The sequence below is a fragment of the Cellulomonas sp. B6 genome, assembly GCF_001462455.1.
Lineage (GTDB): Bacteria > Actinomycetota > Actinomycetes > Actinomycetales > Cellulomonadaceae > Cellulomonas.
On record NZ_LNTD01000066.1, the window covers coordinates 1 to 57,671 of the forward strand.

Here is a 57,671-nt window from a genome sequence, read left to right on the forward strand (position 1 = left end):
CCGCGTCCCGCCGCACCCACGCCGCCGGTGGCGATGGGCGAGCCGACGTCGGACGGGGCCGTCGCGGCGACGCGGTACTTCCTGGACGTGTACGACTACGCCTTCGCGACGGGTGACACCGCGGCGTTGGAGGGGCTGTCCTCCGACGCGTGCATCTACTGCAACGACGTCATCGCGGAGGTGAGGCAGGCGGTCGCGGACGGCCTGCTCACCGAGCGCGATCCCTCCGAGGTGCTGAGCGAGTCCGTCGTCGAGGTGCGCCCAGCGGAGTGGTTCAACGTCGACCTGCGCCTGCGCGAGGGCGAGATCCGGCTGCTCGGGGATGACGGGTCGGTGCTCGAGACCAACGAGGGCGGCCTCGTGTTCGACATGTCGGCGACGCTGTCATGGGGTGGCCGGGCATGGGTCGTCGACGAGATCGGGCTGGCCGAGGCCTCCGAATGAAGGCATTCACGATGGTGGCGGCGATCGTGCTCGGTGTGACAGTGGCGACGACGGCAGTTCCGTCTCTGTCCACGCCGGGGCGCCGTGGGACCCAGTTCGCAGGCGCTGCTCAGGACCGCAACATCGATCTGCGCGCGGAGCGCTCGCAGCGTCAGCTCATCGACGAGGCGCGATCGGCGCAGGCACCCTCTGAGCGCCGATACCGCTCCGTCCAAACATTCGGCTGCACCCTGTTCTGGGAGGGATCCCGCATCGTGCCGGACGTCGACGGACTGTGCGACGACGGCACCCCGCTCGTCTATGCCTCGACGTGCGAGGGATGGGAGCCGCCCTGGTGGCGGACCGTCCTCGAACCGGGCGCCGCGGCGTGGAGCCCGTGGGAGCGCCTCGACCTGGGGTCCTGCCCGGCGGACCGGCTGCCGGCCATGACGGCGGAGGACTTCCGACGCCTGGCGCTGCCCGCCCCCGTGCTGCGCACGCAGCCGGCCGGTGACTGGGTGCTCGTGAACATCGAGACGGTCGTCATGACCGACGCGACGCCCGTCGTCCTCACGACCGACCTGCTGGGCGTCCCGGTCGAGGTCGAGGCGCGGCCGACGCTGTTCACGTACGACTTCGGCGACGGCTCCGAGCCGCTCGTCACCCGGGACGCGGGCCGCCCGTGGCCCGACGTCACGACGTACCACGTGTACGAGCGCCCGGGCACGGCGGCGATCACGCTCACGACGACGTGGTCGGGGCGGTACCGCGCGATCGGGGCGAGCGAGTGGTCCGACGTCGCCGGGACGGCCACGACCACGACGACCGGCGCGCCGTTCCGGGTCGAGGAGCGCACGTCGCGCCTGGTGAGCGGCCTGTGCACGGACCGTCCCGCACCCCCGGACTGCTGACGGAGCGCGGCCCGCGACGCCGAGGTCGCTCTTTCGGGTGAAGCGCGGGGCGTGTCGCCCGTCCGGACGGCATGCTGGACGCTGGGCGATTCGTCCGGATCGGCCGACCGACGACGGAGCGGAGGCAGCGTGCTCGACCCCTCGTGGCCGCCGCCGGCCACCGGACCGCAGCAGCCGCGCGACGCGCACGCCGCGATGTGGCGCAACGACACGCGGGCCCGGGGCGCCGACGCGCCGCTCCCGCCGGACGTGACGTGGTGGCCCGACCTGACCGGCGAGGCGGCGTCGCGTCGCCGGGGCGACGCCCGCGCGGTCGAGCGCGGCGAGCGTGGCGAGCACGACGGACCGTGGCACGCGGGCCGCCCGGCGGGCGACCGCGAGCCCTCCCGCGTCCGACGCTCGTTCCCCGGTGCGCGCTGGGTGCCCGCCGAGGCGTGGATCCCGCAGCCGTCACCGGCGCCCGAGCAGCGCTGGACCCCCGAGCAGGACTGGCTCAGCGCCTTCAGCGACCGGGCCGCGGCGGACCTCGTGCCCGCCGCGCCCCCGCGCCGTGCGGCTCTGCGGCGGTGGGCCCCCGTGCTCGCGGTCGCGGTGCCGCTCGCGATGGTGCTCGCGGCCGTCGTCGCGCTGCTGGCCTGACGGGCGCGCGGTCGGGCCGCGTCACCGACCGGGGACGCCCCCGCAACGCGGCCTGCCGCCGCGACGACCGCCGGGCTACCGTGGCCGCATGAACGACCCGGCCCCGTCCGCGACCCCCGACACCGAGCTGCGCACCGAGGGCGAGCGTCGCGTCGTGGAGGCGCTCGACGCCGCGGGGGTGGCGTACGTCCGCACGCGGCACGGGCGCGTCGGCTCGCTCGCGGAGGCCGCCGCGGCACGGGGCATCGCGCCCGCGGACCTCGTCAAGACGATCGTCGTGCGGCGCGGCGACGACGACTACCTGCTCGTGCTGCTGCCGGGCGACCGCACGATCTCGTGGCCGCTGCTGCGCGGCCTGCTGGGCGTCAAGCGCCTGTCGATGCCCGACGCGGCCGTCGCGAGGGACGTCACGGGCTTCGAGCGCGGCACGATCACGCCGTTCGGCACGACGCGCACGTGGCCGGTGGTCGTGGACGCACGGGCCGCGGGGCGGCGCGTGTCGATCGGCGGCGGCGGTCACGGCGTGGGCATCGAGCTGGCGGTCGACGACCTCGTGGCCGCGTTGGGCGCGACGGTCGCGGAGGTCAGCGAGGCCGAGTGAGCGGACGCCCCCGACGACCCGTGTGGTCAAGTCCTGGTCAAGGACCGATCCAGCAGGAGTAGGGTGCGGGAACGCGTGCGGCGAGCCGTGCGTTGTGGCGAGGGATGGAAGGTCCCTGTCGTCGTTCGGCGCGCGGGTGTCGGAGGTCGCAGGTAGCGTCGATCCGCCCGTCGCACCCCGGTACGACGACGTACCGACCCGAGGCACGAGGAGCACGAACGCCACATGACGGAGCTGACGAGCGTCGTCGAGCCCTTGCCGTCGACCGTGGAGCAGGTGATGACCCCGGAGCACGCGATCCGCGTCGAGCACCGTGAGGACCGGGCCGTGGTCTGCCTGGTCGGCGAGATCGACGCGTCGCTGCGCGAGTCCGCGTCGGCGTCGATGGGGATGGCCCTGATGAGCGGCCTGCCGCTGCTGGTCGACGCGACGGAGGCGACGTTCGTCGACTCCTCGGGCGTCGCGTTCGTGCTGCAGCTGCACCTCGCCGCGAGCGAGGCGCAGATCCCGCTGACGCTGCGTGACCCGAACCGCGTGCTGCGCGACGTGCTCGACATGGTCGGGCTGGGCGCCGCGATCCCCGACGAGGCCTGAGCCCGGACCACGTCGTCGAGCGCCCCGCGCGGCGGCCTGCGCGGTCGTGTCGGTGGCCTCGGCTACGTTCGCGGCATGCGGTTGCTGCACACGTCGGACTGGCACCTGGGCCGGACCCTGCACGGGGTCGACCTGCTGGACCACCAGTCCGCGTACCTCGACCACCTGGTCGACGTCGTGCGCAGCGAGTCCGTCGACGCGGTGGTCGTCGCGGGGGACGTGTACGACCGGGCGATCCCGCCCGTCGAGGCCGTGACGCTCCTGTCGGACACGCTCGCGCGGCTCGCGGAGCACACGACCGTCGTCGTGACGTCCGGCAACCACGACTCCGCGACGCGTCTGGGGTTCGGCGCCGCGCTCATGCGTGACCGCGTGCGCGTGCGCACGCGTGTCGCGTCGCTCGCCGAGCCGGTCCAGGTCGGTGACGCCCTGGTCTACGGCCTGCCGTACCTCGACCCCGACGTGTGCCGCGCCGAGCTCGCACCCGTCGCCGACGACGGCACGCGTGCGCTGCTGGCGCGCTCGCACGAGGCCGTGACCACCGCCGCGATGGCGCGCGTGCGTGCGGACGCGGCCTCCCGCGCCGTCGGCGGTGCGCGGCCGAAGGTCGTCGTGGCCGCGCACGCGTTCGTCGTCGGCGGGCTCGCGAGCGAGTCCGAGCGCGACATCCGGGTCGGGGGCGTCGACCACGTCCCGGCCGAGGTGTTCGCGGGCGCCGACTACGTCGCGCTGGGCCACCTGCACGGCCCCCAGGTGGTCACCGGGCCCGCGGGGACGACGTTGCGCTACTCGGGGTCGCCGCTCGCGTACTCGTTCTCCGAGCAGCATCAGACCAAGTCGACCGTCCTGGTCGACCTGGCGGGCGACGTGCCCACCACCACGCTCGTGCCGGCGCCCGTGCCGCGCCGCCTCACGGACCTCACCGGCACGCTCGAGGACCTGCTGGGCGCCGCCGGCGAGCCGCACGTCGAGGACTGGGTGCGCGTCACCGTGACCGACGTGGCTCGCCCGGCCGAGCTGTTCCGCCGCGTGCGGCAGCGGTTCGCGCACGCGCTGGTCGTGCAGCACCGGCCCGACCGGCCGGACGACGCGCACGAGCGGCTCGCGCTGGTCACGGCCGCTGCGGACCCGGTCCAGGTCGCCGCCGACTTCGTCGCGCACGTGACGGGTGCCGCGCCCACCGACGCCGAGCGCCGCGTGCTGCGCGACGCCCACGAGCACGTCCTCGCCGCCGAGCGGAGCGCCTGATGCACCTGCGCTCGCTGACCGTCCAGGCGATCGGCCCGTTCGCGGGCCGGCACACCGTCGACGTCGACGCGCTCGCCGCGTCGGGGCTGTTCCTGCTGGAGGGCCCCACGGGGTCGGGCAAGTCCACGCTCATCGACGCGGTCGTGTTCGCGCTCTACGGCAAGGTCGCGGGCTCCGACGCCTCCGACGAGCGGTTGCGCTCCGCCTACGCCGCCGACGACGTCGAGAGCGTCGTCGACCTCGTGTTCGAGGTGCCGTCGGGCGTCTACCGCGTGCGTCGCACACCCGCGTACCAGCGCGCCAAGCGCCGCGGCACGGGCACCACGACCGCGCAGGCGAGCGTCAAGGCGTGGCGCCTGCCGGCCGACGCCGACGTCGCGGGCGCGCCCGACGCGCTCGAGGGCGTGGGCGAGCTGCTGGGCACGCGGCTCGACGAGGTCGGCGCCGAGCTGCAGCGGGTCGTCGGGCTGGACCGCACGCAGTTCGTGCAGACCGTGGTGCTGCCGCAGGGCGAGTTCGCGCGGTTCCTGCGCGCGACCGGCGAGGAGCGGCGCGTGCTGCTCCAGAAGATCTTCGGCACACAGGTGTACGAGCAGATGCAGCAGCGGCTCGCGGCCCAGCGCGCCGAGGCCGCCCGCACCGTCGACGCCGCGCGCACGGGTCTGGGCCACGCGGTCGAGCACCTGCTCGGTGCGTGCGGCCTGGCCGACGACGAGCAGGAGACCGCCCGTGCCGCGCTCGACGAGGCCGTCGTCGGGTCGCCCGTGACGCAGCACGTCGAGGTCGCGCTCACCGCGACGGTCGGCGGGCTGGGTGCGAGCGCGGTCGACGTCGCCGCGCGCGCCGACGCCGCACGCGCCGCGTGGGAGGCCGCCCGTGCGGCGCACGAGGAGGGGCGTCGGCTCGCCGCGCTCGTGGCCCGCCGCGACGCGCTGCACGCCGAGCGCACCGCGCTCGCGGACGCCGCCGAGCAGCACGCCGAGGACGTGCGCCGCCTCGGCCTGGCCCGTGCCGCCGCCGCCGTGCGTCCGCTGCTGACCGGGTGGCAGGACGCGTGCACCGCGCACGCGGGCGCCGCGAAGTCCCTCGTCGCGACCGCGGACGCCGCACCGGCCGTCCTGCTGCGCGCGGGAGACGCGGCGGCCGACGTGACGGACGTGCTGGTCACCCTGGCCGACGTGGTCGAGGGTGCCGCGGCCGCGGGCGCCGCCAGGTCGGCGGCCGGCGCGGACCCGGACGGTGGCGCAGGGCCCGACGTCGAGCACGTGCTCACGGCCTGGCGCGCCCACCTGCGGACCGAGCGCACCACCGCGTCGGACGCCGCCGCCGCGCTGCGGCGCACGGTCGCGGTCGAGGCGGGACTCGTCGCGCAGCGGCGCACCGTGCGCGACCTCACGAGCGTGCTGGAGGACCTGCGGGCCGAGGTCGTCGCGGCGACCACGTGGCTCGACGCCCGCCCGGCCGCCCGTGCCGAGATCGAGCAGCGGCGGGACGTCGCCCGCAGCACGGCCGCCGGGGCCGAGGCCGCCACGGCCGCGCTCCTGGCCGCGCGCCAGCTCGCGACCGACGTCGAGGGGCTCGTCGCCGCGCGCGCCGCGCTCGCCGACGCCGAGACCGTGGCCCGCACCGCGGCGGACGCCGCGCTCGCCGCGATGCAGACCGAGACCGCGCTGCGCACCGCGCGCGTCGCCGGCCTCGCGGGCGAGCTCGCCGGAACGCTGGTGCCGGGCGAGGAGTGCCCCGTCTGCGGGTCCGTCGAGCACCCCGCACCCGCGTCCGTCGGCGCCGACCACGTGACGGCCGACCAGGTGGCCGCCGCCGAGACGGCCCGCGTCGCGGCCGAGGCCCGCGTCGCGGAGGCCGGTGCGCTGCGGGCCGGGCTCCGCGAGCGGGTCGACGGGCTCGCCGCACGCACCGGCGACCACGACCCCGCGTCGGTCGCCGCGCTCGTGCGGGACGCCGAGCAGCGCGTCGCCGAGGCCGCATCGGCGGCCGAGCGGGCGACCGCGCTCGACGCCGCGCTGCAGGAGCACGACGCCGCGACGCGCCGCCGCGAGGCGGTCCGCGACGACGTGCGGACCCAGCTCGGCACGGCCGAGCTCACGCTCGAGACGCAGCGCGACGCGCTCGCGCGCGACGAGGCCGAGGTCGCGCAGGCGCGCGGCGACCACCCGACCGTCGCGGCCCGGCACGCCGCGCTCGAGGCCCTCGCGGCGCACGCCGACGACCTGCTCGACGCGCTCGACGCCGAGCGCGCCGCCGCCGCCGACGCGCACCGCCGCCGCGGGCAGGCCGACGACGCCGTCACGGAGCACGGGTTCGCCGACCATGCCGCCGTGCACGACGCGTGGTGCACGCCGGGCGTCCTGGCCGACCTCGAGCACCGCGTCCTCACGCACGCGGCCGCGGCGGCACGTGTCGCAGCCGCGCTCGCCGAGCCCGACCTCGTCGCCCTGCCCGAGGCGGTCGACGTCGACCTCGCCGCGACCGAGCGCGTCGAGCGCACGGCCCGTGCCGCGCTTGACGACCTCGACGGGAGCGCCCGCGTCGCCGCCGCGCGCGCCACGGCCGCCGCGGACGCCGCCGCGCGCGTGCGCACCGCCGCCACCGCGCTCGACACCGCCGTGGCGGCTGCCGCCCCCGTCACGCGCATGGCCAACCTCGCCGCGGGCACCGGCAGCGACAACGCGCACGCCCTGTCGCTCGCGACCTACGTGCTGGGCCGGCGGTTCGAGGACGTCGTGGCCGCCGCCAACGACCGGCTCGCCGTGATGTCCGACGGCCGCTACGAGCTCGTGCGCTCCGACGAGAAGGAGGACGTGCGCACCCGCACGACCGGGCTCTCGATGCGCGTCGTCGACCACCGCACCGAACGCGCGCGCGACCCGCGCACGCTGTCCGGCGGCGAGACGTTCTACGTGTCGCTGTGCCTCGCGCTGGGCATGGCCGACGTCGTCACCGCGGAGGCCGGCGGCGTCGAGCTCGGCACGCTGTTCGTCGACGAGGGGTTCGGCGCGCTCGACCCGCACGTGCTCGACCAGGTGCTGGCCGAGCTCGGGCGGCTGCGCAGCGGCGGGCGCGTCGTCGGCGTCGTGTCCCACGTCGAGGCGCTCAAGCAGGCCGTCGCCGACCGCATCGAGATCCGCCCCACCCCCGAGGGGCCCAGCACGCTGCGCGTCCTCGCCGGCTGAGGGCCGTCGCGTCGCGGCGGCAGGCCGTGCCCCGTCGCGGCGGACTCTGCCGCACCACGTCGGGCCGCACCAGGTCGGGCCGCACCAGGTCGGGCCGCACCACGTCAGGCCGCACCGTGTCCCACCGCACCGCCTCCGGCCGCATCGCGTCCCGCCGTACCGCGTCCCGCCGTACCGCCTCCGGCCCCGCTCACCACGTCCAGCCCCGTGCGGTCAGCTCGACCTCCTCGCGGAACCGCTCCTGCGCGTCGCCCCGCGCGGCGGGCAGGACCTCGACCCCCGCGAGGTCGCACGCCTCCGCCAGCAGCGCGTCGTACGCGAGCCGCGACGCGATGATCCGCTCGGCCCGCGCGTACGCGTGGACGTCGACCTCGAGCCGGCGCACGTGGTCGGCCACCGCCCCCAGCCGTTGCTGCACGCGCAGCGTCCGGAACGGGTCCTGCGGCGGCGCCGCGGGCGGCCGCAGCCGCACCGCGACGGCCTCCAGACGCGCCGCGAGCCACGTCCGCCAGCGCGGCGGCTCGTCCGGCGACGGGTACAGCGACCACGCCGCGAGCAGCAGCGCGCTCGGTGCCGCCGAGATCAGCAGGAACAGAACCCAGGTCATCGCGCGTCCTTGGTCGAAGCCCTGCCAGAAGCCTAGGCACCCGCTGTGACGTGCGCCACAGGATTGCGCTGTCCAGACCGTCGGACGTCCGTCGGGCACCGATCCGGCCGGGCCGCTCCCCGCCGGGGCGCCTACGGTGTGGGCCGGGAGCGCCGCGCCGCACGGCCCGGCCCGGACGAGGACGGGGAGCCGATGGGAGCCAAGGGAGTCGTCGCGGGCGTCGTCGCGCTCGGACTCGTGGGCGTGGGCGCGTACGTCGGCGACGGCCTCGCGCGCAGCGCGGCGGAGGACCGCGCGGCGCAGGTCGTCACGCAGGAGCTGCGGGTCGACGGGACGCCCGACGTGCGCATCGACGGCTTCCCGTTCCTGACCCAGCTGCTCGGCCGCTCGCTCGACGACGTCGGCGCCACCGCGCAGGGCGTCACGTTCGAGGGCGTGCGCGCGACGGACGTCGTCCTCGACGCCACCGACGTGTCGCTCGACGCGCCCTACCGCGTCGGGCGCGCCCGGCTCGAGGCCACGCTGCCGCCCGAGTCGATCAAGCGTGCGGTGGCCGACCGCGCGGGCGTCGTCGTCGAGGTCACGGTGGACGGTGACGTGCTGCGCGCGTCGGGCGACGTGCTCGGTGCGCCGCTGACGGCGGGCCTCGTGCCGCGCGTCGAGGACGGGCGGCTCCTGGTGGACCTGCGCGACGTGACCCTCGGCGTCGGTGCGTTGCAGGTCGACCGGCTGCCCGACGCGATCTCCGACCGGCTGAGCGGGTTCGAGATCCCCCTCGGCGGATTGCCCGAGGGTGTGCGGCTGGAGGGCGTCGACGTCGTGCACGACGGCGTCCGGGTCGTGCTCGGCGGCACCGACGTCGTGCTGGAGCAGACCCGATGACGCGCGCACCGCTGGCGGCCGCGCCCGACGTCACGGGCGTCGTCGACCTGTGGCACCGCGTGACCACCGCGCAGCCGGCACCCGACCGGACCACCGTGCTCGTCGTGGGGGCGGTCGTCCTGGTCGCGCTGCTCGTGCCGGGCGTCTGGCACCTGCTGCGGCACGGTCTGACGATCGTCCACGAGGCCGCGCACGCGGGCGTCGCGGTCCTCGTGGGCCGTCGGCTGTCGGGGATCCGCGTGCACTCGGACACCTCGGGCCTGACGGTCTCGCGCGGCAAGCCCCGCGGGCCGGGCATGGTCGCGACCGTCGCGGCGGGCTACCCGGGCCCGGCGGTGCTGGGCGTCGCCGCCGCGTGGCTGCTGTCCCGCGGGTACGCGCTGGGCGTGCTGTGGCTGCTGCTGGTCGTCGTCGTGCTGGTGCTGCTGCAGATCCGCAACTGGTACGGGCTGTGGGCGGTGCTGGTCAGCGGAGCCGTGCTCGTCGGCGTCACGGGGTGGGCGCCCGCGGGCGTGCAGACCGTCGTCGCGGCGGGCCTGACGTGGTTCCTGCTGCTCGGTGCGCCACGCGCCGTCCTCGAGATGCAGGCCCAGCGCGGCCGCCTCGCACGGCGCGGTGGCCGGGACACGTCCGACGCGGGTCTGCTCGCGGGGCTGACCCACCTGCCGGCCGTCGTCTGGGTGGCGGTCCTGCTGCTCGTGTGCGTCGCCGCCCTCGCCGCCGGCGGGGCGTGGCTCCTCGCGGCCTGGCCGGCGTCCTGACCTGCGGCGTCACCCGTCGGTGGGACGTGGGTGCGCGTCGGTGTGCACGGGGCGACACCAGGCCGACGTCCTACGGGACGAGCGTCCAGGTCTGGGACAGTGATGCGGTGAGCACAACACCGGACGACGAGGCCCGCCCGGCGCGCAACGAGTCGCTCTCGCTGCGGCGTGCGCTCGCCCTCCTCGAGGTGTGCGCGCAGGACTCCGACCCGGCCGGTCTGACGGCCGCCGAGATCGGCCGCCGCCTCGACGTCCACAAGTCCACCGTGCTGCGTCTGGCGGCGCCGCTGCTCGAGGCCGAGCTGCTGCGCCGCGACGCGAGCACCAGCCGGTTCCGGCTCGGGCCGGGCGCGCTGCGCCTGGGGCACGCCTACCTCGCGAGCCTCGACGTCGAGACGGTCGCCGCCGGCCCGCTCGACGACCTGGCGCGCACGAGCGGCTGCACGTCGCTGCTCTCCGTGCCCGACGGGCTGCAGGTGCGGGTCGCGGGGCGGCGTGCCGCCCCCGGCGCGGCGGGCCGTGCCACGGGCCGTGTTCCCGCGAGCGTGCCGATGCACTGCTCGGCCAGCGGCAAGGCGATCCTGTCGTTCGCGGCGCCGTCGCTCGTCGACCGCGCGGTCGCGGCCGGCCTGCCCGCGGCGACACCGCGCTCGATCACCGACCCGGGCGAGCTGCGCGCCGAGCTGATGCGCACCCGCCGCCGTGGCTTCGCGGTCGACGACCGCGAGCTCGACCCGGACCTGCGTGCCGTCGCCGCGCCCGTGCTCGACCACACGGGCGACGTCGTCGGTGCGCTCGCGGTCGTGGCACCCGCCTCGCGCATGCCGGCCGCGGCCGTGCAGGAGCACGCGCGCGCGGTCGTCCACGCGGCCCGGACCGTCACGCGTCACCTGGGCGGCGTCGCGGGGCCCGGCGTCGACATCCACGCGCGCCGGGGCGCCTGACACCCGTCGGCGGTCGGCACGTGCGACGGTCCCGCACCTGACGGACGTGCGCCCGGACCGCCGGGGCGGCCCGGGCGCGATCGCCCGGCTGCCGTGGACCCGGCGGTCAGGCCGAGGTCGGCAGCGTGAGGATCTCGACCCCGTCCTCGGTGACGGCGACGGTGTGCTCGGTGTGCGCAGTGAGGCAGCCTGTCGCGCTGCGCAGCGTCCACCCGTCGGCGTCGGTGACGAGCTCGTCGGTGTCGGCCATGACCCACGGCTCGAGCGCGAGCAGCAGGCCGGGGCGCAGGGTGTAGCCGCGGCCGGGGCGCCCGGTGTTGGGCACGTGCGGGTCCTGGTGCATCGTCGAGCCGATGCCGTGACCGCCGAACTCGGTGTTGACGGGGAACCCGGCCCCGGTGAGCACGGTGCCGATCGCGTGGGACAGGTCGCCGATGCGCGCGCCGGGCCGGACCGCGGCGATCCCCGCCGCGAGCGCCGTCCGGGTCGCGTCGATGAGCGCGTCGGCCTGCGGCGACGGCCGCTCCCCGACGACGAAGCTGATCGCGGCGTCGGCGGCGATGCCGTCCTTCATCACCGCGAGGTCGAGGGTCAGCAGGTCGCCGTCGGCGAGCACGCGGTCGTGCGGCAGGCCGTGCAGCACGGCGTCGCCGACCGACGTGCAGACGTAGTGCCCGAACGGCCCGCGGCCGAACGACGGCGCATAGTCGACGTAGCAGGACTGCGCACCGGCGTCGCGGATCATCTGCGCGGTCCACGCGTCGATGTCGAGCAGGTTGGTGCCGGCCCGGGTCCGGCGTCGCAGCTCGGCCAGGATGTCGGCGACGAGCCGGCCGGTCACGCGGGCGCGGACCAGCTCGGACGGGGACAGGATCTCGATCATGCGGGGGTCCTTCGCGGGAGGAGCGTGGTGGGGCGGTCGCCGCGGTCGAGCGCGACGAGAGCGTCGTGCCGATAACAATACCGGCACGAAAGTACCGGTACTATCATCGGCCCATGGTCCGCCTGCCGCTCACGCCCGCCGAGGTCGAGCGCGGGAAGCGCCTCGGCGCTCTCCTGCGTCGTGCCCGCGGCGCCCGCACCATCCTCGAGACCGCGCTCGACGCGGGCCTCTCGCCCGAGACGTTGCGCAAGATCGAGTCCGGTCGTGTCGCGACGCCGTCCTTCCCGACGATCGCCGCGCTCGCCGCCGTGCTCGGCCTCTCGCTCGACGACCTGTGGGTGCAGATCAGCGAACCGGTCGACGTCGCCCCGCGCAGCACCCGGGAGCGCCTGGCGTCCTGAGCTCAGCTGGCGACCACGCACCGGCCCAGCTCACGGTCGAGCGCGTCGTGCTCGGCGCGCGTGACCCACAGCCCGTACGCCGCCTTCACCGTGGTCTGCCGCAGCGCGTACACGCACCGGTAGCCCGCGTTCGGCGGCAGCCACGTGGCCGCGTCGCCCGCGCCCTTGCGCTGGTTGGTCGGGCCGTCGACGGCCTGCAGGTTGGCGGGGTCGTTCGCGAACGCCCGGCGCTGCTCGGCGGTCCAGCCCTGCGCGCCCTTCTGCCACGCGTCCGACAGCGCCACGACGTGGTCGATCTGCACCTGCGACGACCGCTCGCCGCGCTCGAACGCGATCGTCGTGCCGGTGTACGGGTCGTCGAGCGTGCCCGTGAGCACGACGCACCCGCGCGTCCCGGGGTCGGTCGTCACGTCGGACAGGTCCCGCGCGAGCACGTCGTTGCGGGTGTCGCAGCCGTTGCGGTCGACGTCGGCCCACGCCTGGCCGAACTCCTCGCGCGCGTAGCCCGTGCGCGGGGCCCGGCCCTTCACGGCGAGCGAGTCGAGCGCCGCACGCCCGGCCGCGAGGTCCACCGCCGTGACCGGGTACCGGGCCGCCGCCCGGGCGTCGAGCCACACGGGCCCGCCCAGGCCCGCGGCGAGCGCGACGAGCAGCAGCACCGTCCACGGCCACGCGCGCCGGCGGCGCCGCCCACCAGGGCGCGGCGCAGGGCGGGCGGCGGCGCGGACGAGGGCGTCGAGCGAGGTCACGGGCGCACACCCTGCCCGACGGGTCCGACACCGCGCCCGTCGACGCGCGCGGTCGGGGACGTGGTGCGCGCCACGGGCACCTGGGGGCGGGCCGTGCACCGGTCCGGACGGGTCCGGCCCGCGACCGGCCGGCGCCCGTCGCCCGGCCGGGCGCGTCAGGCCTCGACGTCCTCCGGCAGCGCCTCGTGCCCCGGACGCCCGTGCGTGCGCTCACGTTCCTTCAGCCGCGCCTCGTAGACGTGCCGCCGGCCCGCGGTGAGCTCGTCGCGGACCAGTCGCTCGGCGTCGGCGAACGCGTGGTGGTACCCCGCGTCGAACTCCTCGACCACCTGGAACGTCCACCGGCCCGGCAGCACGTCCCGCCCCACGACGTCGGCGCGCACGCGGTCCGCGAGCTCGGCGTGCCCCGCCTCCGCGAGCCGGTCGAGGGCCTCCTGCAGCTCCATGTCCGCACGCCCGACCAGACGGTGGAACGCGTAGAGCATCCCGCGTGCGTGCTCGACCACCTCGAACGCGGCCGTCACCCCGCCGACCGCCTCGACGGTCGCGTCGTCGACGCCGTCGGGCGGCAGGTGCTGGTCGTCGGGCCCGTCGTCGCGCGTGCGCTCAGCCATGACCCCACCCTGCGGGCGGCGCGGGCCGCGCGCACGCCCGGCGCGCGACCCGGGCCGCGGGTGCGCCGCCCGACGCCGCACGCGGGTGCCGGGACGTACGTCCGGTGGACCGTGGGGCGCTCGCGCGTCATGCTCACCCGGTGATGCGCACGACACCCGAGGGGGAGCGATGACGGCACGGCAGGGCACGGGAGGGATCTCCGGCCCCCGCGGGATCCTGCGGCGCAGGTCCGTCGAGGACGCGCTCGCGGCCGTCGACGACCCGTCGCGGCAGCTGCGGCGCACGCTCACCGCGTGGGACCTCGCGGTCCTGGGCGTCGCGGTCGCGGTCGGCGCGGGCATCTTCTCGGTCGGGGCCACCGCCGCCGCCCGGCACGCCGGCCCGTCGGTGATCCTGTCGTTCGTCATCGCGTCCGTCGTGTGCGGGCTCGCGATCATGTGCTACGCCGAGTTCGCGTCCACCATGCCCGTGGCGGGGTCGGCGTACACGTACTCGTACACGACCATGGGCGAGTTCGTGGCGTGGATCATCGGCTGGGACCTGATCCTCGAGATGCTCCTGGCCTCGGCCGTCATCGCGAAGTTCTGGGGCGTCTACCTGTCCGACGCGTTCGGGCTGTTCGGCGTCGACGTGCCGACGGTCGTCAGCGTCGGGGGTGTCGACGTCGCGTGGGGACCCATGCTCATCGTCGGCGTCTTCACCGCGCTGCTGGCGGTCGGCACGCGTCTGTCGACGCGCGTGAACAGCGTGTTCACCATCATCAAGGTCGGCATCACGCTGTTCGTGATCGTCACCGGGTTCTTCTACGTCAAGGCCGAGAACTGGACGCCGTTCGTGCCGCCCGCCGAGCCGGCCCCCGCGGGCACGAGCGGCCTGCACCAGCCGCTCACCGGGTTCCTGCTGGGCTTCGAGCCCACGACGTACGGCGTCATGGGCATCCTGTCCGGCGCCGCGCTGGTGTTCTTCGCGTTCATCGGGTTCGACGTCGTCGCGACCACCGCGGAGGAGACCAAGGACCCGCAGCGGGCCGTGCCCAAGGGCATCCTCGGCGGGCTCGCGCTCGTCACCGTGCTGTACGTGCTGGTGACGGTCGTCGTCACCGGGATGGTGAGCTACCGCGACCTCGCGGCGTCCGACTCGCCGTCCCTCACCACCGCGTTCGTGCTGGTCGGGGCCGACTGGGCGGGCAAGGTGATCTCGGTCGGCATCCTCGTGGGCCTCACGAGCGTGCTCATGGTGCTGCTGCTGGGGCTCACGCGCGTCGTCTTCGCGATGAGCCGCGACGGTCTGCTGCCCCGGGCGGTGTCCCGCACGTCGCCGCGGTTCGGCACGCCGATGTGGCTGCAGATCGGCGCCGGGGTCGTCGTCGCGCTCATCGCCGGGCTCTCGGAGGTCGAGCTGCTCGAGGAGATGATCAACATCGGCACGCTGTCCGCGTTCGTCCTCGTCAGCTTCGGCGTCCCGCTGCTGCGCCGCTCGCGGCCCGACCTGCCGCGCGGCTTCCGCGTGCCGTGGTCGCCCGTGCTGCCGGTCGTCGCGGGCGTCGCGTGCCTGTGGCTCATGCTCAACCTCACGACGCTCACGTGGCTGCGGTTCCTCGTGTGGGTCGCGGTCGGTGCGGTGGTCTACGCGACGTTCTCCTACCGGAACTCGATGCTCGGACGCGGCCGTCCCGTCGCGCTGGCCGAGTCGGAGCTCGAAGGCGGCGCGCACGGCTGAGCCGCGGGCGTGCCCGTGACCTGCGGCTGTCCGTGCACGCGGTTCACCCGGACGCGCGTCCGGCTGGGTCCAGGGGCCCGGCCGGGACGGTGGCATCTGCGGCATACTGACGCGCAAGCCACCGAAGGGACCCCCTCACGTGACCGTCTTCCTCGTCGTCGGGGGCCTCGGCCTCGTCGTCCTGCTCGCGTCGCTCGTCTTCGGCGACGTGTTCGAGTCGATCGGCGTCGGTGAGGGCGGGTTCTCCGGCATCGCCGCCGGCGTGGGCTCCGTCGTCTTCGGCGCGAGCGGCGTCATCGTCCTCAACTCCCACCTCGCGACCGTGTGGGCGTACGTCATCGGCGTGGGCTTCGCGATCGTCGCCGGGGCCGTCGCGCAGCTGCTCATCAAGCGGCTGTCGGACACCGAGGACGCACCCCCGCCGCCCCTCGACGGCGCGTACGGCATGACGACCGCGACGACCGGCCCCGGCGGCGGCGAGGTCCGCCTCGAGGGCGTGCGCGACCTCGAGGCCCGCCTGGCGTGGTCGCACGAGGACATCCCCGCGGGCACCCGCGTCGTCGTCGTCGGCGTCTCCGGCTCGCGCGTGCAGGTCGTCCGCGCGAGCTGACGCGCGCCGGCCCCGTCCCACCCCGCTCCACCCCGCCGCCGCGTGCGGCGGCCGCACCACCCGAGCAGGACCGAGAGGAAGGAGCCCCGGCCCGGCCGGGACCCACCATGTTCGACTTCACGCAGGGCAGCGGCTCGACCGTGCTGGCCGTCGGCGCCCTCATCATCGCGTTCGTCGCGGTGATCGCCCTCATCACCAAGCGCATCCGCCGGGTGCCCCCGAACGAGGCCCTCATCATCGTCGGGCGCGGCGCCGGCCGGAACGCGGCGGCCGACGCGGGCCAGCGCGTGGTCGTCGGCGGGCGCGTGTTCGTGTGGCCCGTGCTGCAGCAGGGCTTCCCGATCTCGCTCGAGCAGCGGCAGATCGGCATCACCGTCGAGGGCGTCGACAAGAACCGCATCAAGCTCGCCATCAAGGCGTCCATCAACTTCAAGGTCCGGGGCGACGAGGAGGGTGTGCGGCGTGCCGCGCAGCGCTTCCTGTCGCAGCAGGCCACGCTGACCGACGTCATCAAGGAGTCCCTCGAAGGCTCGCTGCGCTCGATCATCGGCGACATGACGATCGAGCAGATCATCAGCGACCGGAAGTCGCTGCAGGACGCGGTGGTCAACTCGACCAAGACCGACCTGGCCGAGCAGGGTCTGCAGGTCGACCTGCTCAACATCTCCGACATCTCGACGCCCGGCTCCGACTACCTCGCGAACCTCGGCCGCGCCGAGGCCGCGCGCGCCCGCCAGGTCGCCGAGGTCAAGGAGGCCGAGGCGCAGCAGGTCTCCGAGTTCGCGAAGATCCAGGCGATGGAGTCCATCGCCGAGCGCCAGCGCGACCTCGCGCTCAAGCAGGCCGGCATCAAGGCCGAGACCGACAAGGCGAACGCCCAGGCGAACGCCGCCGGTCAGCTGGCCCGCGCCGAGCAGGACAAGCTGGTGGCGCTCCAGGAGCGCGAGGCCCTCGCCGAGAAGGCGAAGGTCACCGAGGAGCAGCTCGACATCGACGTCCGCAAGCCGGCCGAGGCGTCCGCGTACGCCGCGGTCCAGCAGGCCAACGCCGAGCGTGACGCCGCCAACGCGGCCGCCGAGGCCGACGCGTACCGCCGCATGAAGGTCGCCGAGGCCAACAAGATCGCGACCGTGCAGGACGCCGAGGCCGCGGCCGAGGCGACCATCCGCGCCGGCAACGCCGAGCGCGACCGTCAGCTCGCCGAGGCCAAGGCGCTCGAGGCGCTGGGTCTGGCCCGTGCCGCGGCCGCCAAGGCCGAGGGTCTTGCGCAGGCCGAGGCCACGCACGCGCAGGCCGAGGCGCTGCGCGAGCAGGGCGAGGCCGTCCTCGCGCAGCAGGTCATCGCGCTGCTGCCCGAGATCGTGCGGGCCGCGGCCGAGCCGATCAGCGGCATCGACCAGCTCACGGTCGTCTCGACCGACGGTGCGTCGGCCGTGACGAAGACGGTCGGGCAGGTGCTGGGCGAGGGCCAGGAGGTCATCAAGTCCCTCACGGGGCTCGACCTCAGCACGCTCGTCGCGAGCATCGCCGGCAACGCGGTCACCGGGTCGTCGACGGGCACGAACCACACCGCCTGACGCACGGCACGCACGGCACGAGGCCCCGGCCCGGAGCGATCCGGGCCGGGGCCTCGTCGTCCGGCCACCCGTCGGCCCCGGGTCCCCGGGTCGGTGCTGGATCGCTCTCTCACGCCGAGAGTGCGATCCAGCACCCTCCGGCGGCGAGAGTGCGATCCGGCACCGGCTCGCGCCGAGAGTGCGATCCGGCACCGGCTCGCGCCGAGAGTGCGATCCGGCACCGGCTCGCGCCGAGAGTGCGATCCAGCACCTGTCGGCGCGTGGACCTGCTCGTCAGGCGCAGGCCGGCCCGTCAGGGAGCGGGCGTGAGCACGACGACCGGGATCTGCCGGTCGGTGCGCGTCGTGTAGGTGTCGTAGTCGGGCCACACGGCGGTCGCGCGCGCCCACCAGGCGTCGCGCTCGGCGCCCGTGACCTCGCGGGCCACGTAGTCGCGCCGCACGGGCCCGTCCTGCAGCTCGACCAGCGGGTGCGCGAGCAGGTTGCCGTACCAGACGGGGTGCGTCGGCGCGCCGCCCATCGACGCGACGACCGCGTACTCGCCGTCGTGCTCGACGCGCATGAGCGGCGTCTTGCGGATCTTGCCGCTCTTCGCGCCGAGGGTCCACAGCACGACGACGGGCCGGTCGTTGAGCGTGGTGCCGCGCGTGCCGCCCGAGCTCTCGATCAGCTCGACCTGCTCGCGGGCGAACTCCGACGTGCTGGGGGCGTACTCACCGACGAGGGGCATGCCGTGCACAACTCGAGCCCGGCACCCCTCATTCCCCGCCCCGGCCCCCGGCCCCTGTCGCCGAGTGCGCCAGGACGCCGCCGAGTGCGCCGCTCGTCGCGGGCGCACTCGGGCGCGTCGTGGTGCGCTCGGCGGTGAGGGTCAGGTGGTGAGGGTCAGGCGCTGGGTGTCGTGGCGGGGGCGGCACCGGCCGTGCGCCGGCGGGCGAGCCGGGTCGTCACGACGCCGCGGCGCGGGCCGAACAGGTGGACCAGCGCGAACACGACGCCCTGCGCGAGGACGATCGTCGGCCCGGACGCGGTGTCGGCGTAGTAGCTCGCGTACAGCCCGACGACGCCGCACGAGGCGGCCATGACGGGCGCGATCACGAGCATGCGCGCGAACCGGTCGGTCAGCAGGTACGCGGTCGCGCCGGGGATGACGAGCAGCGCGACGACGAGCACGACGCCGACGGCCTGCAGCGCGACGACGGCGGTGAGCGCGAGCAGCCCCAGCAGCAGGGCGCCGATGCGCCGCGGGTGCAGGCCGATCGCGTGCGCGTGGGTGGGGTCGAACGCGTAGAGCGTGAGGTCGCGGCGCTTGAGCAGCAGCAGCGCGAGCACGACGACGCCGAGCGCGGCGACCTGCGCGAGGTCGGCGCGCGAGACGCCGAGCAGGTTGCCGAAGACGATGTGGTTGAGGTCGGTCTGGCTCGGCGTCACCGAGACCAGCACGAGTCCGAGCGCGAACAGCGACGTGAAGACGATGCCGATCGCGGCGTCCTCCTTGACGCGGCTGGTGTCGCGCACGAACCCGATGAGCACGACCGCGAGGACGCCGAACACCACGGCCCCGGCCGCGAACGGCGCGCCGACGACGTACGCGAGCACGACGCCCGGCAGCACCGCGTGCGACACGGCGTCGCCCATGAGCGACCAGCCCACGAGCACGAGCCAGCACGACAGCACCGCGCACACCACGGATGCGACGAGCACGGTGACCAGCGCGCGGACCATGAAGTCGTACGTCAGCGGCTGGGTCAGCAGGTCGATCACGGTCACCGCGCACCTCCGAGCGGGTCGAGCCCGAACGCGCGGGCGAGGTTCTCGGGGCGCAGCACGTCCTGCGGGGTCCCGTGCACGAGGACGTGCCGGTGCAGCAGCACGGCCTCGTCGGCGAGCGCGGGCAGCGCCGCGAGGTCGTGGGTCGAGACCAGGACCGCGGCGCCGTCGGCGGCGAGCTCGCGCAGCAGGCGCGTGATCATGGCCTCGGACGCCTTGTCGACGCCCGCGAACGGCTCGTCGAGCAGCAGCACGGTCGCTCCCTGGGCGATGCCGCGCGCGACGAACGCGCGCTTGCGCTGCCCGCCCGACAGCCGACCGATCTGCCGGTCGGCGAGGTCGGCGAGGCCCACGCGCGCGAGCGCGTCGTCGACGGCAGCGTGGTCCGCGCGGCGGGGGCGCCGCGTGAACCCGAGGTGCCCGTACCGGCCGGTCATGACGACGTCGCGCACCGCGAGGGGGAACGACCAGTCGACGTCCTCGCTCTGCGGGACGTACCCGACGGCGCCGCGGCGGCGGGCGGTCGCGGGGTCGCCGCCGTCGACGCGGACGGTCCCGGAGTCGGGCCGGGCGACCCCCATGACGGACTTGAAGAGCGTCGACTTGCCCGACCCGTTGACGCCGACGAGGCCGCAGACCCGCCCGTGCGCGAGCGTGAGGTCGACGCCGTCGAGCGCGGTGACGTCGCCGTAGCGCACGTGCAGGCCGCGGACGTCCAGGGCGGGCGTCGTCGTACCCGCGGCGCCGGCGGGCGTCGCTTCGGCGCGCCCGGTCACGACGCACCCCCCGTCAGGCCGTCGACGACGGTGCGCACGTCGTGCCGCAGCAGGTCGAGGTAGGTCGGCACGGGGCCGTCGGGCTCGGACAGCGAGTCGACGTAGAGCGTGCCGCCGAACGTCGCGTCGCTCGCGTCGACGACCTGCCGCATCGCGGTGTCCGAGACCGTGGACTCGCAGAACACGGCGGGCACGTCGCGCTCGCGGACCACGTCGATGACGGCGGCGACCTGGCGGGGCGTGGACTGCCGCTCGGCGTTGACGGCCCACAGGTAGTGCTCGTCGAGGCCGGCGTCGTGCGCGAGGTAGGTGAACGCGCCCTCGCAGGTCACGAGCACGCGCTGCCGCTCGGGAAGGGTCGCGACGGCGGCGGTGAGCTCGTCGTGCACGCGCTGCAGCTCGGCGGAGTACGCCGCGGCGTTCGCGCGGTAGTCGGCGGCGTGCGCGGGGTCGAGGGCGGCGAACGCGTCGGCGATGTTCGCGACGTACACCTGCGTGCGCAGCGGGCTCATCCACGCGTGCGGGTTGGGGCGTCCCGCGTAGGCGTCCTCGGTGACGTCGAGGACGTCGACGCCGTCGGAGACGACGACGTGCGGCACGTCGACGCCGTCGAGGAACTGCGCGAACCAGGCCTCGAGCCCGAGCCCGTTGTCGAGCACGAGGTCGGCGTCGCGCGCGCGGGCGACGTCGCCGGGGGTGGGGTCGTAGCCGTGGATCTCGGCGCCGACGCGCGTGATCGACTCGACGCGCAGGTGGTCGCCGGCGACGTTCCGCGCGATGTCGGCGAGCACCGTGAACGTCGTGAGGACGACGGGTCGGTCGTCGTCCGGGTCGTCGGCGGGGGTGGTGCCGGCAGCGCCCGGCGAGCACGCCGCGAGCAGCCCGACGACGAGCGCGAGGGCGGCGAGGGCGCGGGTCCGGGGCATGCCGGTGAGGCTAGTTTCGGGCGACCGAACTTGCAATCGGCGGAGGGCGAAACGTTGCTGACCACGCCTAGGGTGGGGCGCGTGAGCACGCACGAGTACGCCATGACCGGGTTCCGGGTGCGCGAGCACCGCGTCGAGGTCCCCGTCGACCACGCCGACCCGCACCGGTTCGGCGCGCTCGAGGTGTTCGCGCGCGAGGTCGTCGACCCCACGCGGGACGCCGAGGACCTGCCGCTGCTGCTGTTCCTGCAGGGCGGCCCCGGCGGCATGGCCCCGCGCCCCACGCCCGGCGGCTGGCTCGCGACCGCGCTGCGCACGCACCGCGTCGTGCTGCTGGACCAGCGCGGCACGGGACGCTCGACCCGCGTCGACGCCGCCGACGTCGCCGCGTTCGACGACCCGCGCACCGCCGCCGACTACCTCGCGTGCTTCCGCGCCGACGCGATCGTCCAGGATGCCGAGCACCTGCGCCGCACGGTCTACGGCGGCCGCCGCTGGACGACCCTCGGCCAGTCGTACGGCGGCTTCTGCACGCTCACCTACCTCTCGCGGCACCCCGAGGCGCTCGACGCGTGCTGGGTGACGGGCGGCCTGCCGCCCGCCGGCGCGACCGCGGAGGACGTCTACGCCGCGACCTACCCGCGGCAGCGCGCGCGCAACGCCGCGCTGGCCCGCGCGTTCCCCGACGACGTCGCCCTGCTGGCACGGCTCGCGGACCGCGTCGCCGCCGGGGACGTCCGGCTCCCCACCGGCGACGTCCTGAGCGTCGAGCGCCTGCAGACCCTCGGCATGCCGCTCGGCATGAGCACGGGCGTCGACGACCTGCACTGGCTGCTCGACACCGCGCTCGACCGCCGCGGCGAGCCCGCGCCCGGGTTCCTCGCGCAGGTCGCCGCCCGCACGGGCTTCGACACCAACCCGCTGTACCTCGTGCTGCAGGAGGTCATCTACCACCAGGGCGAGCGCGCGCCGGGCTGGGCCGCGGCCGCCGAGCACGCGCGGCACGCGGACTTCGCGGCCGGTGCGCGGCCGGTGCAGCTCACGGGCGAGGCCGTCTACCCGTGGATGTTCGAGCAGGTCGCGGCGCTGCGGCCGTTCCGCGCGGCGGCCGAGGAGCTCGCGGCGCGCACGTCGTGGCCGGACCTCTACGACACCGACCGGCTCGCGGCCAACGAGGTCCCGGTCGCGGCGGTCCAGTACTACGACGACCCGTACGTCGACCTCGACCTGGCCCTCGCGACCGCGTCCGGGCTCGGGAGCAGCCAGGTGTGGGTCACCAACGAGCACCTGCACGACGGCCTGCGGGTCGCGGGCGACGTGATCCTGCCGCGGCTGGCCGACCTCACGGCCGGGCGGTGGGCGGTCACGGCACGCTGACGCCCGGCGCCGACCGGGTGCAGGCCCGGCGCATCCGGGTGACGGCGCCGCCGCGCACCCGACGGGTCGGGACAAGTCCGGCATCATGGGTGCCCTCCCCGTCGACCCCGGAGGTTCCCGTGCGTCCCCGTCCCGGCCGCGCCGTCGCGCTCGTCGCCCTGCTGCCGCTGCTGCTGACCGCCTGCACCGCCGGCGACGGAGACCCGTCGCCCACCTCGTCGCCCGCGGCGAGCGTCGACGCCGGGCCGCAGCCTGAGGACGTCGTGGCGTCCCCCGTCATCCCCGAGGGCGGCATCGAGGTGCGGGTCGACGTGCACCCGGTCGTGCGGGACGGCGACCTCGCGGTCCTCACGCTCGACCTGACGCCGCTCGAGGACCTCGGCGAGAGCGGGTACGTCGTCGTCTACGGCTTCGGCGGGCCGACGGCGACGAACCTCACGCTGTCGGACCCGGCGAACGTGCGCCTCGTCGACCTCGAGCGCGACGTCGTGCACCACGCGGCGGTCGGCGCCGACAAGAAGCCGGTCGTCGCGCCGAAGGACTGGGAGTGGCTGCGTGGGCCGCAGGGCACGCGGCTGCAGATCCCGTACGCGGCCCCGGACGCCGACGTCACGGAGATGTCGCTGTTCCTGCCCGGTGCGCCCCTGGTCGCGTCGGTGCCCGTGATCGACGGCGACGTGCCGTCGAGCGTGCGTCCGGACGCCCCGCGCCCGACGCCGACGGCGACGAGCACGGGGACGGCCACCCCGTCGCCTGCCCCCGAGCCCGAGCGCATCGCGGTCGACGAGATCGTCGACGCGCCGGTGTTCCCGCTGGACTCGGCCTCGGCCGAGCTCGAGGGCGCGGTCAAGACCGTCGAGTCGACCGAGCGGGTCGACGTGCAGCTCGGCTCCGACGTGCTGTTCGAGTTCGACCAGGCGACGCTGACCCCCGCCGCCGGCGAGGCGATCGCGCTCGTCGCGGCACGCATCGCCGAGCGCGAGCCCGGCACCGTGGGCGTCGTCGGGCACACCGACGACCAGGGCGACGACGCGTACAACCTCGACCTCTCACGGCAGCGTGCGCAGGCCGTCGCCGACGCGCTGGGGCCGCTCGTCGGTCCCGACTACCGCATGCATGTCGAGGGGCGCGGTGAGACCGAGCCGTTCGTCGCGAACGACTCGGACGAGAACCGCGCGCTGAACCGTCGTGTCGCCGTGAGCCTGACGTCGACCGTCACGACCCGCACCGACGTGACCGCGACGGGCGAGCTGCCGCCGTTCGGGGACAAGGGTCTGCTCGGCCAGGGCGAGGAGCCGCTGGTCGTCGCCAGCGGGCGCGTGCACGAGGTGAAGGCGTCCGCGCGCACCGTGCACGGGCACGTGGTCGTCGACCTGACCGTGCGGGGAATCGACGACTACGCGGACACGGGCATGGTGTTCCCGTCGCTGCGCGGGTGGTCGTCGCACCGGGGCAAGGGCACCGACACCCCGATGGACATCTCGGGGCGCGCCGTCATCCTCGACGGCGCGACGAAGCTCTACCCGATGGACTACCGGATCGGCACCACCGAGCGCGCGCCCGACGGCGAGTGGCTGACGCTCACCGACCTGCAGGGTGCGAGCCGGATCGACGGCGGGCAGAGCCGGGTCTACTCGTTCGTCTACCCGCGCATGGCCACCGACGCGGTGACGTTCCAGGTCGGCACCGGCATCTCGTTCGACACCGACTTCCGCATCGTCGACGTGCCCGTCGCCGCGGACCCCGCCGGCCGCTAGCCCCGGTACCCCGCCCGCCGTCCGGTCGTCCTTGGAGGCCCGTTGCGTCCCCGTCCCGTCCCCGCCGTCCTCGCGGTCGCGCTGACCGTCCTGCTGGCGGCCTGCACCGCCGACCCGCAGCCGTCGCCGACGGGCGGCGCCGCGTCGGCGAGCCCGTCGGCCGCCGCCCTCGACCCGGAGGCCGTCGTCGAGACCGTGACGATCCCGTCGGACGGTCACGACGTGCGTGTCGACGTGCACCCGCTGGTGCGGGCCGACGACCTGGTCGTCCTCACGCTGGACCTCGGCGTCCCCGGCGCGGGCGAGGACGTCGACGTCTTCCTGCAGGGGTGGGGTGCGACGTCGCGCATCGTCCCGACCCTCGGCCCCACGGCCATCCGGCTGCTCGACCTGCAGAACGACGTGGCGCACCACGCCGGGCTCGGGGCGGACGAGCGGCCGGTCGTCGCCCCGGGCGAGGGTGTCTACGTCCGCTCCGTCGACGGCGTGCGGGTGCAGCTGCCGTACGCGGCGCCACCCGCCGGCGTCGAGCACCTCGCGGTGCTCGTGCCCGGTGCGCCCCTCATCGCGGGCGTCCCCGTGGTCGACGGCGACGTGCCGGTGGCGCTGACCCCGGCGCAGCAGGACGCACGCGCCGCGACCGCGAGCCCGACGTCGAGCGCGGCGGCGACGCCCGACCCGGCGCCCGTGCTCGACCTCGACGCGGTGGTCGAGGCCGGGACGTACCCGCTGGAGCAGACGAGCCGCGAGCTCGAGGGCGCCGTGCAGACCGTCGAGTCCGCCGAGCGGCTCGAGATCACGCTCGGCGCGGACGTGCTGTTCGCGTTCGACTCGGCCGACCTCGACCCCGCGGCGCAGGGGGCGGTCGCCGTGGTGGCGCAGCGCCTGGCCGAGCGGGCCCCCGGCACCGTCGAGGTCGTGGGCCACACCGACGACCAGGGCGACGACGCGTACAACGACGACCTGTCGCGCCGCCGTGCGCAGTCGGTCGCCGACGCGCTGGGCGCCGTGGTCGACACCGCCGCGTACCCGCTGCGGGTCGACGGCCGCGGCGAGCGTGAGCCGTTCGTGCCGAACGACTCCGACGACAACCGCGCGCTGAACCGCCGGGTCACGGTGACGCTGACGTCGACGGTCGTGACGAGCGTCGACGTGACGACCCGGGGCGAGCTGCCGCCGTTCGAGAAGGGGTCGGTCGGTACCGGTGGTGAGCCCGTGCGGGTCGAGTCCGGCGGGCGGCAGTTCGACGTCACGGCGAGCGCGCGGCGGGTCGACGGGCACGTGGTCGTGGACCTCGAGGTGGCGAACGCGGACGGCGCGTCGGGTCTGCACCCCATGGCGTTCCTCACCGGGGAGAACCCCGCGCGGCGTGGCCTGGACTCGACGTCCCCGCTGAACGCGACCGGCTTCACGTCGGTCGTCGACGGCGCGACCCAGGTGTTCGTCCTCGACTACGCGGCGGCGACGAACGCGACGTGGCCGGCGGGCGAGTTCTTCCCGGCCGGGCCGTTGGGCACGGGCGGCCAGCTCGACGCCGGTCAGCAGGGGGTGTTTTCGTACGTCTTCCCCGCCTCGCTGCCGGACGTCGTGACGTTGCAGCTCGGGACGGGGGGTCTGGCGAGCGACCTGCGGATCACGGGGATCGAGGTCGGCGACGAGGCCACGGGCGCGGGCGAGGAGTAGGCCGGGCGGGCTCGGGTCAGACCAGCAGCGGGTAGACCGCGTAGACCAGCCCGACGACGACCCCGAGCACGACGGCCGCGGCGGTCCAGGTCAGCAGCCGCACGCGCCACCGGGTGCGCTGCTCGTCGTCCATGCGGGACACCCTGCCGTCCCGGGGTCGGGACGGCACCCGCTCAGCCGGCCCGCTGCGCGTGCCGGGCGTCGAGCGCGGCGTCCAGGTCGGTGAGGATCCGCTCGCACTCCTCGACGTCCCACGGCGTGCCGGCCAGCTCGAACTCGAACAGCACGGGCCGCCCGGACCGCTGCGCGACCTCGCGCGCCGCCTTCTGGTAGTACGCGCCGAAGTTCCGGTTGCCGGACCCCATGACGCCGACGAGCAGGCGCCGGTTGCGCTCCGAGCGCAGGAACCGGCGCACGGCCTCGGGGATCGTGTCGTTGGACTCGTTGCCGGTCTTGTACGACGGGGTCAGCAGCACCCACGGGCCGTCGGCCTCGCTGCGCCGGTGCTCACGCTCGGCCAGGTTGTGCACGGGGCGGTCGAGCCGCTCGGCGAACGTGCGGACGAGCCCGCTCGTGGACGAGTAGTAGTAGACGGGCGTGCGGCGCATGCCCTCAGCCCACCGCGCCGGACCCCGCGACGACCCCGGACGTTGGTCCCGAGCGTGCGCGTCGCCCGGGGCGTGGTCGTGCGTCGTGTCAGCCCAGCCGGGCCGACGCGATCCGCGCGCCCTCGACGAGGGAGCCGAGCTTGGCCCACGCGATCTGCTCGTGCACGCGCCCGCCCAGGCCGCAGTCCGTCGACGCGATCACGTTCTCGGGGCCGACGCGCGCGGCGAACCGCTCGATGCGCTCGGCGACGAGCTCGGGGTGCTCGACGACGTTGGTCGCGTGCGACACGACGCCCGGCAGGATCACCGCACCCGCGGGCAGCGCGACGTCGTCCCACACGCGGTACTCGTGCTCGTGGCGGACGTTCGCGGCCTCGAACGAGAACTGGCCGGCGTGCACGTCGAGCATGGTCGACACGATGTCGCGCAGCGGCAGGTCCGTGGTGTGCGGGCCGTGCCACGAGCCCCAGCACAGGTGGAAACGGATCCGGTCCTTGGGCAGGTCGCGCAGCGCGTGGTTGAGCGCCTCGACGCGCAGCGCCGTGAACGCGAGGTAGTCGTCGAGCGCGGGCTCGGGCTCGATCTGGTCCCAGTTCTCGGCGATCGACGGGTCGTCGACCTGGAGCGTGAGCCCCGCGTCGAGGATCGCGACGTACTCCTCGCGCAGCACGTCGGCCCACGCGAACAGGTAGTCGCGGTCGGTCGCGTAGTGGTCGTTGGTGAGGCGCGCCGCCGAGCCGGGCGCGATCGCGGTGACGAACCCGTCCGTGGCCCCCGCGGCGGTCAGGCCCGCGCGCAGGTTCGCGACGTCGGACGCGACGGCGTCGTGGCCCGTGTAGGTGAGCGGGCCCGTGCACCGCGGGAAGGTCGTGGGGGCCTCGCCGCCCATGACGCCCGAGCGCGGGTCCTCGTACGCCGCGGCGAACAGCTGGTGGTCGCGCCGGTGCACGAACCCGGTCGTGCGCAGGTCGCCGGGGGTCGACAGGTGCCGCTCGACCGCCCACGCCATCGACTCGTCGAGCTCGAGGCCGCCCGTGCGGGCGAACGAGTACGACCACCACGCGCCGAAGTCGACGCTGCGGCTCATGGCCTTGCCGTACTCGCCGTCGCCCGGGACCGTGATGCCCAGCTCGACCTGCCGCCGCACGAGCGCGGCGACCTGCTCGCGCAGGAAGTCGTCCCAGTCGGCGCGGGGCCGCCCGGCGGCGCGGTCGGCGTTGGCGGCCGCGAGCTCGGGCGTGCGGGGCAGGGAACCGGCGTGCGTGGTGGCGATGGTCACGCGGGCGATGCTACGACCCGCGCCGGTGGACGCGCCGGGACGTCCCGGCCTCACGACCCGATCCGCGGGAACGGCTCGAGCGAGAACGCGACCTCGACGGGGACGTCGAAGAACGCGGCGATGCGCAGTGCGAGGTGCAGCGACGGGCTGTACTCGCCGCGCTCGAGGTACCCGACGGTCTGGTAGTGCACGCCGAGGGCCTCGGCGAGCTCGCGGCGGCTGACGCCGCGCTCGGTGCGCAGCACGGCGATGCGGTTGTGGACCGTCTCGGCCGCGGTGGTGCGGCCCGGCGTGGGTTCGCTCGCCACGTCAGCCGCGCTGCAGGAAGGCGTGGAGGCGGTCGGCCAGCGCGCCCGCGGTCTGGCGGGCGGCCGTGCGGCGCAGCACGGCGGGTGCGGCGACGAGCCCGACGACGGCCCAGGCGAGCAGCACGAGCACGGCGATCTCGGGGTGCCACGCACCGCCGACCTCGAGCCCTTCGGCGCCCGGGGGCAGCGTGGTGGACCGCAGCCCGTGCGCGAGCCAGTACAGCGGGAACACCTGCACGACGCCGCTCGCCCAGCCGGGGATCGTCTGCGGCCCGAACACGCCGGAGACGGCCGAGAGCGCGACGACGGGTGCCATGACGAGCAGCAGCACGCGGGTCGTGCGTCCGGCGAGCGCACCGCCGACGATCCCGATCGGCAGCGTCGCGAGGGTCCCGAGCACGATCCAGCCGACGAGCGCGGCCCATCCGGCGACGCCCCGGTGCATGGGGTCCCCGAGCAGCAGCGCCCACGGCGCGAGCAGGATGACGAACATGGGCAACGCGCCTAGCACCTGCGCGAGCACCACGCCGACCGTGTAGGTGGTCGTGCCGCGCGGCGTGGTGCGCAGTCGCAGCAGGGTGCCGTCCTCGACGTCGGCGGACAGCGCGAACGCGGGCCCCATGACCATGCCGAACACGACGACGGCGGCGAGGATGCCGGGCATCGCCAGGTCGGGCAGCGTGGCACCGCCCGCGCCGGGGACCTCGACGTGCCGCTGCGTCACGAGGTAGACCAGCAGCGCGACGCCGATGACGACGTTCCAGGCCATGTCGTCGGGTGCGCGGAGCATGTTGCGGAAGTCGGCGAGGCCGCGGCGCAGGCCGAGGCGGACGGCGTGGGCGCGGGGCGTGGGCGTGCTCATCGGGTGACCTCCAGCGGCTGGCCGGCCTCGTGGCGGCGGACGATCTCCAGGTACGCGTCCTCGAGGCTCGCGTGCGCGACCTCGAGGTCGGCGACGTCGGGCGTGGTGGCGAGCAGCTCCCGCGTGAACGCCACGGGGTCGTGCGTGCTGTGCACGTGCCGCTGCCCGCCGCTGGCCCAGCGCACCTCGGACGGGCCGGCGACGTCGCGCGCGACGGCGGCGGGGCTGCCGTCGGCGACGATGCGCCCGCCCGCGAGCAGCAGGATGCGGTCGGCGACGTTCTCGGCCTCGGCGAGGTCGTGCGTCGTGAGCAGGACGACCGTGCCGTCGAGGTCGACGACCTCGTGCACGAGCTCGTGGAACTCGCGGCGGGCCGCGGGGTCGAGGCCCGCGGTGGGCTCGTCGAGGATCAGCAGGTCGGGGCGGCCGGCCAGCCCGACGGCGACGTCGAACCGGCGGCGCTGCCCGCCCGAGAGGGTGGCCATGCGCTGGTCGGCGACGTCGGTGAGGCCGACGCGCGCGAGCAGCTCGTCGACCGGGCGGGGGCGCGGGCGGTCGGGCGTGCCGTAGGGCCGGTAGGCGTCGGCGAGCTGGCCGAGGAGCTCGCCGACGCGCCAGCGGCGGTGGTCGCGCCACGACTGCAGCACGACGCCGATGCGCGCGCGCCACGCGTCGTCGCCGTGCTCGGGGTCGACCCCGAGCACGCGGACGTCGCCCGCGTCGCGGCGCCGGAAGCCCTCGACGATCTCGACGGTCGTGGTCTTGCCGGCGCCGTTGGGGCCGAGCAGCGCGACGACCTCGCCCTGCGCGACCTCCAGGTCGATGCCGTCGAGCACGGTCCGGTCGCCGTAGGCCTTGCGCAGGCCGGTGACCGCGATGGCGGGGTCTGCTCTGTGTCCCATGTAGTACATGTACTACACGGGATCGTAGGTCCGCTACCCCAGCGGGCTCAGAGGATCCCGGACGCGACGCGTCGGAGCAGCGCGTGCACGGCCGGCCGCCACTCCTCCCCGTACGTCGCGACGAGCCAGGTGCCCACCGCGACCAGCACGAGCGTCACGAGCAGCAGCCCGAGCCGGCGGCGCACGTCAGCGCACCCCCGGCCCGGGCCGCCCGCAGCGGGACGAGGTCACCAGCGGACCGTCAGCCACGGCGAGTCCTCCTGCTCCAGCAGCGACCGGGTCGCGCTGGTGAACTTGCCGATCTCGGAGTCCAGCGGGTCCCGCATGTTCGACGCCTTCCAGAACGCCCGACCCGCGCAGAACGCGTCGCCGAAGTCCTTCCACGACGCGTACGCCGGGCGCGCGAGGTCCACGGCCTGCGCGATCACCGCGTACGCGCGCGCCTCGTCGACGAACCCCGCGTCGACCAGCAGCCGGCTCACGTGCACGACGCGTGCGGCGTCCCACGCGACGACCGACGCCGGCAGCGGGTCGACCAGCTCGCCGTGCCCGCCGACCTTCGCCGACGCGAGCCACCCCAGGTACCACTCGCGGGCCCGGGCGCCGTCGAGCCCGCGCGCGGCGGCCTGCGCCGCGACCTCGTCGGCCTTGGCCTCCGACTCGCGGCGGCCCAGGCGCTGCTCGAACGTCGCCTCGACCGCGGGCCCGACGACCGCGTAGTAGCCGCGGTGGCCCTCGGTCAGCAGGAACGCGTACGTGTTCTCGACGTCCTGCGGGCCGTGCACGTCCCACGCGCCCGCGAGGAGCCTGGCGGCCGTGCGCTGGTCGGCCTCCATCGTGAGCGCGTTCATGGGCAGGCTGCCCTCGGCCGCGTACACCGCGCCGAGCGCGAGGCCGCGCTGCTCGGCGTCCGAGAGCGGGCGCGCGCCCTCGAGCGTGTGGAACGACGACGAGAAGAAGCTCTTGAGGGACGACAGGAATCCCACGGGTACCTCCGGGACGGCGGGTCAGGACGGGTTCGTCCCGATCGTGCCGGGCGCGCGTCCGGCCGCCCGAGGCGTCCGAACGAACCCGAACGTCCGATGACTAGTCTCGACCGGTGACCTCTCCCGTCGTCCCGGGCGACCCCCGTGGCTGGGACGACCTGACGAGCGCGCTGCGGGCCCTGCGCGCGCACGCGGGGTCGCCGTCGTTCGCGCAGCTCGTGCAGCGCGTCGAGCGCGTCCGCGCCGCACGCGGCGTGCCCGCGGGCGAGCGGCGCCCGGGCCGCGTCACGGTCTACGACGTGTTCCGCGACGGCCGCGCGCGGCTCGACGTCGAGCTCGTCGCCGACGTCGTGCGGGCTCTGGGCGGCGGCGAGGACGACGTGCGCGCGTGGCGCGCCGCGCACGCCGCCGTCGCGGGGCGTGCGGCCGACGCCCGGCCGGCCGCGTCGCCCGCCGCCGCGCCACGCACCACCCTGCGCCCGCTGCCCGACGAGCCCGCCGCCCTCACCGGACGCGCCGCGGAGGTCGACGCGCTCACCACGGCGTGGGACGCGGGCCGCGTCGCCGTCGTCACCGGCATGCCCGGCGTGGGCAAGTCCGCGCTCGCGCACGGCGCCGCGCGCACGTGGGCGGCGGGCACGGGCCGGCCCGTGCTCGTGGTGCCGACGCCCGGCGACGGCGTCGAGGCGCGCGACCTGCTCGCCGACCTCGTCGCGGCTCCCGGTGCCTCGTCCGCCGGGGCCTCGGCTGCCGGTGCGGTGCCCACCGGTGCCCAGCCCGCGGAGGCGCGGACGGGGGACGCCACCCCCGTGCCGCGGGGGCTGCTGCTCGTCGAGGACGTGCCCGACGCGGACGTCGTGACCGCCGTCGCCGACGCGGCCCCCGGGTGGGCGCTCGTCGTCACGTCGCGCCGCGCGCTGCCCGAGGTCGCAGGCGTGCACGTGCGCGTCGAGCCGCTGCCCCCCGACGCGGCGGTCGCGCTCATCGCCGCCGTGGCGGGTCCGGAGCGCGTCGCCGCCGAGCCCGATGCGGCGCGCCGCGTCGCGACCGCCTGCGAGGGGCTGCCGCTCGCGCTCGTCGTCGCCGCCGGGCGGATCGCCGGGCAGGAGTCCTGGTCGCTGGCCGACCACGCGCGGCGCATCGAGGCGTCGGCGCACACGCTGCCCGCGCTCGACACCGCGTACGACGCGCTCGCCCCCGACGAGGCGCGCGTGCTGCGCCGGGTCGCGCTCGTGCCGGCGCCGCTGCCGCCCGTGTGCGTCGCGCTGCTGGTCGGGGCCGACGAGCGGTCGGTGCGCGACGTGCTGTCGGGGCTCGACGACGTGCACCTGGTCCGCACGGGAGCCGACGGTGCCGTGCACCTGCACGCGCTGGTCCGGCGGTACGCCCGCGAACGGGCGGAGGCGGTCGACGCGCACAGCGACGTGGTCGCCGCCGTCGGGCGGCTCGGCGCGTGGCTGGCCGAGCGCGCCGCGGCGAGGGTCGCGGTCGTCGCGCCGCACGCCGCCGACACGCGCGGGACCCCGGACGGTGCGGCGGACGACGACGCCGTCGCGGCCGCGCACGCGTGGCTCGAGACCCACCGCGCGGTGTGCGTCGCGACGGCGCCCCTCGCGGCGGACCTCGGGCTGACGGACGTCGCGCAGGGCCTGTCGGACGCGCTCGGCCCGTGGTTCGACATGGTCGCGCGCTGGCGCGACGCGCTCGTGGTGCACGGCGCCGCGGCCACCGGCGGGGACCCCGCCGCCGTCGCGCGCGCGTGCCGCGACCTGGGCCGCGCGCACGAGCGGCTCGGGCACTACGACGAGGCCCTCGCGCAGCTCGTGCGCGCCGCCGAGTCCGGGCACGACGCGCGCCCGGGGCAGACGTTCAACCGCGTCGGCAACGTCGAGAAGCGCCTCGGGCGGCTCGACGCCGCCGCGGCCGCGTACGCCCGCGCCGAGGAGACCGCGCGGGGCGGCGGCGACGCCGTGAGCGAGGGCCGCGCGGTCGGCAACCGCGCCGACACGCTGCGCCTGCTGGGCCGGTACGACGAGGCGTGCGACGGCTACGCGCGCGCCCTCGCGCTGAGCGAGCGCGTCGGCGACCGCAACAACGCGGGCATCGTGCGGCTCAACCACGCGACCATGCTCGAGACGCTGGGCGACCTGCCGCGCGCGCGGACCGTGCTGGGCGCCGCGCTCGACGACGCGCGCGCGATGGGCGACGCGAGCCTCGAGGCGGCCGTGCGGACCGCCCTGGCGAGCGTCGAGCTCGAGGCCGGCGACCCGCACGCCGCCGTGGCCCAGGTGCGGGCCGCGCTCGCCGGGCGCGCCGACCTCGAGGCCGCGGTCGGCGCCGAGGCGCGCGCCCTGCTGGGGCGGGCGCTGGTGGCCACGGGGGACGTCGACGCGGGCCGCCGTGAGCTGCTCGCGGCGCTCGCGGCGGGCCGCGCGGCGCGCGTGCTGCTCGTGCAGGGCACGGCCGCGCACGCGCTCGGCGCGCTCGACCTCGCGGCCGGCCGCGCGACCGACGCGCAGGCGTGGTTCGCGCTCGCGCTCGACGTGGGGACGCGGATCGGCGTCGCGGCGGACGTGACAGCCGCCCGTGACGGGCTCGCGGCCGTCGCGGCGCTGCGCGGCGGCGGTGCGGGCGACGAGCCGTCGGCCTGAGCGTCGGTCGCGCGCGGCTCAGCCCTGCGGCTGCCCCGCCACGTTGACCAGCCACGTCGTGCCGAACCGGTCCGTGACCTGCCCGAACTCGTCACCCCACGGGGCGACCGCCATCGGCATGACGTCGCTGCCGCCGTCCGCGAGCCGCGCGAACGCCGCGCGCAGCGTCTCGGCGTCCGCCGCGTCGCCGAACAGCGCGACCGCGCCGGGCCGCTCCGGGGCGGGCATCGACGCCGGGGTGTCGGACGCCATGAGCGTCCCGCCGCCGGGCAGCTCGAGCTGCGAGTGCATGATCTTGCCCGCGTCGGCCGGGTCGGAGGCCATGCCGAACTCGTCGAACGTGCTCGACGTCGCGGCGCCGCCGAAGACGTCGGCGTAGAAGTCCATCGCCGCGCGGGCCTGGTCGTGGAAGCCCAGGTAGGGGCTGAGGCGTGCGGTCATGGTCGGTCCTCCCGTGGGTACGTGCCGGTGGGGGTGCCGACCCGGCGGGTCGCGCGGACTCATCGGCGTGCGCGCACACGGGTGCACCTTCACCCGGTCCCCTCAAGGTGTATCGATCGCACCCGATGCTGACGGGAGCGAGTCGGCGACCAAGGACGGTCGTGCGCGAGACCAAGGAGGGTTTCTCATGGCCGGTGTCCCACGGGCCAGGGTGACGACGACGCCGTGGCGCTGGTTCGTCGACCGGTCGCTCGGCGTGAAGATCGGCGCGTGCCTCGCGCTGCTCGCGCTCGTCGTCGTCGCGGTCGCGGGGGTCGCGACCGCGCGCATGCAGGCGCTCGCGGGCGCCCAGACGCGGCTCGAGCAGGAGGCCATCGGCCCGCTGCGCGGCGTGTCCGACCTGCAGCGCGCGTTCACGGCCGTGCGGCTCGGCAACGTGCGGCTCATGACGGTGGACGAGGGCGAGCGCCCGGCGACGCTCGACGCGATCGCGGAGTCGCGTGACGCGGTCGGCACGCTCACGGACGAGCTGACCGCCGCGGACCCCGACCGCGGGGAGCGCCTCGAGCTCGCGATCCAGCCGTACCTGGACCTCACCGACCGGTACCACGAGATGGTCGCGATGGACGACCCGCGCGCGCCGGTGTTCCTCAACGACGACCTGGTCGTGCGAGGCACCGACGCCGACACCGAGATCGCGGCGGTCGTCGAGGAGCTCAACGCGCTCGCGGGCGACTCGACCGCCGCGACGGCACGCATGGTGCGGACGTCGGTCGTGGTGCTGTGGGCCGTGGTCGTCGTGGCCCTGGTGCTGGCCGCGGGCGTCGCGGTCGTGACCGTGCGCCGCATCCTGCGCTCGGTGCGCGGTGTGCAGGACGCGGTGGTCGCGATGGCCGCGGGCGACCTCACGGTCGAGGCCACGGTGCGCGAGCGGGACGAGATCGGGCGCATGACGGCCGCGCTCACCGAGGCGCAGCGGTCGCTGCGCGAGACGCTCGCCGGCGTGGTCGAGGGGGCGCAGACCGTCGCCGCGGCGACGCAGCAGCTGTCGGCGTCGTCGACGCAGGTCGCGTCGGCGTCGCGAGAGACCGAGCAGCGGGCGGGTTCGGTGGCCGCGGCCGCGGAGCAGGTGTCGCGCAACGTGCAGGCCGTCGCGGCGGGGACCGAGGAGATGGGCGCGTCGATCCGGGAGATCGCGCAGAACGCGTCGGAGGCCGCGCGGGTCGCGGGGCAGGCCACAGACGTCGCGAAGACCACGAACGAGCAGGTCAGCCGCCTGGGCGAGTCGAGCCAGGAGATCGGCAACGTCGTCAAGCTCATCACCGGGATCGCCGCGCAGACCAACCTGCTGGCGCTCAACGCGACGATCGAGGCGGCCCGCGCGGGCGAGGCCGGCAAGGGCTTCGCGGTCGTGGCCGGGGAGGTCAAGGAGCTGGCCTCGGAGACGGCCAAGGCGACCGAGGACATCGCGCGGCGCGTCGAGGCCATCCAGGGCGACACCGCCGGGGCCGTCGCGGCCATCGGCGACATCTCGCGCATCATCGCGGCGATCAACGACTTCCAGCTGACCATCGCGTCGGCCGTCGAGGAGCAGACCGCCACGACGACCCAGATGTCCCGGTCGGTGACGGAGGCCGCGACCGGCTCGGGCGACATCGCCGGCACCATCACCGGCGTCGCGACCCAGGCGACGTCGACCAACGAGGCGATGGACCAGGTCACGACGTCGGTGGCCGACCTGGCCCGGATCGCCGCCGACCTGCGCACCCGGACGGCGCGGTTCACGTACTAGGGGTTCACGTGCTCGGGGTCGGCCGACGCCGGCACCGGGTCGGTAGCGTGCTCGGGTGCTGCGCGACTCGGTGACGGTGGGGACGAGGATCGACGCGTCACCCGACGTCGTCTGGCGGCTCCTGACGGCGGGGCGCGACGCGTGGTGGCCCGACATGCGCTTCGACGCCGTCGTCGGCTCGCCGCTCGTCGAGACCTGGGTCGAGGACGGCGTCGAGGCGACGGCCACCGGCCGCGTGACCCGGTGCGACGCGCCGCGGCTGCTCGCGTTCGCGTGGGCCGAGCCGACGTGGGGCCGTCCGCTCGAGGTCGTGATCCGTCTGACCGCGGACGGGACGTCCACGGTGGTCGACCTGACCGAGACGGGGTTCGTCCGCGCACGGACCCCGCGCTCGCTGCCCGACGAGCACGAGCAGGGGTGGCGCTACCACCTCGCGCGGTGGAAGCGAGCGAGCGAGGGCGGCGACGTCGACGGACGGTGAACGCTCGCGGTGAGCGCAGGCCCGCTCGGGACGCCGACGCCGACGCCGGCGCACGGGAGGGGTGGCCCGTGCGCCGGCGTCGTCCCGACCGTCAGCGGACGGTCAGGGCGTTCGCCCGCGCCTGCTCGCCGAGCCACGCCAGACTCGGCTTGGGGCGGCGCTCGAACGTCTCGGGGTCCCAGCCGACCAGGCCGAACGTGGGACGGAAGCCGCTGGCCCACTCGTAGTTGTCGAGCAGGCTCCAGTGCAGGTAGCCCTCGACCGTGACGCCGTCGGCGATCGCCGCGTGCAGGTGCGCGAGCGCGGCCTCGGTGTAGTCGATGCGGCGCGCGTCGTCGGCGGTCGCGATGCCGTTCTCGGTGACGAACACCGGCACGCCGCCCGTGAGCTCCCACGCCGAGCGCACGCCCTCGGCCATCGCCGGCGGGTAGTACTCCCAGCCCGTGAGGGTCGTCTCGACGCCCTCCGGCACCTGCCGCGGGCCGTCGGGGCCGATGATCGTGCGCGTGTACGCCTGCACGCCGACCCAGTCGTCGCCCTTCGACATCTCCAGGTACCAGTCGTCGCGCGGGTAGCCGTACGCGTGCTTGACGTCCTCGCAGCCCGGCTCCGCCTGGAACGCCTGCGTCGCGATCGTCCAGCCCGACCGCACGCCGCCGACGCCTGACAGCACCTCCTGCGCTCGGTGGTGGCACTCGAGCAGCGTGTCGGCCACCGCGAGGTCCGGCGCGGGCAGCCCGTACGCGACCAGGTTGGCCGGGTCCTCGCCGCCCGCGATCATCGCCGCGATGTTCGGCTCGTTGATGGTGCACACCCACTCGACGTCGTCGCCCAGCACGGGCAGCGCCGCCTCGACGTACCGCGCGAACCGGTCCGCCGCGTCGGCGGCCCGCCACATGCCCTCCTGGTAGAACCAGCGCGGCACCGTGAAGTGCATGAGCGTGACCATCGGCGTGATGCCCAGCTCGAGCGCCGTCTCGACCATGCGCCGGTAGTGCGCGACCTCGGCGCGGGACACGAAGCCCTTCTCGGGCTCGATGCGCGCCCACTCGATGCTGAACCGGTACGTGTCCAGGCCGGCGTCCTTGAGGAGCCGCATGTCCTGCGCGTAGCGGTGGTAGGAGTCCGCGGCGTCGCCCGACGGCTCGACGATCGTCGTGCCGGCCGCGTGCTCGCGCACCCACCAGTCGCTGTTGACGTTGTTGCCCTCGATCTGGTGCGCGGCGGTCGCCGCGCCCCAGCGGAATCCGTCGGGGAACTGCAGGGTGTGTGCCACAGGGCTGTCCTTCACTCGGTTGCAGGGCAGGAGGACCAGAAGCCGACCAGCAGGTCGGCCGTGGCCTCGGGGGTCTCGAGGTTCGGCGAGTGCGCCGCGCCGGGCAGCACCGCGTAGCGCCCGCCCACCTGCTCGGCGGTGCGGCGTTGCCACGCCTGCGGCCAGGCGACGTCGTCGTGCTCGCCGTGCGCGACCAGCACCGGCAGCCCGGTGGCGGCCAGCGCGGGGGTGACGTCGGCGGGGTCGGCGAGGATGTCGATCGCCGCGACGAGCTGCGCGGTGCTCGTGGCCCGTGAGCGCTCGCGGTGGAACGCGGCCTCGGGGTCGAGCTCGACCGGCTCGCCCTGCGCGAGGCGCCAGGCGAGGTCGGGGTTGTCGAGGGTCCACAGGTCGGCGGCGCCGCCCGCGGCGAGCAGCCGCGCGCGCAGGTCCGCCTTGCGGCCCGGCCAGCCGTGCGGGCCCGAGCACAGCAGCGTGAGCGACCGGAACGCGCCCGGGTGGTGCACGGCGGCGGCGGCCGCGACGGTCCCGCCGAACGAGTGGCCGAGCAGGTGCACCGGGGCCCCGAGCAGCGCCGCGACCTCGTGCACGTCCTCGACCAGGCGGTCGAGCGCGTGGTCGGCGGTGCGGGGGAGCGCGCCGGAGTCGGCCTGCCCGCGCTGCGAGATGGCCCACGCGTCGACGCCGTGCGCCGCGAGCAGCGGCAGCAGCACGCGGTGGTCCTCCTTGGAGCCCGTGAACCCGGGCACCAGCAGCGCGGTGGCGCGGACCTCGCCCGCGGGACGTGCACGCAGCGCGGTCAGCTCGACCTCGGACAGCCGCAGCCGCAGCGGCTCGACGCCTGCGGGGAGCGCCAGAGCGCCGAACGGCCGCCCGGGCGTGACGACGCCGGTGCCGGGCGCGACGTCCGGGCCGACGTGCTCGGGGGCCGTCACGACGCCTCGAAACGCCGGGCGGGCTGCGGCACGGCGGCCAGCAGGCGGGTCGTGTAGTCCGCCTCGGGGAACCGCAGCACGCGCACGGTCTCGCCGCGCTCCACGACCTTGCCGTGGTGCAGCACCATGATCTGGTCGGCGATGACGCGCGCCGAGAGCAGGTCGTGCGTGATGTAGAGCAGCGACACGCCCGTCTCGCGGCGCAGCTCCTGCAGCAGCGCGAGCACGCCCGCGCGCAGCGACACGTCGAGCATCGACACGGGCTCGTCGGCCACCAGCACCTGCGGGTCCGAGGCCAGGGCGCGCGCGATGACGACGCGCTGACGCTGCCCGCCGGACAGCTGGTGCGGCAGCTTGGCGGCGAACTGCTCGACCGGGGTCAGCCCGACGGTCTCCAGCAGCTCGAGCACGCGGGCCCGCGCGGCCTCGCCGCGCAGGTCGGTGAAGTTCTCGACCGGCCGGGTGAGCGTGTACTCGACCGTGCTCAGCGGGTTGAGCGCCGAGTACGGGTCCTGGAACACCATCTGGACGTCGGCGTGCAGGCGGCGCAGCTGGCGGCGGCGCATCCGGTCGACCCGCTGGTCGCCGAACCGCACGGTGCCGCTCGTGGGTCGCTCGACGCCCGTGAGCATCTTGGCGATGGTCGACTTGCCGGACCCGGACTGGCCGACGAGCGCGAGCGCGCCGCCCGGCTCGAGCGTGAACGACACGTCGTCGACGGCCGTGACGGGCCGCTCGCCGCGCCGCGGCGCCGGGTACACCTTGGACACGTGCTCGACGACCACCGCGTCGCGCGCGGCGCCGGCGTCGGACCCCGCCGCGGTGCCGCCCGCTGCGTCGACCGTGCGCGAGCTCAGGCCCGGCAGCTCGACGACCTCGGCGCGCGGGTCCGCGTAGTGCGACAGCAGCATGCGCGTGTACTCGTGCCGCGGGTGGCGGTACAGCTCGCGCGCGGGGGCGTCCTCGACGACGCGGCCGTCGTGCATGACCGCGACGCGCTCGGCGGACTCCAGCACGACGCCGAGGTCGTGCGAGATGAGCACCGCGGTGAACCCCTCGGCCTTCTGCAGCTCGCGGATCGTGTCCATGACGGCGTGCTGCACGAGCACGTCGAGCGCGGTGGTCGGCTCGTCGAACACCATGAGCCGCGGCTCGAGCGACAGGGCCAGCGCGATGGACACGCGCTGCCGCATGCCGCCCGACAGCTCGCCGGGGTACCGGTCCAGGACGGTCGCGGGCAGCTGCACCTTGTCGAGCAGCTCGACCGCGCGCGCACGCCGCTGCGGCGCCGGCACGTGGCCGTGGGCCGCGAACACGTCGGCGAAGTGGTGGCCGACGGACCGCACGGGGTTGAGCGCGTTCATGCCGGACTGCAGCACCATCGCGAACCCGCCGCGGCGCTGCGCGCGCAGGTCCTCGGCGCCCATGCCGGCGATGTCGGTGCCGTCGAACACGATCCGCCCCGACGCGATGCGCGCGGGCGCCTTGGCGAGCCGCGTGATCGCGAAGCCGAGCGTCGACTTGCCCGAGCCGGACTCGCCGACCAGGCCGACGAACTCGCCCTGCTCGAGGCTGAGGCTGACGCGGTCGACGGCGGTCGTGGGCTGCGCGCCGCGCGGCTCGTAGACGACCGTGAGGTCCTCGATCTGCAGCAGGCTCATCGGCCGGTCCCTTCCCGCAGGCGCGGGTTGGACAGGCCGTCCACGCCGAAGTTCACGAGGGTCATGGAGGTGGCGAGCAGCGCGATGCACAGGCCGGGCGCGAACAGCAGCACCCACTGGCCGGTGAGGATCGCCATCGAGTTCTGGGCCCAGAAGATCATCGAGCCCCAGCTCACGGTCGACATGTCGCCCAGGCCCAGGAACGACAGGCCGGACTCCGCGAGGATCGCGGCGGTCGCCGCGCCGAAGAACGACGCCGCGATCATCGACGTCATGTTCGGCAGGATCTCCCGGAACACGACGCGCGCCGGGCGCTCGCCCGAGAACACGGCCGCGGTGACGAAGTCGCGCGAGCGCAGCGACCGGGTCTGCGAGCGCAGCACGCGTGCGCCCCACGCCCACCCGGTGAGCACGACGACCAGGATGATCATCGGCAGCCCGCCGTTCTGCAGGTACGCCGCGATGATGATCATGAGCGGCAGGCCCGGCATCACGAGGAACAGGTTGACCAGGAAGTTGACGACGTCGTCGCCCCAGCCGCGCAGGTAGCCCCACGACAGGCCGATGACGACCGCGACGAGCGTCGACAGACCGCCGGCGACGAAGCCGACGAGCAGCGAGATCCGCGCGCCGTAGATCACCTGCGAGAGCACGTCCTCGCCGTTGCCGGTGGTGCCGAGCCAGTGCGCGGCGGACCCGGCCTCGTTGCGGCCGAACGAGTCGTCGTGCGGGCCGTAGGGCGCGAGCACGGGCGCGAAGACGGCCATGAGGACGAACGCGCCCAGCATGACGAGCCCGACGCGCGCCTTGGGGTTGGCCCACACGGTCGCGAACCCGCGGCCCACGACCTGGAAGAAGCGCCCGGTGCGGGTGCGGCTCGTGCGGCGCGGCGGCCCGGGGACCACCTGCGGCTCGGTGCCCGCCGCGGTCACGGCTGTCGGATCGGTCATGTCGCTCACCGCCTCGTCCGGGGGTCGAGGACGCCGTAGAGGATCTCGACCAGGAAGTTCGCCACGAGCACGCTGACCGTGATCATGAGGAAGAGCGCCTGCATCAGGGGGAAGTCCTGGTTGGTCACGGCGTTGAACAGCAGGTACCCGACGCCCGGGTAGTTGAAGACCTGCTCGACGAGCAGGGACCCGCCGACCACGCCGCCGAGGGCCATGCCGAAGCCCGTGAGGTTCGGCAGGATCGCGTTGCGGGCGGCGTAGCGCAGCGCCACGGTGCGGCCGCGCAGGCCGTTGGCCTCGGCGAACGTCACGTAGTCCTCGCCGAGGGTCGTGATCATCGTGTTGCGCATGCCGAGGATCCAGCCGCCGAGGGACGTCAGCAGGATCGTGAGCGCGGGCAGCGCCGCGTGGTACAGCGCGTCGCCGACGAACTCGGCGGAGAACGTGGGGACGGCGGTGGCCGAGTAGGCGCCCGACGTCGGGAACCAGCCGGCGACGTAGCCGGCGAAGAACAGGATGAGCAGCGCTGTCCAGAAGTAGGGGAACGCGGACAGGAAGCTGCCGGTCATGGTCGGCACCGAGTCCATCCAGGTGCCGCGCCGCCAGGCCGCGCCGACGCCGATGAGCGTGCCGATCACGAACGCGACGACCGTCACGAGCCCGACCATCACGAGCGTCCAGGGCAGCGCGGCCGCGACCAGCTCGGACACCTGCTGCGGGAAGAACGTGTAGGAGACCCCGAAGTCGAGGGTCACGACGTTGTGCAGGTAGCTGACGTACTGGTCCCACAGGTTGCCGTCGGGCAGGCCGAGCTGCACCTCGATGGCGCGCTGCACGGCGGGGGAGACGGGGCCGTTCTGGGACAGCCGGGCGATGGCGGCGTCGGCGGGCGAGCCGGGCATGAGCCGCGGCAGCACGAAGTTCAGCGTCACCGCCGCCCACAGCGTCAGCAGGAGCAGACCGAGCTTGCGCAGGGCGTAGCGCACCGGAGCCTCCTCGTGTCGGGTCGGGTGGGTCGAGCGGGGTGCCCGGGCGCGTCGTGGCCGCGCCCGGGCACCTCCGTCAGGAGGCCGGCTCGAGGCTCGTGAGGATGAGCAGCGGCGTCTGGTCCCACGTCTTGGGGGACGCGTACGGGTCGTCGGCGCTGGGCCAGCCGGTGAACGACTTGGTGGAGAACAGGCCCCACGACCCGCCGTAGAACAGCGAGATCATCGGCAGCTGGTCGTACGCGATCGTCTGCAGCTCCTGCGCGATCTCGGCCTGCCGCGCGTCGTCGACGGTGACCTTGAGCTCGTCGAGCAGCGCGTCCGCCTCGGGGGACCGGAAGCGCCCGAAGTTGCCCGAGGCGGTGGTGCCGATGTCCTGGTAGAAGCTGGCGCCCATCATGCCGCCGAAGTCCTGGAACGGCTGGCCGGTGCCGCCGACGGTGCCCATGACCATGTCGAACTCGCCCGAGCGCATCTCGCGCTGGTAGGCCGCCGGCTGCGGCTGCACGACCTCGACCTCGATGCCGAGCGCGCCGAGCTGGGTCTTGACCTGCTGGACGCCCTGCAGCCAGTCCGACCAGCCGTTGGGGGTCGTGATCCGGATCGTCAGCTGCTGGCCGTTCGCGTCGACCATCTTCCCGCCGGACTGCGTGTAGCCCGCGGCGGCGAAGTGCTCGAGCGCCGCGTCGGTGTCCTGCTCGACGATGCCCTGGTTCGGCAGGTCCGGGTTCAGCAGCTTCTCCTGCGCGGGGAGCATGAGGCCGCTCTGGCTGGCCTGGTCGACGTAGCCCTGCTCGGCCTTGTCGGCGATGGCCTGCTTGTCGAGCGCGGCCGCGATGCCCTTGCGGAAGTCGAGGTCGTCGTACGGCGCCTTCGTCATGTTGGGGATGAGCGCGATGGTCGCACCGGCCGGGTACCAGTAGGTGTTGTGCTCGGGGTCGGCCTTGACCCAGGTGTCCTCGACGTCGCTCATGAACGCGTACGCCCAGTCGTAGCCCTTGTTGACGATGTCGAGCTCGGAGTTCGCGGCGGGCTGCACGAGCCGGTCGGCGGCGACCTTGTCGGCCTGCCAGTAGGACTCGTTCTTCACGAGCGTGTACTGGTTGGGCGTGAAGTCGCCGAGCGTGTAGGGGCCGGTGCCGACCGGGTCCTCGTTGGTGAACGTCACGGGGTCGTCGACGTCGGCCCACAGGTGCTCGGGCACGATCATGGTCTGGGCGATGATGACGGCGCCGGGCACGTCCTCGCTGGACAGGTGCACGATCACGTCGGACCCGCTCGCCTCGACCGAGGCGATGTGCTCGCCGACGCCGCGCAGGTCGAGCTGCGGGTGCTGCAGCAGCAGGTCGAACGAGAAGACGACGTCGTCGGCGGTGAAGGGCTTGCCGTCGGACCAGGTGACGCCGTCGCGCAGGTGGAAGACCACGGTGCTCGCGTCGGGCTGCTCGTAGGACTCGGCGAGCCAGGGCGTCTCGTCGCCCGACATCTCGTTGACGATCACGAGCGGCTCGTAGATGTAGCCCGCGGTGTTGCGCTTGTTCGACGAGTACGGGTTGAAGTTCCGCTCGAAGGTCGGCGAGCCGTTGTCGGCGCCGATGAGCATCGAGGTGGTGCCGTCGGCGGCGGTGCCGCCGCCCGAGGTCTGGACCGGGGCGGCACAGCCCGCGGTCACCAGCACGGCCGCGGTCGCCACGGCCGTGGCGGCCAGGGTCCAGCGCGAGCGGGTCATGAGTCGTTCTCCTCCACGTCGAGGACGGCCGGTGGGCCGTGCGCCGGGGGTGCGCGCGATCGACTGTATGCGCTTACATCGGACAGGGCAACACCACGAGGAACCGCCCGACGTCGGCCTCAGGCCGTGCGTCCCGCCCCACCTGCGGCGCGGCCGGCGGGCGCGGCCGCCGTGGAAGCGCACCCGCACGAGCGCCGCAGCAGCACCCTGACCGGCAGGTTGATGGTCGCCGGCGGCAGGCCCGGGTCGGCCATCCTCCGGCGCAGCCGCTCGACCGCGGCGCGGCCCAGCTCGACCATCGGCTGCCGCACCGTCGTCAGCGGAGGCGTCGCCGCGCGGCCCGCGTCGATGCCGTCGAACCCGGTCAGCGCGACCCGCCCCGGCACGTCCACACCCGCGGCCCCGAGCTCGTCCAGGAAGCCGAGCGCCGTCTGGTCGTTCGAGCACACGAGCGCGCGCGGCAGGTCGCCCGCGGCCAGCATCGTGCGCGCCAGCCCGCGCGCGGTGGTCCGCGTGAAGTCACCCCGGACGGCGGGCGCGTCCGGCACCGCCAGGCCCGCGTCGGCCAGCGCCGTGCGGTAGCCGAGGAACCGCTCGGCGTCGTCCGGGGAGTCCGGCGACCCCCCGACGAACGCGAGGTCGCGCAGCCCGTGGTCGACCACGAGGTGCGTCGTCAGCGCCCGCATGCCCGCCGCGTTGTCGACGCTGATGTGGTCGTGCGGGTCGCCCGCGATGCCGGGGCCCGCCATGACCACGACCGGGATGCGACGGGCGATGTGGACGAGCACGTCGTCCGGGACGGTCGCCGAGAGCACCGCGAGGCCGTCGACCCGGCCCGCCAGGTCTGACACGAGCGCCGCCGACCCCGGGCCGCGGGCGACCCCGATCATCACCGCCAGGCCCGTGCGCCAGGCCTCGAGCTCGGCGCCGCGCATCACCTCACCCATGTACAGGTTCCCCGGGTGCACGTCCGGCGCCTCGCCGGCGTCGACGACGACCTCCACGGCCTGACCCGCCGCGACCGGAGCGGGCAGGGCCGCCGGGTCGTCGATGCCGTCGACGTCCGGGAAGCACAGGCCCAGCACGCCGGTCTGCCGCGCCGCGAGCCCGCGGGCCGCGCCCGAGGGCACGTAGCCGAGCTCCTGGATCGCGGCGTGCACGAGCGCGCGGGTCTCGGGACGCACGTCGTCCGGGCGTCGCAGCACGCGCGACACCGTCGCGGTCGACATGCCGACGTGCTTGGCCACGTCGTACACCGTGGGGGTCTTCGCCACTGGTCCTCCCTCGCCCCGGCGCACGTGCGTCGGTGGGCGTCGGTCCGCCGGCCCGCGCGGGCGGCGGCGGGGTGCACGCCGCCCGCGGGCGAGCTCGTCCTCGCCCGCCGCTCGTGCCGCGCGCAAGCGTCAGGGTGCCACGACCGGCCGTCGGGTGCGTCGTCGTCGGCGGGTGCGCCGGGATGCACACGGGATGGTGTGGGGCGCTGACCTGCGACGACGCGTCCGTGGGCGTCGTCACGTCTCGAATTTTGAGCGAACGCTCAAATCACGACCTCGTCGCCCGATGGTGAGGGAAGACCGCCGCCGACCGAGGAGACCCGATGTCCGACCTGCTCGCCACGAAGAAGAAGACCGCGTGGAGCTGGTTCGTCGACCGCCCGCTCGGCCTCAAGATCGGCACGTGCCTCGCGCTGCTCGCCCTCGTGGCGGTCGCCGTGGCCGGGGTCGCCACGAGCCGGATGGGTGCGCTCGCCGCCGCCCAGAGCGAGCTCGAGTCCGAGTCGATCGACCCGCTGCGGGACGTGTCGAACCTGCAGCGCGCGTTCACGGCCGTGCGGCTCGGCAACGTCCGGCTCCAGAGCAACACCGCCGACGAACGGGCCGCGACGCTCGCGACGATCGCCGCGGAACGGCAGACGGTCGCCTCGGTCGAGGCCGACATCACGGGCGACAACCCCGAGCTCGGTCAGCGGCTCACCGCCGCCACCGACCCCTACATGGCCTTGACGGATCGCTACCTCGACATGGTCGAGGCCGACGACCCCCGCGCCCGGGTCTTCGCCAACCAGGACCTCGCGCAGGAGGGCACCGACGCCGACACCGAGATCGCCGCCGCCGTCGAGGAGCTCAACACCGGCGCGGTCGAGAGCACCGCGCGGAACGTCGAGATGGTGCGGACGTCGGTCCTGGCGCTCTGGGGTGTCGTCGTCGTCGCGCTGCTGCTGGTCACCGTGATCGCGGTCGTCGTCGTGCGACGCGTCCTGCGCTCGGTGCGCGGCGTGCAGGACGCCGTCGTCGCGATGGCCGCGGGTGACCTCACGGTCGAGGCGACCGTCTGGGACGACGACGAGCTGGGCCGCATGACCACGGCGCTGACGGCGTCGCAGCGTGCGCTGCGCCAGACGCTCGCGGGGGTCGTCGAGGGTGCGCAGACCGTCGCCGCGGCGACCGAGCAGCTCTCGGCGTCGTCGACGCAGGTCGCGGCGTCCTCCCGCGAGACGGGGGAGCGCGCCGGGTCCGTCGCGGCCGCGGCCGAGCAGGTGTCGCGGTCCGTGCAGTCCGTGGCCGCCGGCGCCGAGGAGATGGGCGCGTCGATCCGCGAGATCTCCCAGAACGCGTCCGAGGCCGCGCGGGTCGCCGGGCAGGCCACCGAGGCCGCGAAGACGACGAACGAGCAGGTCAGCCGCCTGGGCGAGTCGAGTCAGGAGATCGGCAACGTCGTGAAGATGATCACCGGCATCGCCGAGCAGACGAACCTGCTGGCGTTGAACGCGACGATCGAGGCCGCGCGCGCCGGTGAGGCCGGCAAGGGGTTCGCGGTCGTCGCCGGTGAGGTCAAGGAGCTCGCGCAGGAGACCGCGAAGGCCACCGAGGACATCGCGCGCCGCGTCGAGGCCATCCAGGGCGACACCGCCGGGGCCGTCGACGCGATCGGCGACATCTCCCGCATCGTGTCGGCCATCAACGACTACCAGCTGACGATCGCCTCGGCCGTCGAGGAGCAGACCGCCACGACCGCGGAGATGTCCCGCTCCGTCGCCGAGGCGGCCACCGGGTCGGGCGACATCGCCGGCACCATCACGGGCGTCGCCACGCAGGCGTCGTCGACCAACGAGGCGATGGACCAGGTCGCGACCGCCGTCGCCGAGCTGGCCCGCATCGCGGCGGACCTGCGGTCACGGACCGCACGGTTCACCTACTGAGCCGACGACGGTGCGAGGGCGTCTGCACCTATCCCCCCCCGCGGGGCGCCCTCGCGCCGTCGTCACCCTGCCGCGTCCGTCTCCGGACCCGGAGGCGGGCCCGGAGACGGACGCGGAGACGGGCCCGGGGTCAGGCGGCGCGGGTCTCCAGGCTGCTCATCGCGAGCGCCATCGCCCGGATCTCGGCGCGGACCCCCGCGTCGTCGCGCGTGTACAGCCACGACGAGACGACCGCCGAGCCCTGCGACACCAGGGCCCGCGCGACCACGTCGACCGGCACCGCCCACGTCGAGCCCCGCTCGGCCGACCACCGCCGCACCAGGTCGGCCGCCGACTCCAGCAGCCGCGCGTACGTGCCCGGCACACCGTCGGGACCCGCTCGGCGCAGCGCCGTCACGGTCAGCTCCGCGACGACGAGCTGGTACGACTCGTCGCGCTGCACGTGCTCCAGGTACGCCAGCAGCGCCGACTCGACACCCTCCCGGACCCCCGCCGCGTGCTCGACGGTCTGCCACACGTGGCACAGCGTGATCGACAGCTCCCGCTCGATGAGCGCGCTGATCAGCTCGTCGCGATCGGCGAAGTAGTAGTAGAGCGCGCTCGGCCGCACGCCCGCGCGCGCCGTCACCGTGCGGGTCGTCACGGCGGAGAGACCTCCCTCGCGGACCACCGCGACCGTGGCGTCCAGCAGCTGCTCGCGCCGCTCGGCCATGGTGCGGTGCGGCTGGTGCTGGCCCACCACCTCAGTCCCTCCCCACCCCTGCGGAGCGCGGGCGTCAGAAGCCCAGAGCCTATGCTCCGCCGGGAGCGCTCCACGTGCGATCGGGGAGGTGGTTCCACCCCTGTCGGCGCCCTGGGCCGATCAGGTGGATTCCCCGCGTTCGCCCACGGTGGCTCGGTGCCGCGACCTACGGTGCGAGTGCCGCCCGACGAGGGGCGCGCGTGACGGGGGCTCGCGCATGTGCCGTGGTCGCCGTCGTGCATCGGGACGTGCAGGGGGCGCTGACGTGATCGGTTCGTGGTTTCGCGGCGGATGGGCGCGTGCGCTCGTCGTCGCGCTCGCGTTCGGTGGGCTCTCCGTCGTGGTGGCGACGCCGGCGTCGGCGGCGAGCGACGTGTCGGTCGAACAGGTCGAGGCGGGAGGTCTGTCGCTCGACCAGGTCGAGGTGGACGGGCGCGTCCGGCTGACCGCCGACGCGACCGGTGGCGGTGCGCAGGACGGTCTCGCGACGCTCATCGTGGCCGACACCGGCGCGGTCGTGGCGTCCTGCGCGGCCACGGGGCCGTGCAGCGCCGAGGTCGACCGGCCGGCGGTCGCCGGCGAGGTGGCGGTGTACCAGGCGCGTCGGGGGACGGAGTTCTCGGAGGCGGTGATGGTTTCCGGAGCCGACGACGGAGGCACTCGCACGCCGCCTGCTCTCGACGGCGCGGTGTCGGCGGCGGCGGGGGCGACCGTGCGGCGTGCGTCGTCGGACGAGCCGGCCGGGCCGGTGACCGACGTGTCCACGAACACCGAGAACGGGTGGACGGTGACGATCGGTCGGCAGTTCGTCCCGGGTGCGGGCTACGAGGCGAGTGAGTACTCGGACTACAACTCGGACCACTTGTTCATCGCCACAGCTGAGGCGACTTCTGGGGCGTCCGGCGACGGTCTGCTGCTGGAGATCGTGGATCTGGATGGCGACGGGGGCTGGCGTATCGCCTGTGGCCTGGGCGAGCCATGTTCTGGTGCCCCACCTGCCTACGAGGGGCCGCAGCACCGCATGGCTGCTCGGATCGTCACGGAATCGGGTGAGCGCCTGGTCGTCGCACAGGTCGATTACAGCGGCTGGTACGACCGCTACCTGGGAATCTATCTCGTGGCTGATCCGTTCTTCGCAGCCGGTGACACGGCGACCCTGACCGCGCAGGTGGCTGTCAGCCCGGATGTCGTCGGCCCCTACTACGCGATCTACATCCAGGACCTGTACACGGGAGAGACCGTAAGGAAGTGCTCCACTAGTCCGTGCTCGGTCGAGGTCTCGTACTACACGGGAGAGCGACGCTACCGGGCCTTCCTCGCCCACCCGTCCGATCCCGAACAGCGAAGGGCGGTGAGCACGACCGGCCTCACCGTTGCTCGCCAGCGTTGGCATATCGCTGGGCCATACCAGGTCGGTCCCCCGAGCGGAGCGATGATTCCCACCGGTGTCTATTCGAACCAGGACTACGGGCTGACCGGCGGGCACTATCGCCTGTATCTGGTGGACCTCACCGCTGGCAGAGTCGTCAAGACGTGCAGTGAGACGTCGGACGGCCCGCCTCAGAACTGGCCCGGTTGGTGCTATCACACCCTCTCGATCGCCAGCGGCCATCTCTACGTCGCGACAGTGGCCGGACCCGGCGGGCCCTGGGACGACGTGCAGGCGATGTCGGACCGCCCGTTGTTCACCTCCTCAGACGGCCCGATGTTCAGCATGCCGCTCCCGGGCGGCGGGAGACGCGGCGAGACGTCGGGCGGCGTGAACCCGTCCGGCGGGTGCCAGCAGGACTGCGACGCGGACCCGGTGAACGTCGTGACCGGTGAGTACTGGGACTCGGTGGACGACCTGGGGGTCGCGGGTGCCCTGCGGGTGGTGCGGTCGTACGGCTCGACGGTGGCCTCGGCGGACGGGCCGTTGGGGTTCGGGTGGTCGTGGAACTGGGGCATCCGGCTGGAGGTGTCGCCGGAGGCGACGGGTGACACCCTGGCGGAGGCGTCGCAGGTCGTCGTGGTGCAGGAGAACGGCAGCGCTGTCCCGTACACGCGGTTCGACGACCAGCTGGTCGCCCCGGCGCGGATCACCGCGAGGTTGACCGAGCTCGACGACGGTCGGTTCCGCTTCGAGCGCCACGACGGGACCCGGTTCGAGTTCTCGGCGGAGGGGGACCTGCAGACCGTCGCGGACCGGAACGGCAACACCGTGACGGTCACGACGACGGCGGGTCGTGTGACGGCGTTGACCGACGACCGCGGCCGGTCGATCGACGTGACCTGGTCCGGCGGGCGCATCACGGGGTTGGCCGACCACACCGGCCGGACCGTGGCCTACGAGTACGACGCCCGCGGCGACCTGGTCGAGGTGACCACGGTCGACGGGAGCACCCGGGGTTACAGGTATGACGACGCCCACCGGGTGACGCGCATGACCGACGCCGTCGGCGACGACGTCGTGAACACCTACGACGAGTCGGGGCGCGTGGTCGAGCAGCGCGACCAGCTCGACCGCGTCCACGCCTTCGCGTACACCGGCGACCAGGGTGAGGGCTCGACGACGACGACGTACCCTGACGGCGCTCGGCGCCGCGTCACGTACGTCCAGGGTGCGGTCGTGGACCGCACCGAGGGCCTCGGCTCCGAGCTGGAGGCGACGTCCACCACGACGTACTCGTCCGGTCGCCCCGTGGGGGTGACCGACGCGCTGGGTCGGACCACGACCTTCACGTACGACGAGAACGGCAACCGGACGTCCGTGACCGACCCGTTGGGCCGCACGTCCACCACGACGTACGACGCGTTCAACAACCCGCTCGTCGTGACGAACGCCGCCGGTGAGGCGACGACGTTCACGTACGACGAGCGTGGCAACCCGCTGTCGATGACGGACCCGACGGGCGCGGTGACGACGTTCACGGTCAACCCGGACGGCACGGTCGCCACGGCGACGGACCCGACGGGCGGCGTGACCACGTACGCGTACGACGCGCACGGGTTCGTCGCGTCGCTGACGGGGCCCGACGGGGCCGTGGTGACGACGGTGCGGGACGCGCTGGGCCGTATGGAGGCGTCGACGGACCCCCGCGGTGCCGTTCCGGGCTCCACCGCGGGCGAGTTCACGTCGACGTTCACGTACGACGTGGCCGGGCGCCGACTCACGTCGACCGACCCGTTGGGAGCGGTGGTGGCCTCGGCGTACGACGCGGCGGGCCGTCCCACGAGCGTCACGGACGCGACGGGTGCGACGACGACCACGGAGTACGACGCGGCCGGGCAGGTCACGGCCGTGGTCGACGCTGCGGGGGCCCGCACGACGTTCACGTACGACGGCGCGGGACGTGTCACGTCGGTGACCGACGCGTCGGGCGCGGTCACCGAGACCACCTACGACGTGCTGGGCCGTGCGACGGCGGTGACCGACCCGCTGGGCCGGGTCACGCGCACCGAGTACGACGCGGGTGACCGGGTCGTCGCAACGGTGAGCCCGTCGGGCGCCCGGACGACGTACACCTACGACGACGCCGACCAACTCCTCACGGTCACCGACCCGAGGGGCAAGGTCACGACGACGACGTACGACCTCGCGGGCCGGCCGGCCACGGTCACCGACGCGGACGGCCGGAAGGTCACCACGACGTACGACCGCGTCGGGCGCCCGGTGAAGGTGCTGCGGGCCGACGGCAGCGCGCTGCTGTGGGAGTACGACCCCGCGGGCAGGGTGACGGCGACGGTGGACGCGGCGGGGGAGCGAACGACGTACACGTACGACGCGGCCGGCCGACGCGCGTCGGCCACCGACACCGCGGGACGCACGACGACCTTCGCCTACGACGCGGCGGGCCTGCTGACGTCGCTCACGCAGCCCGACGGCGCGGTGACCACGTACGACCACGACGCCGCGGGGCGTCGCACCGCGACCGACTACTCCGACGGCACAACCGACGAGTCCACCGTCTACGACCTCGCCGGCCGGCCCACGGCGGTCACGGACGGCAGCGGGACGACGACGTACGCCTACGACGCCGTCGGTCGCGTCACGCGGGTCGCCCAGGGCTCGACCGAGGTCGGCTACGCGTGGGACGCAGTCGGACGGCTCACCGACCTCACCTACCCGAGCGGCGAGCAGGTGCGTCGCGCGTACGACGCGGCGGGGCAGCTGACGACGGTCACCGACTGGGCGGACCGGGTGTTCACGTACGGCTATGACGCCGACGGTCTCACCACCGAGGTCGCCTACCCGAACGGCGTGACGACGGACGTCGACCTGGACGCCGCCGGGCAGGCCGTCGCGATGACGACGTCCGCGAACGGCATCGACCTGCTCGAGCTCGCCTACGGGTACACCGACGCGGGCCTGCTGGCCGACCAGGCCACCACACGCTCGACGCAGTCGCGCGCGCCGCCCGCGTCGGCCAGCACGAGCAGCACGTACACGTGGGACGGCCTGGCGCGGATCGCCGAGGTCGAGGGCCACGGCGCCGGGGTGTTCGCGTTCGACGCCGCCGGGTCGGTCACGACCCTGGCCGACGGTCGCACGCTCAGCTACGACGCGGCGCGCCAGCTCCAGTCGCTGACCGCGTCGGCGACGACCCCGGGCGGGGACCCGTCGACCACGACGTACTCCTACGACGCCCGCGGCAACCGCCTCGCCGCCACGACAGGCTCCGGTGACGACGCGACGAACGTCGAGCACGTCTACGACCAAGCCAACCGCCTCACGTCGGTCACCGCGGCGGACGGCACGGCGACGTCGTACACCTACGGACCCGGTGGCCTGCGGGCCACCGCGACCACGGCCACGGCCACGGCCACCGAGCACTACACGTGGGACACCCTCGCCGGCGTCCCGCTGCTGCTCGCCGACGCGACGTTCGCGTACGTGTACGGCAACGGCAGCGTCCCCCTGGCGCAGGTCGACCTGGCCGACGGCGACGTCGACTACCTGCACACCGACACCCTCGGCTCGGTCCGCAGCACCACCGACGCGACTGGCGTGGTGACCTCCGACGCCGACTACGACCCCTACGGCCGGCCCGAGGCACCCACCTCCGAGCCGACTGCCCAGGTCACGAGGTTCGGCTACGCGGGCGAGTACACCGACCCCACCGGGTACCTGTACCTGCGGGCGCGGTACTACGACCCCCAGTCGGCGCAGTTCCTCACCCGCGACCCCCTCGAAGCCACCACCGGGAACCCGTACGGGTACACCGACGGCAACCCGCTGCAGTTTGCCGATCCTCTCGGCCTCGACTGGCTCCAGGACGCCGGCGACTGGAGCGCCGCTTTTGGCGACACGCTCACGTTCGGCGGCACCAAGTGGGTGCGCGAGAAGTTGGGTGTCGACGACGTCGTCAACTACTGCTCAACGTTCTACACCTGGGGTGGAGTGGGCGGCGGCGTCGCCTCACTCGTTCCCATCGGGTTTGCAGGCTCTGGCGCCATAAGGGCTGGGGGCTGGATCGCCCAGCGGGCTCCAGCAGTCGCCAACTGGGCAGGGCGGGCTGGATCTGCACTACGGGGCGGCACCGCCGCTGTGGTGAGCCGCATCGGCGCTCAGATCCGACCCACGGTGGATTTGTATCGAGCGGTCGGGGTCGAGGAGCTTGAGTCGATAATTCGGTCTGGCCGATTCGCGCCAAGCCCGATGGGGATGCAGGCCAAGCAGTTTGCAACAACGCTCGACGAGTCATTAGCATTTGCTGACCGCGTTCCTGACGTGGTGGCGATCGTGCAGGCGACGGTCAGGAAAACAGTTCTAAAGCACCTCGATTTCAGCAACACTATCGATACCGGGATCTTCAGAAACGGGGTCTACAGTGTCCAACCAGGAGTGCAGAGTGACATGTTCCACGCCGCACTTCGAGGCATCAGGCAGGTCGTGTGAGAAGGGTGTGTTCGGTGGGCGCGGTATTTGCTGCGAGGGTGACCTTCTTGCCTCCTGAGGAGGGGGGTCGAAGTATCGAGACGCGGAGCGGAGTGACCTCCTTGTTGCGCGTAGGCGGAGAACTGACATCGTGTCGGGTGCATGCGTCGCTGGTCGCTCAAACATGCTTTGATCCGGGCGTGTCTTATGACGTGCTTATCGAGTTGCTCTGGGACGACCTCGCGGAAGAAATAGACAAAGATCGCCCGATCGAACTGTTTGAAGGAAACAGACTTGTCGGGCGAGGTGAATTTGTCTGACGCGTAGTTGCTCTCGCTGGCACGACGGGCTCTCGCGCACGCACAACGAGTCCTACCTGCGAATATCGTGCAGGGCATGCGCGTGATCGCTCAGCGCCTCGTCCGCGTGCCGACCAGAGGACGTTGTGCGCCGGGTCGGTCGGGGTGCCGGTGGGCCGTCACGGTCGTGCGCGGCACCCAGGTGATTGACCTGTCCACCGGCCCGACCTCTCGTGGTCTCCTGCAGCGGCTCATCGGCCGCGATCTGGCGGCGGCGAGTCTGCATCGACATGGTCGTCGCCGCGACCAAGAAGGAGGCCGGCACCGTGTACACCGTCTGGGGCGTCGACGACTGGCCGTGGGTCCTGCGGCAGATGCGTGAGCACGGCCACGCGTCCCGAGGGAGGTGATGGCCACGCTGTTCGAACGCCTCGAGGGTGCACCGGTCGACGGTGCGCTCACGTACGACATTCCGGCGCACTCGTTCCTCTTCGAGCCGCTGCGGGCGACCTGCTCCGACGAGGATCGGTCGACGGGGCTCGCTGCCCTGACGATCGGCACCCTGCAGCTCCACGTCGGCGCCGCCAGCGGCCGCGTCTACTTCGTCGACGGCTACCACGAGGTCCGGTCTCGCTGGTCGTCGGCAGTCGTGCGGCCTCCGGAGCCGCGACCGGGTGTCGTCCGCGTGCGTGGAGGGGACGAGCTCCTCTCGGGTGTCGGCTACACGCTTGCCCCCGGCGGTGTCTGGCGGACCTCCGTCGACGAGGTGAGCGGCTGGGTCCAGGTGGCGGACCCGTCAGCCGCGCCCGCTCAGGACGTCGTCCTCGTGGCGACGGGTACGGTGCTCGGGCTCGCCGAGGGACGGCTGCTGGCGCTCTGGCTCCGCCCGTCGACGTGGGACGAGCGCGCGGATCATCCGGTCGACGGGAGGCGGCGACGCGCCGAGCCCGGTGGTGTGCTCGCCTCGTTCCTTCGTCGCCGTCGTCGAGACAAGCCTGAGGCGGGGGACAGGGCGTCGTGGCCAGCGTCGTCGGGACGAGGAGGTCCAGTGATAGATGACGACGTCTCTGTGCGCGGCGGCCGGTGTACCGAGAGGGTGGTGCGGTGATGACGGACCAGCTGTCGGTCGGGGCGCTCCGTGAAGCGACCTCGCGTGTTCTCGATGCAGTGGTCCGACACGGCGGGGACCGTCCCGATCTCGGCTTCGACTACTTCTGGACGATCATCGACCCCAGAATCCTGGACGACCCCGCGAGCCTGGAGCCCGAGCCGACAGTCGCGCAGGTCTCCGAGCTGCTGGAGCATCTGAGAGACCCCTCCTTCGGAGAGAGCGATCATCTTCCTTTCATCGGGACGGAGCTGCGCTGGTTGGCAGAGATGCTCAGCGCCCTCGCGGCCCACCTCGAGCAGGAGCGCTGGTCGGGGCCCGCTCCTCGCTGACAGGCGCACAGATTAGCTCGACGATGGGGGTAGCTTGCCTTGAGCGTGTCAGATGAGCCCGAACGTGTTCTCGTGACGCCTGGTCGTGCCGGTGCAGCCGATTTTCCCTGGGGCGGTCAGATCATTGGTGCTTGCACCGTCCTTCGTGGCGGGAGGCGTCTCTCATCCCCGGCTGTTCGGTTCTTGGTCCTTGTCCTTGCCCTGCCGATTATTCTGATCGATATCAGCAACTTTCCGGGAACGAAGCGGATGCTCGCTCGGTTGTCGCCGATCGGCCAGCTCGCTTACGGTCCTGAGGTGGCGATTTCCGGATTTCAGTACACTGCTGCGTCTGGCGAGAAGGTGCGTGTCGACTGGACCGAGTCTCCTCGCGATGTCGCTCTCGTGTCAGAGGGCTGGCTTCTGACCCGGATTCGTGTCAATGAGCGAGACATCTATGTCGACCGGCGATGCGGTGCCGCTCTGGTCCGATACTGGCAGTGACCACCAGATGAGGTCGCTCCGGGTGTGACTGGCGCAGCGTTCGACGTTCACGCCGACATCCACGACGCCACATCGCACGATCCCCAGCGTCAGTGACGGCTCACGGCCATCGGTCACACGACTGCTTCTGCCCGACCATTCCTCCGGGGACGGGCGGTGCGGCAGCGGAGGCCCAGGGATCCCGCGCGGTCGCGTCCTTCACCAATCCACCAGCCCCGCGTCGCACCGGGATGGTAGGACGGTAGCCATGACCACCACCCCCGGCGGGGACACCCCCACGCCCTTCCACGACCTCGACGCGTACGTCGCGCTGCCGCGCCTGTCCGGGCTGGTGCTGTCGCCCGACGGCGAGCGCCTGGTGACGGCCGTGCAGACCCTCGACCGCAAGCGCACGTCCTACGTGACCGCGCTGTGGGAGGTCGACCCGCACGGCGAGCGGCCCTCGCGCCGCCTGACGCGTTCGGCGAAGAGCGAGTCGTCGGCCGCGTTCACGCCCGCGGGCGACCTGCTGTTCACCAGCGCGCGGCCCGACCCGGACGCGGACGGCGACGACGAGCCGAAGCCCGCGCTGTGGCTGCTGCCGGCCGACGGTGCGGAGGCCCGCGTGGTCGCCGACCGCGGCGCGGGCGTCGGCGGCGTCAAGGTCGCGTCGGACGTGCCGACCGTGCTCGTCGTGTCGGACGTCCTGCCGTCCGCCAAGGACGACGCGGACGACGAGCGGCTGCGCAAGGAGCGCAAGGACAAGAAGGTCGCGGCGATCCTGCACACCGGCTACCCGGTGCGGTACTGGGACCACGACCTGGGCCCGGCCGTGCCGCACGCGTTCGTCGGCACGGTCGGCGCGGACGTCGCGGCGCCGCGCGCCGGCGAGCGCGACCCGCGCGTCGAGCTCGGCGACGTCACGCCCGACGCGGGCGTCGCGCTGCGCGAGACGCAGCCCGAGCTCAGCCCCGACGGCCGCACGGTCGTCACGGCGTGGAACCGCCCCGCGGCGCGTGGCGACCTGCGCTCGCTGCTCGTCGCGGTCGACGTCGCGACGGGGGAGCGGCGCACGCTCGTCGACGACGCGGACGCCGACCTGGGCCACCCGCGCGTCTCGCCCGACGGTCGCTGGGTCGCCTACGCGCGCGAGAGCCTGTCGTCCCCGCACCAGGCCCCGACGGTCGAGCTGTGGGTCGTGCCGTCCGAGGGCGGCGAGCCCCGCCGGCTCGGCGCCGACTGGGACCGCTGGCCCGCCGACTTCGTGTGGCTGCCGTCGTCCGACGGCCTGCTCGTCGTCGCCGACGACGACGGCCGCGCGCCGGTGTTCCACGTGGAACTGACCTCGGGCGCCGTCACGCGCGTCACCAGCGACGACGCCGCGTTCTCCGACGTGCAGGTCGCCCCCGACGGCGCGACGGCCTACGCGCTGCGCACGTCGTACGCCGCGCCCGCGCACCCCGTGCGCATCGACCTCGCCGCCGCGCTCGCGGGCGGCCCCGTCGCCGCGACGCCGCTCGTGTCGCCCGCCGCCGACGTGCCGCTGCCCGGTCGCCTCGAGGAGGTCGTCACCACGGCCGCCGACGGTCAGCGCGTGCGGTCGTGGCTCGCGCTGCCCGACGGCGCCGGCCCCGACGCCAAGGCCCCCCTGCTGCTGTGGATCCACGGCGGCCCGCTCGGCTCGTGGAACGCGTGGTCGTGGCGGTGGAACCCGTGGATCCTCGTCGCGCGCGGCTACGCCGTGCTGCTGCCCGACCCGGCGCTGTCCACCGGCTACGGCCAGGACTTCATCCAGCGCGGCTGGGGCGCGTGGGGTGCGGCGCCGTACACCGACCTCATGGCCGCGACCGACGCCGCGCTCGAGCGCGACGACGTCGACCCCGAGCGCACCGCCGCGATGGGCGGCTCGTTCGGCGGCTACATGGCCAACTGGGTCGCCGGGCACACCGACCGGTTCCGCGCGATCGTCACGCACGCGAGCCTGTGGGCCCTCGACCAGTTCGGCCCCACCACCGACGCGTCGTTCTACTGGCAGCGCGAGATGACGCCCGAGATGGCGCTCGAGAACTCGCCGCACCGGTTCGTCGGCGACATCGTCACGCCCATGCTCGTCATCCACGGCGACAAGGACTACCGCGTGCCGATCGGCGAGGGACTGCGCCTCTGGTACGAGCTGCTGTC

Annotated in this window: 50 protein-coding genes (1 of these 50 running past the window's edge); 26 read left to right on the plus strand and 24 right to left on the minus strand. The window is 74.3% G+C overall.

Features of this window, described 5'->3' with window-relative positions:
- The 7 genes from ATM99_RS05295 to ATM99_RS05325 form a co-directional block, all read left to right on the plus strand.
- Positions 1-444 (plus strand): DUF6318 family protein (locus ATM99_RS05295; RefSeq protein WP_223304812.1); only part of this gene is annotated, 444 nt, incomplete at its 5' end.
- Positions 445-698: 254 nt separating this feature from the next.
- Positions 699-1,334 carry a hypothetical protein gene (locus ATM99_RS05300; RefSeq protein WP_062101885.1) on the plus strand — a complete coding sequence of 212 codons (636 nt, stop codon included), beginning with the start codon at positions 699-701 and terminating at the stop codon, positions 1,332-1,334.
- A 129-nt stretch (positions 1,335-1,463) separates the two neighbouring features.
- Positions 1,464-1,973, plus strand: coding sequence for a hypothetical protein (locus ATM99_RS05305; RefSeq protein ID WP_062101886.1), 510 nt, complete (start codon positions 1,464-1,466; stop codon positions 1,971-1,973).
- An 88-nt stretch (positions 1,974-2,061) separates the two neighbouring features.
- Positions 2,062-2,574 carry an aminoacyl-tRNA deacylase gene (locus ATM99_RS05310; protein WP_062101887.1) on the plus strand — a complete coding sequence of 171 codons (513 nt, stop codon included), beginning with the start codon at positions 2,062-2,064 and terminating at the stop codon, positions 2,572-2,574.
- Positions 2,575-2,799: 225 nt separating this feature from the next.
- A complete protein-coding gene (locus tag ATM99_RS05315) occupies positions 2,800-3,168 on the plus strand; it encodes an STAS domain-containing protein (protein ID WP_082659305.1) in 369 nt (122 codons plus the stop codon).
- 75 nt (positions 3,169-3,243) lie between these two features.
- Complete coding sequence (locus tag ATM99_RS05320) at positions 3,244-4,416, plus strand: exonuclease SbcCD subunit D (RefSeq protein WP_062101888.1); 1,173 nt, start codon at positions 3,244-3,246, stop codon at positions 4,414-4,416.
- Positions 4,416-7,607 (plus strand): AAA family ATPase, encoded by a 3,192-nt coding sequence (locus tag ATM99_RS05325; protein ID WP_062101889.1) that lies wholly within the window; start codon positions 4,416-4,418, stop codon positions 7,605-7,607. Before ATM99_RS05320 ends, ATM99_RS05325 begins: the two co-directional genes overlap by 1 nt.
- A gap of 190 nt (positions 7,608-7,797) precedes the next feature.
- Here ATM99_RS05325 and ATM99_RS05330 read toward each other — a convergent pair whose 3' ends face one another.
- Entirely contained in the window at positions 7,798-8,214 is a 417-nt protein-coding gene (locus tag ATM99_RS05330) for a hypothetical protein (protein WP_062101890.1), read from the minus strand.
- 192 nt (positions 8,215-8,406) lie between these two features.
- Between ATM99_RS05330 and ATM99_RS05335 the strand changes: the two genes are divergently transcribed.
- The 3 genes from ATM99_RS05335 to ATM99_RS05345 all read left to right on the plus strand — a co-directional run bounded on the left by ATM99_RS05335 (position 8,407) and on the right by ATM99_RS05345 (position 10,801).
- Positions 8,407-9,096: a DUF2993 domain-containing protein gene (locus ATM99_RS05335; RefSeq protein ID WP_062101891.1), complete on the plus strand. Its 690-nt coding sequence runs from the start codon at positions 8,407-8,409 to the stop codon at positions 9,094-9,096.
- Entirely contained in the window at positions 9,093-9,857 is a 765-nt protein-coding gene (locus tag ATM99_RS05340) for a M50 family metallopeptidase (protein ID WP_062101892.1), read from the plus strand. Before ATM99_RS05335 ends, ATM99_RS05340 begins: the two co-directional genes overlap by 4 nt.
- A 107-nt stretch (positions 9,858-9,964) precedes the next feature.
- Positions 9,965-10,801 carry an IclR family transcriptional regulator gene (locus ATM99_RS05345; RefSeq protein ID WP_062101893.1) on the plus strand — a complete coding sequence of 279 codons (837 nt, stop codon included), beginning with the start codon at positions 9,965-9,967 and terminating at the stop codon, positions 10,799-10,801.
- Between the two features lie 106 nt (positions 10,802-10,907).
- On the opposite strand, the gene map is transcribed toward ATM99_RS05345, so the two are convergent.
- Entirely contained in the window at positions 10,908-11,684 is a 777-nt protein-coding gene (map, locus tag ATM99_RS05350; protein WP_062101894.1) for a type I methionyl aminopeptidase, read from the minus strand.
- A 113-nt stretch (positions 11,685-11,797) separates the two neighbouring features.
- On the opposite strand from map, the gene ATM99_RS05355 reads away from it, so the two are divergent.
- Complete coding sequence (locus tag ATM99_RS05355; protein ID WP_062101895.1) at positions 11,798-12,085, plus strand: helix-turn-helix domain-containing protein; 288 nt, start codon at positions 11,798-11,800, stop codon at positions 12,083-12,085.
- A gap of 2 nt (positions 12,086-12,087) precedes the next feature.
- On the opposite strand, the gene ATM99_RS05360 is transcribed toward ATM99_RS05355, so the two are convergent.
- Positions 12,088-12,834 (minus strand): HNH endonuclease family protein, encoded by a 747-nt coding sequence (locus ATM99_RS05360; RefSeq protein ID WP_062101896.1) that lies wholly within the window; start codon positions 12,832-12,834, stop codon positions 12,088-12,090.
- A gap of 155 nt (positions 12,835-12,989) precedes the next feature.
- The gene (locus tag ATM99_RS05365) at positions 12,990-13,448 is read right to left on the minus strand and encodes a hypothetical protein (protein ID WP_062101930.1); all 459 of its coding nucleotides are present in this window, start codon (positions 13,446-13,448) and stop codon (positions 12,990-12,992) included.
- 169 nt (positions 13,449-13,617) lie between these two features.
- Between ATM99_RS05365 and ATM99_RS05370 the strand changes: the two genes are divergently transcribed.
- The 3 genes from ATM99_RS05370 to ATM99_RS05380 all read left to right on the plus strand — a co-directional run bounded on the left by ATM99_RS05370 (position 13,618) and on the right by ATM99_RS05380 (position 17,355).
- Positions 13,618-15,168, plus strand: coding sequence for an amino acid permease (locus tag ATM99_RS05370; protein WP_062101897.1), 1,551 nt, complete (start codon positions 13,618-13,620; stop codon positions 15,166-15,168).
- A 139-nt stretch (positions 15,169-15,307) separates the two neighbouring features.
- The gene (locus ATM99_RS05375) at positions 15,308-15,778 is read left to right on the plus strand and encodes an NfeD family protein (protein WP_046529770.1); all 471 of its coding nucleotides are present in this window, start codon (positions 15,308-15,310) and stop codon (positions 15,776-15,778) included.
- 107 nt (positions 15,779-15,885) lie between these two features.
- Entirely contained in the window at positions 15,886-17,355 is a 1,470-nt protein-coding gene (locus ATM99_RS05380) for a flotillin family protein (RefSeq protein ID WP_062101898.1), read from the plus strand.
- 292 nt (positions 17,356-17,647) lie between these two features.
- On the opposite strand, the gene ATM99_RS05385 is transcribed toward ATM99_RS05380, so the two are convergent.
- From ATM99_RS05385 to ATM99_RS05400, 4 genes are all read right to left on the minus strand, one after another.
- Entirely contained in the window at positions 17,648-18,085 is a 438-nt protein-coding gene (locus ATM99_RS05385; protein ID WP_062101931.1) for a nitroreductase family deazaflavin-dependent oxidoreductase, read from the minus strand.
- 155 nt (positions 18,086-18,240) lie between these two features.
- Positions 18,241-19,080 (minus strand): metal ABC transporter permease, encoded by an 840-nt coding sequence (locus tag ATM99_RS05390; RefSeq protein WP_150118158.1) that lies wholly within the window; start codon positions 19,078-19,080, stop codon positions 18,241-18,243.
- A 41-nt stretch (positions 19,081-19,121) separates the two neighbouring features.
- Complete coding sequence (locus ATM99_RS05395; RefSeq protein WP_062101900.1) at positions 19,122-19,901, minus strand: metal ABC transporter ATP-binding protein; 780 nt, start codon at positions 19,899-19,901, stop codon at positions 19,122-19,124.
- Positions 19,898-20,827, minus strand: coding sequence for a metal ABC transporter substrate-binding protein (locus ATM99_RS05400; protein ID WP_062101901.1), 930 nt, complete (start codon positions 20,825-20,827; stop codon positions 19,898-19,900). The genes ATM99_RS05395 and ATM99_RS05400 overlap by 4 nt, the downstream gene beginning before the upstream one ends.
- Before the next feature lie 102 nt (positions 20,828-20,929).
- Here ATM99_RS05400 and ATM99_RS05405 point away from each other — a divergent pair, with 102 nt between their 5' ends.
- The 3 genes from ATM99_RS05405 to ATM99_RS05415 all read left to right on the plus strand — a co-directional run bounded on the left by ATM99_RS05405 (position 20,930) and on the right by ATM99_RS05415 (position 25,644).
- Entirely contained in the window at positions 20,930-22,204 is a 1,275-nt protein-coding gene (locus tag ATM99_RS05405) for an alpha/beta fold hydrolase (RefSeq protein WP_062101932.1), read from the plus strand.
- 119 nt (positions 22,205-22,323) lie between these two features.
- Entirely contained in the window at positions 22,324-23,961 is a 1,638-nt protein-coding gene (locus tag ATM99_RS05410; RefSeq protein ID WP_062101902.1) for an OmpA family protein, read from the plus strand.
- Positions 23,962-24,003: 42 nt separating this feature from the next.
- Positions 24,004-25,644: an OmpA family protein gene (locus tag ATM99_RS05415; RefSeq protein WP_062101903.1), complete on the plus strand. Its 1,641-nt coding sequence runs from the start codon at positions 24,004-24,006 to the stop codon at positions 25,642-25,644.
- Positions 25,645-25,817: 173 nt separating this feature from the next.
- Here the strand turns inward: ATM99_RS05415 and nrdI are convergent, their stop codons facing one another.
- The 7 genes from nrdI to ATM99_RS05445 form a co-directional block, all read right to left on the minus strand.
- Positions 25,818-26,252, minus strand: coding sequence for a class Ib ribonucleoside-diphosphate reductase assembly flavoprotein NrdI (nrdI, locus tag ATM99_RS05420; RefSeq protein WP_062101904.1), 435 nt, complete (start codon positions 26,250-26,252; stop codon positions 25,818-25,820).
- 88 nt (positions 26,253-26,340) lie between these two features.
- Complete coding sequence (locus tag ATM99_RS05425; protein WP_062101905.1) at positions 26,341-27,531, minus strand: cobalamin-independent methionine synthase II family protein; 1,191 nt, start codon at positions 27,529-27,531, stop codon at positions 26,341-26,343.
- Between the two features lie 50 nt (positions 27,532-27,581).
- Positions 27,582-27,839: a helix-turn-helix transcriptional regulator gene (locus tag ATM99_RS05430; RefSeq protein WP_046529780.1), complete on the minus strand. Its 258-nt coding sequence runs from the start codon at positions 27,837-27,839 to the stop codon at positions 27,582-27,584.
- A 1-nt stretch (position 27,840) separates the two neighbouring features.
- Positions 27,841-28,701 carry an ABC transporter permease gene (locus ATM99_RS05435; RefSeq protein WP_062101906.1) on the minus strand — a complete coding sequence of 287 codons (861 nt, stop codon included), beginning with the start codon at positions 28,699-28,701 and terminating at the stop codon, positions 27,841-27,843.
- Positions 28,698-29,603, minus strand: a complete 906-nt coding sequence (locus ATM99_RS05440) for an ABC transporter ATP-binding protein (protein WP_223304813.1) — start codon at positions 29,601-29,603, stop codon at positions 28,698-28,700. The genes ATM99_RS05435 and ATM99_RS05440 overlap by 4 nt, the downstream gene beginning before the upstream one ends.
- Positions 29,604-29,650: 47 nt before the next feature.
- A complete protein-coding gene (locus ATM99_RS19255; protein WP_160309424.1) occupies positions 29,651-29,788 on the minus strand; it encodes a hypothetical protein in 138 nt (45 codons plus the stop codon).
- Positions 29,789-29,830: 42 nt separating this feature from the next.
- Positions 29,831-30,589 carry a DUF1266 domain-containing protein gene (locus tag ATM99_RS05445; protein WP_062101908.1) on the minus strand — a complete coding sequence of 253 codons (759 nt, stop codon included), beginning with the start codon at positions 30,587-30,589 and terminating at the stop codon, positions 29,831-29,833.
- 113 nt (positions 30,590-30,702) lie between these two features.
- On the opposite strand from ATM99_RS05445, the gene ATM99_RS05450 reads away from it, so the two are divergent.
- Positions 30,703-33,240 carry a tetratricopeptide repeat protein gene (locus ATM99_RS05450; protein ID WP_062101909.1) on the plus strand — a complete coding sequence of 846 codons (2,538 nt, stop codon included), beginning with the start codon at positions 30,703-30,705 and terminating at the stop codon, positions 33,238-33,240.
- Between the two features lie 18 nt (positions 33,241-33,258).
- Here ATM99_RS05450 and ATM99_RS05455 read toward each other — a convergent pair whose 3' ends face one another.
- A complete protein-coding gene (locus ATM99_RS05455) occupies positions 33,259-33,681 on the minus strand; it encodes a VOC family protein (protein ID WP_062101910.1) in 423 nt (140 codons plus the stop codon).
- A gap of 187 nt (positions 33,682-33,868) precedes the next feature.
- On the opposite strand from ATM99_RS05455, the gene ATM99_RS05460 reads away from it, so the two are divergent.
- Positions 33,869-35,473 (plus strand): methyl-accepting chemotaxis protein, encoded by a 1,605-nt coding sequence (locus ATM99_RS05460; RefSeq protein WP_062101911.1) that lies wholly within the window; start codon positions 33,869-33,871, stop codon positions 35,471-35,473.
- 55 nt (positions 35,474-35,528) lie between these two features.
- On the plus strand, positions 35,529-35,954 hold the full coding sequence (locus tag ATM99_RS05465; RefSeq protein WP_223304814.1) for an SRPBCC domain-containing protein: 426 nt from the start codon (positions 35,529-35,531) through the stop codon (positions 35,952-35,954).
- 91 nt (positions 35,955-36,045) lie between these two features.
- Here the strand turns inward: ATM99_RS05465 and ATM99_RS05470 are convergent, their stop codons facing one another.
- The 7 genes from ATM99_RS05470 to ATM99_RS05500 form a co-directional block, all read right to left on the minus strand.
- Complete coding sequence (locus tag ATM99_RS05470) at positions 36,046-37,230, minus strand: family 1 glycosylhydrolase (RefSeq protein ID WP_062101912.1); 1,185 nt, start codon at positions 37,228-37,230, stop codon at positions 36,046-36,048.
- Between the two features lie 11 nt (positions 37,231-37,241).
- Positions 37,242-38,165, minus strand: a complete 924-nt coding sequence (locus tag ATM99_RS05475; RefSeq protein ID WP_062101913.1) for an alpha/beta fold hydrolase — start codon at positions 38,163-38,165, stop codon at positions 37,242-37,244.
- Entirely contained in the window at positions 38,162-39,826 is a 1,665-nt protein-coding gene (locus ATM99_RS05480) for an ABC transporter ATP-binding protein (RefSeq protein WP_062101914.1), read from the minus strand. The genes ATM99_RS05475 and ATM99_RS05480 overlap by 4 nt, the downstream gene beginning before the upstream one ends.
- Positions 39,823-40,776, minus strand: coding sequence for an ABC transporter permease (locus tag ATM99_RS05485; RefSeq protein ID WP_062101934.1), 954 nt, complete (start codon positions 40,774-40,776; stop codon positions 39,823-39,825). The genes ATM99_RS05480 and ATM99_RS05485 overlap by 4 nt, the downstream gene beginning before the upstream one ends.
- A 5-nt stretch (positions 40,777-40,781) precedes the next feature.
- Positions 40,782-41,762, minus strand: coding sequence for an ABC transporter permease (locus ATM99_RS05490; RefSeq protein ID WP_062101915.1), 981 nt, complete (start codon positions 41,760-41,762; stop codon positions 40,782-40,784).
- 76 nt (positions 41,763-41,838) lie between these two features.
- A complete protein-coding gene (locus tag ATM99_RS05495) occupies positions 41,839-43,491 on the minus strand; it encodes an ABC transporter substrate-binding protein (protein WP_062101916.1) in 1,653 nt (550 codons plus the stop codon).
- Between the two features lie 119 nt (positions 43,492-43,610).
- On the minus strand, positions 43,611-44,765 hold the full coding sequence (locus ATM99_RS05500; protein ID WP_062101917.1) for a LacI family DNA-binding transcriptional regulator: 1,155 nt from the start codon (positions 44,763-44,765) through the stop codon (positions 43,611-43,613).
- A 323-nt stretch (positions 44,766-45,088) separates the two neighbouring features.
- On the opposite strand from ATM99_RS05500, the gene ATM99_RS05505 reads away from it, so the two are divergent.
- On the plus strand, positions 45,089-46,690 hold the full coding sequence (locus ATM99_RS05505) for a methyl-accepting chemotaxis protein (protein WP_062101918.1): 1,602 nt from the start codon (positions 45,089-45,091) through the stop codon (positions 46,688-46,690).
- Between the two features lie 130 nt (positions 46,691-46,820).
- Here ATM99_RS05505 and ATM99_RS05510 read toward each other — a convergent pair whose 3' ends face one another.
- Entirely contained in the window at positions 46,821-47,429 is a 609-nt protein-coding gene (locus tag ATM99_RS05510; protein WP_062101919.1) for a TetR/AcrR family transcriptional regulator, read from the minus strand.
- A gap of 268 nt (positions 47,430-47,697) precedes the next feature.
- Here ATM99_RS05510 and ATM99_RS05515 point away from each other — a divergent pair, with 268 nt between their 5' ends.
- The 5 genes from ATM99_RS05515 to ATM99_RS05530 form a co-directional block, all read left to right on the plus strand.
- Entirely contained in the window at positions 47,698-53,310 is a 5,613-nt protein-coding gene (locus ATM99_RS05515) for an RHS repeat-associated core domain-containing protein (protein WP_062101920.1), read from the plus strand.
- Between the two features lie 687 nt (positions 53,311-53,997).
- Complete coding sequence (locus ATM99_RS05520; protein WP_062101921.1) at positions 53,998-54,696, plus strand: hypothetical protein; 699 nt, start codon at positions 53,998-54,000, stop codon at positions 54,694-54,696.
- Positions 54,696-55,028 carry a hypothetical protein gene (locus tag ATM99_RS05525; RefSeq protein ID WP_150118155.1) on the plus strand — a complete coding sequence of 111 codons (333 nt, stop codon included), beginning with the start codon at positions 54,696-54,698 and terminating at the stop codon, positions 55,026-55,028. Before ATM99_RS05520 ends, ATM99_RS05525 begins: the two co-directional genes overlap by 1 nt.
- A gap of 72 nt (positions 55,029-55,100) precedes the next feature.
- Complete coding sequence (locus ATM99_RS18845) at positions 55,101-55,511, plus strand: hypothetical protein (RefSeq protein ID WP_150118156.1); 411 nt, start codon at positions 55,101-55,103, stop codon at positions 55,509-55,511.
- A gap of 247 nt (positions 55,512-55,758) precedes the next feature.
- On the plus strand, positions 55,759-57,671 hold the 5' portion of the coding sequence (locus ATM99_RS05530) for an alpha/beta fold hydrolase (protein ID WP_062101923.1). The gene runs 193 nt beyond the window's last position; the window shows 1,913 of its 2,106 coding nt (coding positions 1-1,913); the start codon lies at positions 55,759-55,761; the stop codon falls past the right edge of the window.

Coding starts and splice junctions, on each gene's coding strand:
- ATM99_RS05380 (WP_062101898.1), top strand. CDS start 15,886: ATGTTCGACTTCACGCAGGGCAGCGGCTCGACCGTGCTGGCCGTCGGC.
- ATM99_RS05480 (WP_062101914.1), bottom strand. CDS start 39,826: ATGAGCCTGCTGCAGATCGAGGACCTCACGGTCGTCTACGAGCCGCGC.
- ATM99_RS05355 (WP_062101895.1), top strand. CDS start 11,798: ATGGTCCGCCTGCCGCTCACGCCCGCCGAGGTCGAGCGCGGGAAGCGC.
- ATM99_RS05400 (WP_062101901.1), bottom strand. CDS start 20,827: ATGCCCCGGACCCGCGCCCTCGCCGCCCTCGCGCTCGTCGTCGGGCTG.
- ATM99_RS05310 (WP_062101887.1), top strand. CDS start 2,062: ATGAACGACCCGGCCCCGTCCGCGACCCCCGACACCGAGCTGCGCACC.
- ATM99_RS05330 (WP_062101890.1), bottom strand. CDS start 8,214: ATGACCTGGGTTCTGTTCCTGCTGATCTCGGCGGCACCGAGCGCGCTG.
- ATM99_RS05320 (WP_062101888.1), top strand. CDS start 3,244: ATGCGGTTGCTGCACACGTCGGACTGGCACCTGGGCCGGACCCTGCAC.
- ATM99_RS05520 (WP_062101921.1), top strand. CDS start 53,998: ATGGCCACGCTGTTCGAACGCCTCGAGGGTGCACCGGTCGACGGTGCG.
- ATM99_RS05455 (WP_062101910.1), bottom strand. CDS start 33,681: ATGACCGCACGCCTCAGCCCCTACCTGGGCTTCCACGACCAGGCCCGC.
- ATM99_RS05340 (WP_062101892.1), top strand. CDS start 9,093: ATGACGCGCGCACCGCTGGCGGCCGCGCCCGACGTCACGGGCGTCGTC.
- ATM99_RS05525 (WP_150118155.1), top strand. CDS start 54,696: ATGACGGACCAGCTGTCGGTCGGGGCGCTCCGTGAAGCGACCTCGCGT.
- ATM99_RS05335 (WP_062101891.1), top strand. CDS start 8,407: ATGGGAGCCAAGGGAGTCGTCGCGGGCGTCGTCGCGCTCGGACTCGTG.
- ATM99_RS05365 (WP_062101930.1), bottom strand. CDS start 13,448: ATGGCTGAGCGCACGCGCGACGACGGGCCCGACGACCAGCACCTGCCG.
- ATM99_RS05370 (WP_062101897.1), top strand. CDS start 13,618: ATGACGGCACGGCAGGGCACGGGAGGGATCTCCGGCCCCCGCGGGATC.
- ATM99_RS05495 (WP_062101916.1), bottom strand. CDS start 43,491: ATGACCCGCTCGCGCTGGACCCTGGCCGCCACGGCCGTGGCGACCGCG.
- map (WP_062101894.1), bottom strand. CDS start 11,684: ATGATCGAGATCCTGTCCCCGTCCGAGCTGGTCCGCGCCCGCGTGACC.
- ATM99_RS05440 (WP_223304813.1), bottom strand. CDS start 29,603: ATGGGACACAGAGCAGACCCCGCCATCGCGGTCACCGGCCTGCGCAAG.
- ATM99_RS05390 (WP_150118158.1), bottom strand. CDS start 19,080: ATGGTCCGCGCGCTGGTCACCGTGCTCGTCGCATCCGTGGTGTGCGCG.
- ATM99_RS05435 (WP_062101906.1), bottom strand. CDS start 28,701: ATGAGCACGCCCACGCCCCGCGCCCACGCCGTCCGCCTCGGCCTGCGC.
- ATM99_RS05325 (WP_062101889.1), top strand. CDS start 4,416: ATGCACCTGCGCTCGCTGACCGTCCAGGCGATCGGCCCGTTCGCGGGC.
- ATM99_RS05405 (WP_062101932.1), top strand. CDS start 20,930: ATGACCGGGTTCCGGGTGCGCGAGCACCGCGTCGAGGTCCCCGTCGAC.
- nrdI (WP_062101904.1), bottom strand. CDS start 26,252: ATGCGCCGCACGCCCGTCTACTACTACTCGTCCACGAGCGGGCTCGTC.
- ATM99_RS05460 (WP_062101911.1), top strand. CDS start 33,869: ATGGCCGGTGTCCCACGGGCCAGGGTGACGACGACGCCGTGGCGCTGG.
- ATM99_RS05385 (WP_062101931.1), bottom strand. CDS start 18,085: ATGCCCCTCGTCGGTGAGTACGCCCCCAGCACGTCGGAGTTCGCCCGC.
- ATM99_RS05485 (WP_062101934.1), bottom strand. CDS start 40,776: ATGACCGATCCGACAGCCGTGACCGCGGCGGGCACCGAGCCGCAGGTG.
- ATM99_RS05315 (WP_082659305.1), top strand. CDS start 2,800: ATGACGGAGCTGACGAGCGTCGTCGAGCCCTTGCCGTCGACCGTGGAG.
- ATM99_RS05505 (WP_062101918.1), top strand. CDS start 45,089: ATGTCCGACCTGCTCGCCACGAAGAAGAAGACCGCGTGGAGCTGGTTC.